The sequence below is a fragment of the Rhodococcus sp. AC861 genome, from assembly GCF_979256035.1.
This window is the reverse complement of sequence record NZ_CEEDMW010000009.1, coordinates 55,896-110,413: the sequence shown is the minus strand read 5'-3', so window position 1 is coordinate 110,413 and position 54,518 is coordinate 55,896. Positions and strand designations below refer to the sequence as shown.

The 54,518-nt window shown below is 66.7% G+C and carries 62 protein-coding genes (1 of these 62 only partly in view); 37 read left to right on the top strand and 25 right to left on the bottom strand.

The window, feature by feature from the left end:
• The 13 genes from AC0IX4_RS22895 to AC0IX4_RS22835 all read left to right on the top strand — a co-directional run.
• Positions 1 to 1,212 (top strand): cutinase family protein (locus AC0IX4_RS22895; protein WP_471831361.1); only part of this gene is annotated, 1,212 nt, incomplete at its 5' end.
• A gap of 29 nt (positions 1,213 to 1,241) precedes the next feature.
• Entirely contained in the window at positions 1,242 to 1,886 is a 645-nt protein-coding gene (locus tag AC0IX4_RS22890; RefSeq protein WP_471831360.1) for a DUF6668 family protein, read from the top strand.
• A 41-nt stretch (positions 1,887 to 1,927) separates the two neighbouring features.
• Positions 1,928 to 2,221 (top strand): hypothetical protein, encoded by a 294-nt coding sequence (locus AC0IX4_RS22885; protein WP_471831358.1) that lies wholly within the window; start codon positions 1,928 to 1,930, stop codon positions 2,219 to 2,221.
• On the top strand, positions 2,218 to 2,529 hold the full coding sequence (locus tag AC0IX4_RS22880; protein ID WP_471831357.1) for a hypothetical protein: 312 nt from the start codon (positions 2,218 to 2,220) through the stop codon (positions 2,527 to 2,529). The genes AC0IX4_RS22885 and AC0IX4_RS22880 overlap by 4 nt, the downstream gene beginning before the upstream one ends.
• Positions 2,526 to 2,810 (top strand): hypothetical protein, encoded by a 285-nt coding sequence (locus tag AC0IX4_RS22875; RefSeq protein WP_471831356.1) that lies wholly within the window; start codon positions 2,526 to 2,528, stop codon positions 2,808 to 2,810. The genes AC0IX4_RS22880 and AC0IX4_RS22875 overlap by 4 nt, the downstream gene beginning before the upstream one ends.
• Before the next feature lie 41 nt (positions 2,811 to 2,851).
• Positions 2,852 to 3,487 carry a DUF8175 domain-containg protein gene (locus AC0IX4_RS22870; RefSeq protein ID WP_471831355.1) on the top strand — a complete coding sequence of 212 codons (636 nt, stop codon included), beginning with the start codon at positions 2,852 to 2,854 and terminating at the stop codon, positions 3,485 to 3,487.
• Complete coding sequence (locus AC0IX4_RS22865) at positions 3,484 to 4,323, top strand: DUF8175 domain-containg protein (protein WP_471831353.1); 840 nt, start codon at positions 3,484 to 3,486, stop codon at positions 4,321 to 4,323. Before AC0IX4_RS22870 ends, AC0IX4_RS22865 begins: the two co-directional genes overlap by 4 nt.
• Positions 4,320 to 5,837 carry a hypothetical protein gene (locus tag AC0IX4_RS22860; protein WP_471831351.1) on the top strand — a complete coding sequence of 506 codons (1,518 nt, stop codon included), beginning with the start codon at positions 4,320 to 4,322 and terminating at the stop codon, positions 5,835 to 5,837. The genes AC0IX4_RS22865 and AC0IX4_RS22860 overlap by 4 nt, the downstream gene beginning before the upstream one ends.
• Positions 5,834 to 7,351, top strand: coding sequence for an SCO6880 family protein (locus AC0IX4_RS22855; protein WP_471831350.1), 1,518 nt, complete (start codon positions 5,834 to 5,836; stop codon positions 7,349 to 7,351). Before AC0IX4_RS22860 ends, AC0IX4_RS22855 begins: the two co-directional genes overlap by 4 nt.
• 80 nt (positions 7,352 to 7,431) lie before the next feature.
• Positions 7,432 to 9,258, top strand: a complete 1,827-nt coding sequence (locus tag AC0IX4_RS22850; RefSeq protein WP_471831349.1) for an ATP/GTP-binding protein — start codon at positions 7,432 to 7,434, stop codon at positions 9,256 to 9,258.
• Positions 9,258 to 9,584, top strand: a complete 327-nt coding sequence (locus AC0IX4_RS22845; RefSeq protein WP_471831347.1) for a transposase — start codon at positions 9,258 to 9,260, stop codon at positions 9,582 to 9,584. The genes AC0IX4_RS22850 and AC0IX4_RS22845 overlap by 1 nt, the downstream gene beginning before the upstream one ends.
• Positions 9,581 to 11,221 (top strand): VldE C-terminal domain-containing protein, encoded by a 1,641-nt coding sequence (locus tag AC0IX4_RS22840; protein ID WP_471831346.1) that lies wholly within the window; start codon positions 9,581 to 9,583, stop codon positions 11,219 to 11,221. Before AC0IX4_RS22845 ends, AC0IX4_RS22840 begins: the two co-directional genes overlap by 4 nt.
• Positions 11,222 to 11,238: 17 nt before the next feature.
• Positions 11,239 to 11,814, top strand: coding sequence for a hypothetical protein (locus tag AC0IX4_RS22835; RefSeq protein ID WP_471831345.1), 576 nt, complete (start codon positions 11,239 to 11,241; stop codon positions 11,812 to 11,814).
• A gap of 3 nt (positions 11,815 to 11,817) precedes the next feature.
• On the opposite strand, the gene AC0IX4_RS22830 is transcribed toward AC0IX4_RS22835, so the two are convergent.
• Positions 11,818 to 12,189 carry a histone-like nucleoid-structuring protein Lsr2 gene (locus tag AC0IX4_RS22830; protein ID WP_471831343.1) on the bottom strand — a complete coding sequence of 124 codons (372 nt, stop codon included), beginning with the start codon at positions 12,187 to 12,189 and terminating at the stop codon, positions 11,818 to 11,820.
• Positions 12,190 to 12,584: 395 nt separating this feature from the next.
• Here AC0IX4_RS22830 and AC0IX4_RS22825 point away from each other — a divergent pair, with 395 nt between their 5' ends.
• The 4 genes from AC0IX4_RS22825 to AC0IX4_RS22810 all read left to right on the top strand — a co-directional run bounded on the left by AC0IX4_RS22825 (position 12,585) and on the right by AC0IX4_RS22810 (position 15,427).
• Positions 12,585 to 13,070, top strand: coding sequence for a hypothetical protein (locus AC0IX4_RS22825; protein ID WP_471831341.1), 486 nt, complete (start codon positions 12,585 to 12,587; stop codon positions 13,068 to 13,070).
• 182 nt (positions 13,071 to 13,252) lie between these two features.
• The gene (locus AC0IX4_RS22820) at positions 13,253 to 13,735 is read left to right on the top strand and encodes a hypothetical protein (protein ID WP_471831340.1); all 483 of its coding nucleotides are present in this window, start codon (positions 13,253 to 13,255) and stop codon (positions 13,733 to 13,735) included.
• 427 nt (positions 13,736 to 14,162) lie between these two features.
• Positions 14,163 to 14,798: a hypothetical protein gene (locus AC0IX4_RS22815; protein ID WP_471831339.1), complete on the top strand. Its 636-nt coding sequence runs from the start codon at positions 14,163 to 14,165 to the stop codon at positions 14,796 to 14,798.
• A gap of 71 nt (positions 14,799 to 14,869) precedes the next feature.
• Entirely contained in the window at positions 14,870 to 15,427 is a 558-nt protein-coding gene (locus tag AC0IX4_RS22810) for a DUF6461 domain-containing protein (RefSeq protein WP_471831338.1), read from the top strand.
• Positions 15,428 to 15,613: 186 nt separating this feature from the next.
• Here the strand turns inward: AC0IX4_RS22810 and AC0IX4_RS22805 are convergent, their stop codons facing one another.
• Together AC0IX4_RS22805 and AC0IX4_RS22800 are read right to left on the bottom strand one after the other, a co-directional pair.
• Positions 15,614 to 16,105, bottom strand: coding sequence for a Pycsar system effector family protein (locus AC0IX4_RS22805; RefSeq protein WP_471831337.1), 492 nt, complete (start codon positions 16,103 to 16,105; stop codon positions 15,614 to 15,616).
• The gene (locus AC0IX4_RS22800) at positions 16,102 to 16,788 is read right to left on the bottom strand and encodes an adenylate/guanylate cyclase domain-containing protein (protein ID WP_471831336.1); all 687 of its coding nucleotides are present in this window, start codon (positions 16,786 to 16,788) and stop codon (positions 16,102 to 16,104) included. The genes AC0IX4_RS22805 and AC0IX4_RS22800 overlap by 4 nt, the downstream gene beginning before the upstream one ends.
• Positions 16,789 to 17,171: 383 nt before the next feature.
• On the opposite strand from AC0IX4_RS22800, the gene AC0IX4_RS22795 reads away from it, so the two are divergent.
• The 3 genes from AC0IX4_RS22795 to AC0IX4_RS22785 are packed head-to-tail and all read left to right on the top strand — an operon-like array spanning position 17,172 to position 20,661.
• Positions 17,172 to 18,284 carry a hypothetical protein gene (locus tag AC0IX4_RS22795; protein WP_471831334.1) on the top strand — a complete coding sequence of 371 codons (1,113 nt, stop codon included), beginning with the start codon at positions 17,172 to 17,174 and terminating at the stop codon, positions 18,282 to 18,284.
• On the top strand, positions 18,284 to 20,233 hold the full coding sequence (locus tag AC0IX4_RS22790; RefSeq protein WP_471831333.1) for a type IV secretory system conjugative DNA transfer family protein: 1,950 nt from the start codon (positions 18,284 to 18,286) through the stop codon (positions 20,231 to 20,233). The genes AC0IX4_RS22795 and AC0IX4_RS22790 overlap by 1 nt, the downstream gene beginning before the upstream one ends.
• Positions 20,233 to 20,661, top strand: a complete 429-nt coding sequence (locus AC0IX4_RS22785; RefSeq protein ID WP_471831331.1) for a DUF4913 domain-containing protein — start codon at positions 20,233 to 20,235, stop codon at positions 20,659 to 20,661. The genes AC0IX4_RS22790 and AC0IX4_RS22785 overlap by 1 nt, the downstream gene beginning before the upstream one ends.
• Before the next feature lie 98 nt (positions 20,662 to 20,759).
• Here AC0IX4_RS22785 and mobF read toward each other — a convergent pair whose 3' ends face one another.
• Entirely contained in the window at positions 20,760 to 25,598 is a 4,839-nt protein-coding gene (gene mobF / locus AC0IX4_RS22780) for a MobF family relaxase (protein ID WP_471831329.1), read from the bottom strand.
• A gap of 332 nt (positions 25,599 to 25,930) precedes the next feature.
• On the opposite strand from mobF, the gene AC0IX4_RS22775 reads away from it, so the two are divergent.
• The 7 genes from AC0IX4_RS22775 (at position 25,931) to AC0IX4_RS22745 (ending at position 29,862) form a co-directional block, all read left to right on the top strand.
• Complete coding sequence (locus AC0IX4_RS22775; RefSeq protein WP_471831327.1) at positions 25,931 to 26,299, top strand: hypothetical protein; 369 nt, start codon at positions 25,931 to 25,933, stop codon at positions 26,297 to 26,299.
• Positions 26,300 to 26,316: 17 nt separating this feature from the next.
• A complete protein-coding gene (locus AC0IX4_RS22770) occupies positions 26,317 to 26,934 on the top strand; it encodes an HNH endonuclease (RefSeq protein ID WP_471831325.1) in 618 nt (205 codons plus the stop codon).
• A 52-nt stretch (positions 26,935 to 26,986) separates the two neighbouring features.
• Positions 26,987 to 27,355: a hypothetical protein gene (locus tag AC0IX4_RS22765; protein ID WP_471831323.1), complete on the top strand. Its 369-nt coding sequence runs from the start codon at positions 26,987 to 26,989 to the stop codon at positions 27,353 to 27,355.
• A 110-nt stretch (positions 27,356 to 27,465) separates the two neighbouring features.
• Positions 27,466 to 27,741: a hypothetical protein gene (locus AC0IX4_RS22760; RefSeq protein WP_471831321.1), complete on the top strand. Its 276-nt coding sequence runs from the start codon at positions 27,466 to 27,468 to the stop codon at positions 27,739 to 27,741.
• A gap of 188 nt (positions 27,742 to 27,929) precedes the next feature.
• Positions 27,930 to 28,307 carry a hypothetical protein gene (locus tag AC0IX4_RS22755; RefSeq protein WP_471831320.1) on the top strand — a complete coding sequence of 126 codons (378 nt, stop codon included), beginning with the start codon at positions 27,930 to 27,932 and terminating at the stop codon, positions 28,305 to 28,307.
• Complete coding sequence (locus AC0IX4_RS22750) at positions 28,304 to 29,296, top strand: hypothetical protein (RefSeq protein WP_471831319.1); 993 nt, start codon at positions 28,304 to 28,306, stop codon at positions 29,294 to 29,296. The genes AC0IX4_RS22755 and AC0IX4_RS22750 overlap by 4 nt, the downstream gene beginning before the upstream one ends.
• Positions 29,293 to 29,862 (top strand): thermonuclease family protein, encoded by a 570-nt coding sequence (locus AC0IX4_RS22745; RefSeq protein WP_471831317.1) that lies wholly within the window; start codon positions 29,293 to 29,295, stop codon positions 29,860 to 29,862. Before AC0IX4_RS22750 ends, AC0IX4_RS22745 begins: the two co-directional genes overlap by 4 nt.
• Before the next feature lie 206 nt (positions 29,863 to 30,068).
• On the opposite strand, the gene AC0IX4_RS22740 is transcribed toward AC0IX4_RS22745, so the two are convergent.
• From AC0IX4_RS22740 to nrdH, 4 genes are all read right to left on the bottom strand, one after another.
• Positions 30,069 to 30,407, bottom strand: a complete 339-nt coding sequence (locus tag AC0IX4_RS22740) for a hypothetical protein (protein WP_471831316.1) — start codon at positions 30,405 to 30,407, stop codon at positions 30,069 to 30,071.
• A gap of 106 nt (positions 30,408 to 30,513) precedes the next feature.
• Positions 30,514 to 31,107 (bottom strand): DnaB-like helicase N-terminal domain-containing protein, encoded by a 594-nt coding sequence (locus AC0IX4_RS22735; RefSeq protein WP_471831315.1) that lies wholly within the window; start codon positions 31,105 to 31,107, stop codon positions 30,514 to 30,516.
• 16 nt (positions 31,108 to 31,123) lie between these two features.
• Positions 31,124 to 31,273, bottom strand: coding sequence for a hypothetical protein (locus tag AC0IX4_RS22730; protein ID WP_471831314.1), 150 nt, complete (start codon positions 31,271 to 31,273; stop codon positions 31,124 to 31,126).
• A 42-nt stretch (positions 31,274 to 31,315) separates the two neighbouring features.
• Positions 31,316 to 31,558 carry a glutaredoxin-like protein NrdH gene (gene nrdH, locus AC0IX4_RS22725; protein WP_471831312.1) on the bottom strand — a complete coding sequence of 81 codons (243 nt, stop codon included), beginning with the start codon at positions 31,556 to 31,558 and terminating at the stop codon, positions 31,316 to 31,318.
• A 234-nt stretch (positions 31,559 to 31,792) separates the two neighbouring features.
• Here nrdH and AC0IX4_RS22720 point away from each other — a divergent pair, with 234 nt between their 5' ends.
• Positions 31,793 to 31,972, top strand: a complete 180-nt coding sequence (locus AC0IX4_RS22720; protein ID WP_471831310.1) for a hypothetical protein — start codon at positions 31,793 to 31,795, stop codon at positions 31,970 to 31,972.
• A gap of 150 nt (positions 31,973 to 32,122) precedes the next feature.
• On the opposite strand, the gene AC0IX4_RS22715 is transcribed toward AC0IX4_RS22720, so the two are convergent.
• Both AC0IX4_RS22715 and AC0IX4_RS22710 read right to left on the bottom strand, forming a co-directional pair.
• Positions 32,123 to 33,079, bottom strand: a complete 957-nt coding sequence (locus tag AC0IX4_RS22715) for a DUF4192 family protein (protein WP_471831309.1) — start codon at positions 33,077 to 33,079, stop codon at positions 32,123 to 32,125.
• A 36-nt stretch (positions 33,080 to 33,115) separates the two neighbouring features.
• Positions 33,116 to 33,256, bottom strand: a complete 141-nt coding sequence (locus AC0IX4_RS22710; protein ID WP_471831308.1) for a hypothetical protein — start codon at positions 33,254 to 33,256, stop codon at positions 33,116 to 33,118.
• Between the two features lie 499 nt (positions 33,257 to 33,755).
• On the opposite strand from AC0IX4_RS22710, the gene AC0IX4_RS22705 reads away from it, so the two are divergent.
• The gene (locus AC0IX4_RS22705) at positions 33,756 to 34,490 is read left to right on the top strand and encodes a RusA family crossover junction endodeoxyribonuclease (RefSeq protein ID WP_471831307.1); all 735 of its coding nucleotides are present in this window, start codon (positions 33,756 to 33,758) and stop codon (positions 34,488 to 34,490) included.
• Positions 34,491 to 34,548: 58 nt separating this feature from the next.
• Here AC0IX4_RS22705 and AC0IX4_RS22700 read toward each other — a convergent pair whose 3' ends face one another.
• Together AC0IX4_RS22700 and AC0IX4_RS22695 are read right to left on the bottom strand one after the other, a co-directional pair.
• Positions 34,549 to 34,725, bottom strand: coding sequence for a hypothetical protein (locus tag AC0IX4_RS22700; protein ID WP_471831306.1), 177 nt, complete (start codon positions 34,723 to 34,725; stop codon positions 34,549 to 34,551).
• 64 nt (positions 34,726 to 34,789) lie between these two features.
• On the bottom strand, positions 34,790 to 35,077 hold the full coding sequence (locus tag AC0IX4_RS22695) for a hypothetical protein (protein WP_471831305.1): 288 nt from the start codon (positions 35,075 to 35,077) through the stop codon (positions 34,790 to 34,792).
• Between the two features lie 348 nt (positions 35,078 to 35,425).
• Between AC0IX4_RS22695 and AC0IX4_RS22690 the strand changes: the two genes are divergently transcribed.
• A complete protein-coding gene (locus AC0IX4_RS22690) occupies positions 35,426 to 35,800 on the top strand; it encodes a VOC family protein (RefSeq protein ID WP_471831303.1) in 375 nt (124 codons plus the stop codon).
• Here the strand turns inward: AC0IX4_RS22690 and AC0IX4_RS22685 are convergent.
• Complete coding sequence (locus tag AC0IX4_RS22685; protein ID WP_471831302.1) at positions 35,791 to 36,006, bottom strand: hypothetical protein; 216 nt, start codon at positions 36,004 to 36,006, stop codon at positions 35,791 to 35,793. The two genes, AC0IX4_RS22690 and AC0IX4_RS22685, sit on opposite strands and share 10 nt — an antisense overlap.
• Positions 36,007 to 36,169: 163 nt before the next feature.
• Here AC0IX4_RS22685 and AC0IX4_RS22680 point away from each other — a divergent pair, with 163 nt between their 5' ends.
• Positions 36,170 to 36,544, top strand: a complete 375-nt coding sequence (locus tag AC0IX4_RS22680; protein ID WP_471831301.1) for a histone-like nucleoid-structuring protein Lsr2 — start codon at positions 36,170 to 36,172, stop codon at positions 36,542 to 36,544.
• A 32-nt stretch (positions 36,545 to 36,576) separates the two neighbouring features.
• On the opposite strand, the gene AC0IX4_RS22675 is transcribed toward AC0IX4_RS22680, so the two are convergent.
• The gene (locus AC0IX4_RS22675; RefSeq protein WP_471831300.1) at positions 36,577 to 36,960 is read right to left on the bottom strand and encodes a winged helix-turn-helix transcriptional regulator; all 384 of its coding nucleotides are present in this window, start codon (positions 36,958 to 36,960) and stop codon (positions 36,577 to 36,579) included.
• A 112-nt stretch (positions 36,961 to 37,072) separates the two neighbouring features.
• Here AC0IX4_RS22675 and AC0IX4_RS22670 point away from each other — a divergent pair, with 112 nt between their 5' ends.
• Positions 37,073 to 37,456 (top strand): hypothetical protein, encoded by a 384-nt coding sequence (locus AC0IX4_RS22670; protein ID WP_471831299.1) that lies wholly within the window; start codon positions 37,073 to 37,075, stop codon positions 37,454 to 37,456.
• A 247-nt stretch (positions 37,457 to 37,703) separates the two neighbouring features.
• Here the strand turns inward: AC0IX4_RS22670 and AC0IX4_RS22665 are convergent, their stop codons facing one another.
• From AC0IX4_RS22665 to AC0IX4_RS22635, 7 genes are all read right to left on the bottom strand, one after another.
• Entirely contained in the window at positions 37,704 to 39,359 is a 1,656-nt protein-coding gene (locus tag AC0IX4_RS22665) for a ParB/RepB/Spo0J family partition protein (protein ID WP_471831298.1), read from the bottom strand.
• Between the two features lie 136 nt (positions 39,360 to 39,495).
• Positions 39,496 to 39,753, bottom strand: coding sequence for a hypothetical protein (locus tag AC0IX4_RS22660; protein WP_471831296.1), 258 nt, complete (start codon positions 39,751 to 39,753; stop codon positions 39,496 to 39,498).
• 461 nt (positions 39,754 to 40,214) lie between these two features.
• Positions 40,215 to 40,379, bottom strand: coding sequence for a hypothetical protein (locus AC0IX4_RS22655; protein ID WP_471831294.1), 165 nt, complete (start codon positions 40,377 to 40,379; stop codon positions 40,215 to 40,217).
• A complete protein-coding gene (locus AC0IX4_RS22650; RefSeq protein ID WP_471831292.1) occupies positions 40,376 to 40,705 on the bottom strand; it encodes a hypothetical protein in 330 nt (109 codons plus the stop codon). The genes AC0IX4_RS22655 and AC0IX4_RS22650 overlap by 4 nt, the downstream gene beginning before the upstream one ends.
• A gap of 75 nt (positions 40,706 to 40,780) precedes the next feature.
• Entirely contained in the window at positions 40,781 to 41,302 is a 522-nt protein-coding gene (locus AC0IX4_RS22645) for a hypothetical protein (protein WP_471831290.1), read from the bottom strand.
• A 430-nt stretch (positions 41,303 to 41,732) separates the two neighbouring features.
• Complete coding sequence (locus tag AC0IX4_RS22640; RefSeq protein ID WP_471831289.1) at positions 41,733 to 42,665, bottom strand: ArdC-like ssDNA-binding domain-containing protein; 933 nt, start codon at positions 42,663 to 42,665, stop codon at positions 41,733 to 41,735.
• 946 nt (positions 42,666 to 43,611) lie between these two features.
• Complete coding sequence (locus AC0IX4_RS22635; RefSeq protein WP_471831287.1) at positions 43,612 to 44,454, bottom strand: SDR family oxidoreductase; 843 nt, start codon at positions 44,452 to 44,454, stop codon at positions 43,612 to 43,614.
• Between the two features lie 63 nt (positions 44,455 to 44,517).
• Here AC0IX4_RS22635 and AC0IX4_RS22630 point away from each other — a divergent pair, with 63 nt between their 5' ends.
• Complete coding sequence (locus AC0IX4_RS22630; RefSeq protein ID WP_471831286.1) at positions 44,518 to 44,886, top strand: winged helix-turn-helix transcriptional regulator; 369 nt, start codon at positions 44,518 to 44,520, stop codon at positions 44,884 to 44,886.
• 315 nt (positions 44,887 to 45,201) lie between these two features.
• Here AC0IX4_RS22630 and AC0IX4_RS22625 read toward each other — a convergent pair whose 3' ends face one another.
• The 4 genes from AC0IX4_RS22625 to AC0IX4_RS22610 form a co-directional block, all read right to left on the bottom strand.
• Positions 45,202 to 46,419 carry an acetyl-CoA C-acetyltransferase gene (locus AC0IX4_RS22625; protein ID WP_471831285.1) on the bottom strand — a complete coding sequence of 406 codons (1,218 nt, stop codon included), beginning with the start codon at positions 46,417 to 46,419 and terminating at the stop codon, positions 45,202 to 45,204.
• 46 nt (positions 46,420 to 46,465) lie between these two features.
• Positions 46,466 to 47,320 (bottom strand): 3-hydroxybutyryl-CoA dehydrogenase, encoded by an 855-nt coding sequence (locus AC0IX4_RS22620; RefSeq protein ID WP_471831371.1) that lies wholly within the window; start codon positions 47,318 to 47,320, stop codon positions 46,466 to 46,468.
• A 369-nt stretch (positions 47,321 to 47,689) separates the two neighbouring features.
• The gene (locus AC0IX4_RS22615) at positions 47,690 to 49,234 is read right to left on the bottom strand and encodes an AMP-binding protein (RefSeq protein ID WP_471831284.1); all 1,545 of its coding nucleotides are present in this window, start codon (positions 49,232 to 49,234) and stop codon (positions 47,690 to 47,692) included.
• A gap of 51 nt (positions 49,235 to 49,285) precedes the next feature.
• On the bottom strand, positions 49,286 to 49,717 hold the full coding sequence (locus AC0IX4_RS22610) for an acyl-CoA thioesterase (protein ID WP_471831370.1): 432 nt from the start codon (positions 49,715 to 49,717) through the stop codon (positions 49,286 to 49,288).
• A gap of 685 nt (positions 49,718 to 50,402) precedes the next feature.
• Here AC0IX4_RS22610 and eat point away from each other — a divergent pair.
• From eat to AC0IX4_RS22590, 4 genes are all read left to right on the top strand, one after another.
• The gene (eat, locus tag AC0IX4_RS22605) at positions 50,403 to 51,818 is read left to right on the top strand and encodes an ethanolamine permease (protein ID WP_471831368.1); all 1,416 of its coding nucleotides are present in this window, start codon (positions 50,403 to 50,405) and stop codon (positions 51,816 to 51,818) included.
• 149 nt (positions 51,819 to 51,967) lie between these two features.
• Entirely contained in the window at positions 51,968 to 52,888 is a 921-nt protein-coding gene (locus tag AC0IX4_RS22600) for a 5-oxoprolinase subunit B family protein (protein WP_471831283.1), read from the top strand.
• Positions 52,885 to 53,865 carry a 5-oxoprolinase subunit C family protein gene (locus AC0IX4_RS22595; RefSeq protein WP_471831281.1) on the top strand — a complete coding sequence of 327 codons (981 nt, stop codon included), beginning with the start codon at positions 52,885 to 52,887 and terminating at the stop codon, positions 53,863 to 53,865. The genes AC0IX4_RS22600 and AC0IX4_RS22595 overlap by 4 nt, the downstream gene beginning before the upstream one ends.
• Positions 53,866 to 53,982: 117 nt before the next feature.
• Positions 53,983 to 54,518 carry the 5' portion of a 5-oxoprolinase subunit PxpA gene (locus AC0IX4_RS22590; protein ID WP_471831366.1) on the top strand. It continues 190 nt past the right edge of the window, so only the first 536 of its 726 coding nucleotides appear in the window; its start codon is at positions 53,983 to 53,985; its stop codon lies beyond the right edge, outside the window.

Sequence of the window (54,518 nt, the reverse complement as noted above, 5' to 3'; positions counted from 1 at the left end):
GTCATCCGCGAGATCGGAGCCGGGACCGGACCCATCGACGCCGACCGGTTCGCCGGCGGCGCACTGTTCTCCGACCCAACGCGCGGACAGGGCGAACCCGTCCTCGGCGGCGACGACGCCAGTCCCGCACCCGCCCCCGGCACCGACGGCGCGGCGGTGCAGTCCGTGCAGCTCGCACCGGCCGTCGCCTCCACACCACCCGCCGGGGGCGGCATCGCCCCCGACCCCGCCGAGGCAGACTTCGGCGCAGTCGCCGACCGCGTCGCCTCCTACTGCACCGCAGGCGATCTCGCGTGCGACACCCCCGCGAACACCCCCGCGGCGAAGATGGTCGCCAACATCGCCGGACAGTCCTCCATGGACACCCGCGACCCGGTACGCATCCTCACCGACGTCAGCGCCGCCGTCGGACGCTCCGCACTGCTCACCGGCGCCTCGGTCGTCAACGACAACCTCGACTTCGACAGTGCCCGCGGTCAGTTCGAGGTCACCAGCGCCCCCGACACCGTGCTCGGGAAGATGGCGAAATACTCCGACCCGACAGCCGTCGGCGACGACGAAGCCATCGACGAGGCAGTCAGCGCGGTCACCAAGATCGCGGGTATGGCGATCGGCGCTGCCATCACCGTCGCCAAGGACGTCATCACCCCGGAGACCATCGGCCAGCTCGCCGCCGTCGGCCTGACCAACCCCCCTGCCGCACTGGGCATCCTCGCCGCGAAGGTCGGCACCGCCGCGGTCAAGCTGGTTCCCCCGGCAACGATCGACTCCGCCGTGAACGTCGCGTTCGAGGAAGTCACCCGCACCATCGACGACAACGCCGGTCTCGCGCAGCTCGTCACCGACACCTCCTACTGGAACACCGCCGTCAAACACGGCTCCTACGACAGCGTCCCGGTCGGCACCCGCGGCGAGACACCGGTGCAATTGACGGTGCGGTGGATCGTCGCGCTCGCCGCGGACCTCACCGGCGACAGCACCCTCGCCGACAAGGTCGGAGCCGTCCTCGGCCGCAGCACGCAGCTTCTCGCCACCCCCGACACCGTTCGCAGCGCGGGTCAGATCCTCACCGCGGGTGCCCGGAGCGCCGTCGGCGCCGCACCGACCAGCAGCCGGACCGCGACCACCAACGGCACCACCACGGCCGCACCGACGACCACCAGCTCGCCGCCGCCGTCGACGGCCGGGTCAACCCCGACCGCCGCCAGGTGACCGACTCACCCGCAGAAGGAGACGTCGACATGGCCGCACAGCCGATCAACGATCACGAGCTCTACAGCGACGACACCTCGGGATCGGCCCCCGTCGTCCCCGCCGGTCTGCGGATCCCACCGGCCGACCGCCAGGCACCGGTCCACACCGAACCGATCGCCGGCGACGGGCGAGCGCCGGTGATGTGGCTGCTCGGCGCGCACGGCGGCGCGGGAGTGTCCACCCTCGCCCGCGTCTGGGCACCCGCCGCCGACGCACACGGCGGGTGGCCGGCCCACGACCGGTACCGGTCGGTCATCGTCGTCGCCCGCACCCACCGGACCGGGCTCGCCGCCGCCCACGACCTGCTGCTCCAGTTCGCCGCCGGTCTCACCGGCGGGTGCACCGTCCTCGGTCTGGCGCTGGTCCCGGACGCCCCGGGGAAGTTACCGAAGACACTGCGCCGCAGCGCCGACGTCGTCGCGTCCGCCGCACCCGCGGTGTGGCACCTGCCGTGGGTGCCGGACCTGCGCGTACACACCCACTCCGACCTCGCGGTGTGGTCACCGGCCGAACCGGACCCGCCGCCTCCCGGCCGGATGCGCTCGGTGACCTCCGCGGCCGCCCCGCACCCCGGCCTCGTCGCCGCCGGTCACACCGCCTTCGACGCCGCCCGCCACGCAGCTCAGCACTGACCCACCTCGGATCGACCCACCCCGTTTCGGAAGGACCCACCATGCTCACCACACTCCGCACCGACGCCACCGTGTTCCTCGCTCAGAACATCGGCGACGTCGAACCCGTCATGCCCACTGGGGAATTCGGCGACAAGATCAATATGCTCATGGGCTGGTTGATGATGGGCTGCATCTTCGGATCCATTGCCGCCGCCTCCATCTGCAGCGTCAAGCTCGGCTACGACAAATTGACCGGCAGAGGTGGCGACGCAACCGGCGCGCTCGGGTACATCCTTGTCGGGGCAGTCGTTCTCGGTTCCGCCGCCGGACTGATCAACGGCCTCGTCCTGTGAGCGCCCCCGCCGCGATCGTCCGCACGGGCGTGGCCGAACTCGAAGGCGCCGCCACCGGTGTCCTCGACTCGGCGCTGGGCCCGCTCGACACGCTCGCCCGCGGAACCCTGATCGCGTCCGGCATCGCCATCGCCTTCGGTGTGGTCCTCCTGGTGTCCGGAAGCTCTCGCGCCGTCGGCACCCTGTTCGGCGGTATCGCCGGCGTCGCCATCTCCACCATCGCGCTCAACGGCGGCATCGACTGGATGATCGACACCGCACAGACGACCGCCGGCGCCACCTCCACCGGCAGCGGAACCACACCGTGACCGGCGAAGCCGCCACCGAAGCGGTGCTCGCACAGCCGCCGACCGGCTCGGTGACGTTCCCCGCCGACGTGTGGGATCCGCTGATGAGCGCCCTGTCCTGGCTGCTGGGGTTCGCCGTCATGGTCTGCGTGGCAGCGCTGTTCGTGTGCGGAGCGGTCTTCGTCAACCAACGCAAGTCCACCGGCACACAGGTCGTCGAAGACGGCACCCTCGTCCGCATCCTTCTCTGCGCGGCCGTCATCGGATCCGCCGCCGGAATAGCTAAAGCGGTCCTGGCATGAACCCTCGCCGACCCATCCACTCCCCGAAAGGTGCACCGCCCGTGACACTGTCCCGCACCGCCCGCGTCACCTCCGCTGTCGCCGTCGTCCTGATCGCCGCAGCCTGCGGATCGGAGTCGAGCGACACCGCCGCCCCTGCCGAGGAACAGATCGACACCGCCTCCGCGCCGGCCGACCTCGAGTGGCGCACCGTCGGCGGCGTCAGCGTGCCCAGCTCGCCCAGTGCCGGACCGTCGACCGGAACCGGAGTCACCCGCCACGGATACGACAAGAGCCCGCAAGGAGCCGTGCTGGCCGCCATCAACGGGCAGACCGCACTCGCCGTCGCCGACGACCGCACCTGGCCCGAAGTGGTCAACACCGTCACCGCCCCGGGCCCTGGACGCGACGCATTCGCGGTCGCCCGCGCCGCCGTCACCGTCGCCGGAACCGTGCCGCAGGCATCCGCTCCGCGGTTCGTCGGCTTCGACGTCACCGCCTACGAGCCCGACGCGGCGACCGCCGCAGTGTCGGTGGCACAAACCATCGGCGAGGACGCCCAGCTCTACAGCTACCCCGTCGCCCTGCAGTGGGTCGGCGACGACTGGCGGATCGTGCTCCCCACTCCCGAGGAGAACATCGACGCCGCCGAGCTCGACGACCTGGCCGGCTACACCGAACTGAAAGCTGCCTCATGAGCACCCTCGTCCGCCGCCTGCTGATCGCGGCCGCCGTCGTCGCGCTCCTGGCCGTCATCGGTGGCCTGATCTTCGTCGTTCCGAACCTCGGGGACGACGACGCGGCCACCGACACCGCCGACCCGTCGACGACATCGGCGCCTGCACCGGCGCCGTCTGCTCCCGGTTCGGTCGACAACGGCCGCACCGGGTTCGGCAACCCCGTCGTGGACATCCTCGGCCGCAAGGTCACCGTCCCGAACAACCCTGTCGGAGCGCCGCTCACGCAGGAACCGGCAGGCGAGCGCAGCGGATGCGACACCGCCGGACCTGTCTCCTCTCCCGCCGGCGTGCAGATCCAGCAGACCGTCGGACTGCCGACGCTGGTCTCCACCAGCGACGGTCCCACCCGCATCGAGGGCAACGTGCTCACCGGGTACTCCCGCACCCCCCAGGGTGCCGCGCTGGCCGGGTGGAACTGGATCGGCCGCGTCTACGGCCCCGGGCCGGTGGCGAAGGACGCCTACGACAAGCTGACCGTCTCGACACCGGAGCTCGAAAGCCAACTGGCCGGGGAATCCTGGACCGGGAACGGCTTCTCGGCGGCGGGTTCGCTCCCGGCACCCGAGGCGTTCCGGATCGTCAGTTGCACCGACGACTTCGCCTCCGTCGAGTACGCGCTCAACATCCCCATCGACGACAACGGGCAGCGGCGCACCACCCCCGTCTGGCAGGTCATGCGGGCCTCGCTGTTCCACGACAGCGGCGAATGGCGCGCCCGACTCGACAACCGGTCTGTCTCCGCGACAACCGACGTCGCCAGCATCGCCGGATTCACCCCCTGGGCGCTCTCGTGACGCGGCTGACGCGGCTCGCCGCGGCGGTCATCGTGCTCCTCGCCCTGCTCGGCCTCGGCGCAGGCACCGCAGCCGCCCAGGAACCGACCCCGCCCCCGGTGGCCCCGGTGACCGGAATCGTCGACGAAGGCAACGCCTTTCAACAGGATCGGCGCGAATGCCTCGCGGACACACTCGACGGGAACGCCCTCCAGAACTTCATGAACGGGATCACCGGCGAGATAGTGGCCGAAGGTGCGTGCCTGCTCAACTCGTTCGAGGACAACCCCGGCGCAGCCGTGGCCACCGCAGCATCGTCCGCCGCCTCCGCATTCTGGGGCGACTCCGTCGGCGACTTCGCCAAAGCCGTCATGGAAGGCAACGCCCAAGCCTTCCGCACCGTGATGACCTTCTGGATGACCACCGGCATACCGGGACTGGGAGCCGAGACGGCGATGTCGGGACTGCGCAACATCGTCTCCGGATTCACCGTCGCGGCACTGTTCGCCTCCATCGTCATCGCTATGACCAAACTCGCCATCGCCCGCAAACAAGCCGTGATGGAAGGCGCGACAGAGACCGCAAACATGTTGGTGCGCACGGTCTTCACCGTCTCTCTGCTCCCCGTGCTGGTGCTCATGCTCCACCAGGGCGGCGACGCGGCATCGGCGTTCGCCCTGAAAGAGTTCGTCGGGGCGGACCTGAACGAGAAGATCACCGCCATCACCGCGTTCGACGACAAGACCGGCCTCGGCCCGGTGTTCGCCCTCGCGTGCGCCGGATTCGCCTTCCTCGGCTCCGTCGCCCAGCTCATCGCCCTGCTCATCCGCGAGGCGGTGCTCTGCGTCGTCGTCGCCGTCATCCCGCTCGCCGCAGCATCGTCGGCGACAGCCACCGGACGCTCGTCGTACAAGTCGATGATCGCCTTCACCATCGGTGCATTGCTGTTCAAGCCGGTCGCGACCCTGCTGTACCTGTTCGCGTTCTGGGCTCAGTCCGCGACGTCCGGAGATCCGGTGTCCTCGGTCATCATCGGGTCGGTGCTGCTGGCGATCGTCGGATTCGCCTTACCGACGCTGGTGCGGATCATCGCCCCGGCCGCGGAGACCATCGCCGCCGGAGGAGTGCAGGCCGCCGGGCTCGCCGCCGCCGGTGGGGCGCTGGCGGGTGGGGCCGCCGCGACCGGTGCTCGCGCCCTGGGCGGTATGGCCCGGACCGTCTCACCGCCGTCGTCCGGCGGCGGTGGCGGCGGGATGGGCGCTGCGGGTACCGGCGCGAAACCGGTCCCCGGGATGCAGGGCCGCTACACGGGCGGATCGGCCTCGGCCAGCTCGTCGGGACGATCCGGACCCACCGGCGCGCTGTCGAGAGCGGCTTCCGGCGGCCGACGGGCGACGGGCGGTGTCATGTCCGGGGCCGCGGGTGCGATGCGCACCGCCGGGTCCGGCGTCCGCGGTGCCGCACAGATCGCAGGAAGCCTCGGCGCCGCCGCCGACGGCGCAGTCGGTAACTATCACGGCCGGATTCAGCGATGACCGCACCCACGTTCTCCTCGAGTGCGGCCGTCCACGAGGAACCGGCGATCTACTCCGCCGGAACGCGCCCCAAGAGCACCTTCGCGTTCGGGCTCTCCAACAAGGTCATCGCCTACGCGGGCGGCTTCTTCGCCCTCGCGTTCGCCGTCCTGATCTGGGGAAACGTTCCCGCCGGCCTTGCTTTGATGGCGCTCGGCGCCGTGCTCCTCGCGCCGCTGGCGATCGCGCCGGGCGGGCGCTCCCTCTACGAGAAAGGCCACCTGAGAATGCAGTTCTTCCGCAGCCGCGTCAGCCGCTCCGCCGAGTACCACGCCGGACCGCACTCTTCGATCCCCGGTGGCCGCTACCGACTGCCCGGGTGGTTGGCGCACACCACGCTCTACGTCGGAATCGACCGGCACGGCAACGAGTTCGGGTTGATCCACCACCCCAAGAAGCAGCGGTACACCGTCGTCATCGACTGCCTCCCCGGCGGCGACGAAGCGGTCGCCCGCGGAGAGAAGGACCTCTACACCGCCGAGTGGGGTGTCTACCTCGCCGACCTCGGACTGCCGGGCGACATCGTCGGCGCCGAGGTGGTCGTGGAGAACATTCCCGCGACCGGACTGCGCCTGTCCCGTCTGGTCGAGCGTGAGGTCGTCCCGCACGCACCGGAGTTGTCCACGGCGTTCGTGCGGCAGTCGTCGGTGAGGATGCCGTCCGGTCGGCACCGCACCCTGGCCCGGTTGTCGATCACCTTCCGCGCCACCACCAAGGAACGACAGAACGATCCGGAGGAGATGGCGGCCGAGCTGGCGCGGCGACTGCCCGACCTCTACGGCAACCTCGCCGGGGCAGGCATCGACGCGCAGCCGATGACCGCGGCGGAGATCACCGCCGCAGTGCACCGCTCGTACAACCCGTCGACGGAGAACGACTTCGAGGAACTCGACATCGCCGGCCTCGATCACGGGGTGGCGTGGGAGGACGCCGGTCCCGGCCGCGCCTCCTCGGCGTGGGGGCAGTACCGGCACGACGGCGTCGTCTCCGTCGTCTACGAGATGGCCGCGCCGCCGGAATCGGTGTTCACCGACACCGTCCTCAAACCGCTGCTCCAACCGCACGACGACCTGCTCCGCAAGCGCCTCACCCTGATCTACCGGCCGTTCTCCGCCGGTGACGCGGCCAAGAAAGTCGAGAAGCAACACCGGGACGCCCTGCACGCCATCAACTCCCGTGGAGCGAAGATCAGCTCCGCCGAAGCGGAGAAGCGCCTCGAGATCACCTCGCAGACCCGCAAGGAAATGGTTGCCGGGGCCGGACAACTGCGCTACTCGGCGCTGGTGACCATCACCGTGGCCGATCCCGCCGACGTCGCGAACGCCGCCGCGGTCATCGAATCGCTCGCCGCCCGCGCGCGCCTCGGGCTGCGCCGCGCCCACGGCTTCCAGGACGCCGCCTTCGCCGCCGGCCTGGGTGTCGGGTTCCTGTTGCCCGACCACGTCACCACCTCGGCGCTGGTGCGGCACAGCTGAGCCGGGCGCACCACCCACGTCAGCGCCACCCACCTGTCGCTCGCCCCATCCCGCCCGCCGTTCCCACCGGAAGGTCCCCCATGAGCATCGCCACCAGTCCCCGCCACGATCTCGACGATCTCGATCCGGACGCCGGCGTGGACGTCCAACTGCAGATGCTTCCTCGCGGGGTGCGCTGGTTGATCGCCGACGTCGACTACGAGCAGTTGGCGCAGCGCATCGCCGACGGCGACGACGACGAACCGGCCTGGTGGACCCGCACCGGCCTCGGTCTGACCTGGTGGCGCAACGCCCACGGTGAGGTGACCGAGGAATTGACGGGCGACCCCTGGTGGCGGGGAGCCAAGCGCCCCACCTCCCGCGGCTACACCGGCCCTGGCGGAGGCCGGATGCTCGCCGTCCCCGCGCCCATCGAGTACGAGGCATCGTCGGTGCAGGTGTGCGGGTTCAACCCGTGGGCCATCGGCGCCGCCGCACCGGCCTCGGGCACCATCGTCGGCCAGCACGCCATCACCGGCGAAGCCGTCTCGTGCGACCCGTTCGCCTACTTCCGCGACAACCACATCGCCAACCCGTCGATGTTCGTCCTCTCCCTCCCCGGGCTCGGCAAATCCTCGCTGATCCGCAAGATCCTGCTCGGCGCGATCGCGTGGGGCCAGACGCCCATCGTCGCCGGCGACATCAAGGCCGAATACGTCAAGCTCGCGCACCTCGTCGGCGGCCAGGTCGTCACCCTCGGCTACGGCGGCGGGCACCTCAACCCGCTCGCCGCGGGCACCCTCGGGCAAGCCGTCGCTCGCATCCGCCGCGCCCGCGTCGACGCCGCGGCCGCCGGGGACCGCGCCAGGATCGCGCAGCTCGACGACCTGATCGGCACGGCGGAGTTGACCGTGCGGACCCGGCAGGTCAATGCCGTGTGCGCCCTGGTGGAGCTGATCCGCTACGACACCCACTCGGTGAAGGCGTTCGAGAACTCCCTCATCGGCACCGCCCTCGACGAGCTCTACTCCGACGGCGGCTTCAGCTACGACCGGCCCCCGCTGCTGGTCGACCTGTACCAGCGCATCAATACCGGATCCGCGGCCATGCAGCGCGCGGCCTACCAGACGACACGCGAGGGGTACCGGGAGCAGATCACGGAGCTGATGCAGGCGCTCGGAGCGCTCATCTCCGGTCCGCTCGGTGATATTTTCGCCGACCACACCTCCGAACCGCTCGACCTCGATGCACCCATGATCGTCATCGACGTCTCCTCCCTCGACCGCGGCGACACGACCCTCAAAGCAGCCGTGATGCTCTCCTGCTGGGCCGACGCCTACGGCACCGTGGAAGCGGCTCACCTGCTCGCCGACGCGGGACTGGACCGGCAGCGGCTGTTCCTGCTCGCCCTCGACGAGCTGTGGCAGGTCATCGGCGCCGGCCCCGGCATGGTCGCCCGCGTCAACGAGATCTCCCGCCTCAACCGCACCGACGGCGCCGGACTATTGATGATCACCCACACCGGCCGCGACCTCGAAACCCTGCCCACCGAGGCCGACATCAAGACCGCCAAAGGGTTCATCGACCGCGCCGGGATGGTCGTGTGCGGGGGACTGCCCATCGGCGAGGTCGAACGACTCTCCGGCGAACTCAAGTTCACCCCCGCCGAAGCCGGCATGGTGACCTCCTGGTCCCGCGGGGCGGCGCTGCGCTCGGCGGAACGGCGCACCGCACGAGCCCCCATCGGGCGGGGGAAGTTCCTGATCAAGGTCGCCAAGGACAACACCCCCGGCATCCCCATCCAGACGGTGTTCACAGACGTCGAGCTCGACACCGGAGTCCACGACACCAACGCCCGCTTCGCCGAGTACTTCCAGGGTGGCCGCGGTGACCTCGTCGCCGCTCACACCGGCACCGAGGACTTGTGATGCGGCCCCGCTACGAGGCGGACGTCCGGAACTGGGCGCTGACCACCTACCGGTCCTCCCGGCCCAACTACGCCTCCCGCGACCAGTGCGTCACCGCCATCGCCGAACAGATCGGCGCCCACGTCAACACCGTGAACCGGTGGATCAAGACCGAATTCGGGCCCTCCCGCGCCCCGGCCGCCGACGAGGTCGTGGCGAAACTGCGGGCAGCCGAAGCCGAGATCGAGCGGCTCCTCGCAGTCAACCGCCGACTCACCGACCGGCTCGCCGCAGCAGCACCGCGCTCGGTGGCCGCCGAGTCGGTCATGAGCGGGGCCCGGCGGTGAAGAAGGGCGGGATCGTCGCCCTCGTCGCAGTCCTCGCGGCCGCACTGTTCGTGGTCCTGTTCGTCACCACCCTCAGCCCCAGCGGCGACGAGGACTGCCTGCCGTCGGGCACGTCCGTGCCGTCGGCCGGGGGAGTCCCGGCCGGATCGTTCGCCAAACCCATGAAGACCGGCGAAGCGCAGCTCACCAGCGGCTTCGGCCCACGGTGGGGCACCGCGCACAACGGCATCGACCTCGCCGGACCGATCGGTGCCCCCATCTACGCCTACGCCGACGGCGTCGTCTCCCAAGCCGGTGCGGCGAACGGGTTCGGGCAGTGGATCGTCCTCGACCACAACATCGGCGGGCGCGTCGTCTCCACCGTCTACGGGCACATGTTCCCCGACGGCGTCCTCGTCAAAGTCGGGGACAAGGTCACCGCCGGGCAGCACATCGCGAACGAGGGCAACAACGGCGACACCACCGGCGCGCACCTGCACTTCGAGTACCACCCCGGCGGGTGGGCGCCCGGCAACGCTGTCGATCCGGCACCGTTCTACGCTGCAGCCGCCGAACCAGGTTCCGGTGTAGCCGGTTCGGGGACACCGGGCAGCTCGCCGTCGACCACACCGACGGCCCCGACCGTCCCGGACGTCGCCGCCTCGTCGAACGGCGCGGAGATGGCAGCGCTCCCGGCGTCGGTGGGGTCGGAGGAGCACTTCCAGGTCGACACCGTCCGCGTCGCCCGCGCCGTCCACGCGAAGTTCCCGCAGATCACCACGATCGGCGGATGGCGACCGAAGGACGACTTCCCCGACCACCCGTCCGGGCGGGCCGCCGACATCATGATCGACAACTGGTCCTCTGAGGAAGGCAAGGCGCTCGGCGATCAGGTCAAGGACTATCTCTGGGCCAACCGCGAGGTGTTGCAGATCGAGTACATGATCTGGCGGCAGCAGTACATCCCCTCCGACGGTGAACCGAACGTCATGGAGGACAGGGGATCACCGACGCAGAACCACTTCGACCACGTCCACGTCACCACCATCGGCCACGGACCGCCCGCACCCGGTCAGAGGTACGGCGCCGCACCGGGTGGGGCCGGATCGGCACCGAAGGCGAACGGCACCTGCACCACTGCACCCGGCGCCGGTATCGGCGACCACGCCGACCTCGCGTCCGGTCAGATCCCACCGGAGTTCGAGAAGTGGCTGCCGCTGTCCGCGGCGCAGTGCCGCGAACTGTCCCCCGCCCTGCTCGCCGCTCAGCTCAAGAAAGAATCCGGTTTCACCCCCGGCCTCGCCAGTCGTTCCGGCGCATTGGGATACACCCAGTTCATGCCGGAGACGTGGGCCGCTTACGGCTTCCCCGTCGACGAGACCGGTAAGGTCACCGGACCCGCAGGAGCCGGAGACCCCAACGACATCGGCGACGCCGTCATGGCTCAAGGCCGCTACAACTGCTCTGTCGCCGACACTCTGCGCCCTGGCATCGAGTCGGGCTCCATCACCGGCGACCCCATCGAACTGATGCTCGCCGGATACAACGCCGGCCCCGGAGCCGTGCAGCAATTCGGCGGCATCCCCCCGTATGCGGAGACACAGAACTACGTCACCACCATCACCGCCACCGCCGGCGACTACGAGCTCGCCCGATGACCCGACAAGGAGCACCCGTGTTCGACACCCACCACCGCCGACGCCCCACCGTCGCTACCGTGCTCGCGGCCCTGGCCGTCGTCCTGGTCGTCGCCGTCGGCACCGCCGTCGCGCTGTGGCTCACCGGCGACAGTGACGACACCCCCGCTGCCGGGGGAACCGACGCCGGATTCACCATCGACCCCGTCGGAACCGACCCGGTCGACGTCGCCACAGTCGTCATGGCCGGCGTGTTCACCTGGCAACCGGCAGTGCAGGACTCGACCTGGGACGCCTTGCACTCTCAGGCCGGCCACCTCACCGGCCCGATGGCCACCGCCGCCGCACAGGCTCCGTCACCGGCCCCGAAACCCATCTCGGAGTGGGCGTCGTGGGCGCGCAGCGGCGACACCCTCACCGCCGTCGTGCGGCCCGACGGGGACACCACCGTCGACGGCGACACCGCCTCGGTTCCGGTGACCATCGCGCAGACCGTGCAGCACCAGTCCGGGCAGGCCACCCCGTACACCACCTACACCGCCACAGTGACCCTGAACGACGTCTCGGGGGAGTGGAAGGTCAGCGACTACCGGATCACCAGCAGCAGCCTGTGAGGGCTAGTGGGCGGCGTCGAACGCCTCCACCACCGCCGCGGGGATCCGGCCGCGGTCACTGACCTCGTACCCGTTCGCGTTCGCCCACTCCCGGATCGCCCGCGTCTGTTCCGGATCACGCTTCGAGGACTTCCCTGCGGCCGCCGCGGCAGCGATGACCGCGGACGAATGGGCGCTCCGCTTGCGACCGCCTACCCGCTCGGCGTGCTCGATGTAGTAGTCGAGTTTGCGGTGAAACTCTCTGGCGTTCTTGTCTTTCAGGTCGATCCGGTAATCGACTCCGTTGACGGAGAAGTCGATCGTCTCCCCGGCCCCGTCGGCGATGCCGCTGCCGTCGATGTCGTCGGTCAATTCCACGATTTCGCGTTTCGCCACGTCCGGGAGCCTAGTGCTCGCACTGCAGGGCTTCGGACATTCGCGGAACGCGATTCTTTCCGCGCAACTATCGGGTGAGGTTCACGACGCACGTGTCGAGAGCTTGGACGTCGGGAGCGCCGGGTGAGACTCCCATTTCCGAACTGGCCCGCGGCCACGTGTGACAAGGACTCCCCAGATGACAATTAGGGCGGCTTGTACCAATTTGCTGCCGACGCTCCAGGTGTTGAGAACTTTCACAGCGTGATCAGTCCGCGGTCATCCAGCACATCACAGCGCTCGAAGCATGCGACACGCCGTGCTGGCGCCCTTCCTGGGCGAGTGGTGTCGGTGCCGGCCGCTAGATTCAGAGTCGGCCCGATGGCCATGCAGGACCACATCACAGGAGGTGTTCGATGGAGCCCGTAACTCTGATCGTCGCGGCGATCGCACTCGGCGCGTCGGACGGCACGCGCGAGACCACAAGACGGGCAATCGGTGACGCCTACTCGGCCGTGACGGGCTGGATCAAGAACCGGTACAGCTCCGTGACCGCGGAGATGGAGGGGCTGGAGCAGGAGCCCGATGAAGAACTTCGCCGCGCACTCCTCGCGAAGAAACTCGAACAGGCTGGTGCCGGAACCGACGTCGAGCTGCTGGATCTCGCGCAAGCGCTCTTGGTAGTCGTCGAGGAGCAGGCTCCCGAGCTGTCGGCCACCGTCGGCGTCGTGATCCGCCGCGCATCGGTTGGAGGCAACATCGAGGTCGAAGACGTGGCTGTCGACGGCGGGAGCGGAGTTGTCGCCGAGGACATCGCAGCTGCAGGCGATCTGCGGATCGGCCGAGTCGCAACGCGTGCCCATCGGGAGCCGCCAAACCCTACCCAGGCGCGGGAACAGTAGACGGATCGTCCGTTTCCGCGCACAACTTCACCTCGACTCAACGCAACGTCATCGCCGGCCGGGACAACAACACCTACTACTCGGTCGGCGCAACGGAGACAGGAAACAGCGGTGGCCGTATCCGCGCAGTAACGGCGTCCATCAAACCGCTACCAATCGGTCAGGGGTTATGGACCGTCACCGTGAACAACGCTAGCTCCGGTCCGATCACGGACCTCGACGTCGACGTGTACGCCGTTGATGGGGACGGCAAACGGCTCGAGGACGCATGTCACCCTGCGAAGGAGAAGATCTCAATGCAGGAGCTGTTCCGGGAGCTCCTGACCGGCGGGATGAGCGGAACACTTGATGCCATTGGTTCCCACGCTGATTCGATGTACCCGCGGGGGATGTTCGGCGTGCCGACAAACCTCAGTTCCTACGGAGGGATATTGTCGAGTCAAATGATGAGCGCACCAGGCCTGTCCGCAATTCTTCAGAATGCGCAACAGCAGATGGTCGACAAGTACCCGCAAGTGCTCTCGCGGGATCAGTCAGTTGAGGTTGCGTACAGCGTCTCCGGAGCGTCTCAGGTGCGGGTCGATCTCCAGTTCGCCGACGACATGGGCGACTTATGGCGTCGACGGCACGGTCAGCAACCCGAACCGGTAATGGAGGGCGAGTAGGTCGACCAGGAAGCGCGCGTTGGTTGGAGGCCGCCGGCGAACGTGTCAGAATACGTCTTATCGGTAACAATATCCGTTGCCGATAATTTATATTATGACATAATAGCTGCTCAAGGGCATCGAAGGTGATTGATTCGACAACACCGACAACCTCGACTGGAACGCCGCCCTGGCGGGTACCGCCCCCGCCGGCCCGTGCGCTGACCGGGCAACGTCCACCGCAACCACCATCGCCGGTACGAACGACTAATACGTCATCATTGAACTCGACGGATGCCGACGCATTCTGGCCGACGGCTTCGTACCCCTGTCGACGCCGGCACACCTGCTCGAAGCCATCCGCGATAGACAACCACCCGACGGTTTTTTTGCTGACGGCAGCGTCATGTTTGCCGCCTGAGCCCCAAGACAGACAGAAGACCAATTCTTGACCATTGAACGTATCAAGCACATCGATGCAGTGACCAGCGTCGACAAGCGGAGACCTAGTCTGATCGTCATGACGAGAAAATGGGCGACTCCGGTGGCCTACGGGGTGATCCTCGCGGTGGTGCTGTCGCTGTTGTGGCATTTCGCCGCGCCCGTTACGCCGTTCGACCCGTTCACCGCCGACTTGGGGGATGCACCGACAGCCAGCATCTCGATTCTGGGCTACCAACATGCCTTCGTGACACTCGGGCCAGCGTGGCTGCCGTCGTCCCTGCTGATCTTCGTTGCCTGCATCGCGTCGTTCATCGGCGCTATGTTGTTGACCAGGAACGCCGACCGCCATCGAGCCGCTTCATCGCCCACGCGAGCGATGGTCGTCTGCTGGTGGCCCACGGCCGTGTCAGCGATCCTCGGTCTGTCGGTCGCGGCCGTCGCGGCGATCAGCCCGCCGCAGAGCCGTGGGTTCGGAATTGTGGACCCCTCGTCGCTTCAGGCACGGATGGAAGACTCCGTGCTCTTCCGCAATTCAGCCGGCATGTTCGCTCTGCTGTGCATCGCGTTGTCGCTACTAGTCGGACTCATGTTCCGCGCGTTCCCCGAGGGAAGGCGACACGACCGAACAGGAATGACGTGACGAACTATCGCGACTACCTCTGGGTCGAAGAATTCGGACCGTTCACCTCAGACGGTTAGTGTTTGGCCCTCGTGGCCGCGAGCACCCCGGAAGATGTTCTGGCCAGTCTTGAGACATCAGCCGACAGACTCCCTGTAGTTGGCGCCCGAGCCGCAATTCGGGAGAGTTGCGACCTGGCTGATCAGCACGAAGTTGATGGTGTGCAAGCTCAATCGGTCGCAGTTGCCGCACTCGAAGGCGGGTGGACGATGCTGTTCCAGGCGCCGGGATTTCTCGGTATCTCAGAGAGTGCAATGTCCCAGATATTCATGGAACACGATGTTGTTTCCCACGGTGCCGATAGATTCGAGTGGTGGTCGGAGGGCAGCAGGAGAATCTCGTTCGAGCCACTATTGCCGCACTCTGACCTGGTGGGCGTTCTCGCTGACCGGCAGCCAGCGGACTCACGTGCCCAGATCGTCGCCCTGATCGGCGAGGTCGGCGGAATCGATCTCGACGAGACACCAGGGACGGAGTTTCACCACGTAGCGGGATCGTTCGCGTTGGCAGAACGGCTCACAGGTGTCCGTATAACACGCAACCTACTCGAGACGACGTGCTTCACCATCACCGTCGTTACGCGAATCTGACCGCAGAGGGCGGGCCAGCCATCTTGGACTCCACGGTCAGCCACTAACGAATATCGGCCTGATAATCATTGCCGATAGTGAGATTATGACGTAATCCCTGCTCAGCACCCGTACTTGCGCTTATCCCCGTGGACTTTGCCACCCGAGGTGCTGCGCATAATCGTCACGGGCGGGTCCAAATTGGGACTAGCGGTATGTAGCGCTGACGCTTAGTAGTGCAACTCCAATTGGTGCAAGCGTTAGCGACAGTTGAACCATTCGATGTTTGGTCCAGGCGATCTTACTCATTTCGACTAACTGCCTCGAAATGACAGGAAGTACATCGTCGTGCCGCAACTTGTTCTCCACATCTGCTTGCGTCAGATGTCTCAAGTGACCAAAATAGATAAAGTTTGTTGGCGCTTCGTTCGTGACTTGCTGCGCTCGAAGGCGAGGACGAACAACCCATACAGCAAAAAGAAGACCCACGATCAGGAACGCGAGCCCGGCAACGTACCATACGACAGCCCAACCATTAAGGTTGGCTAAAGCACGGTCACTCGCGGACAACGTGACAACACCCGCCAAGACTGCTGATTCGATGGTCAGTGCGAACGATGCCTTCGTGTCGACCTTGCCCGTCCAGTCTGTGATTGCAGAGTGGATCTGCCAAGCGGTGTGCGTCGGGTCGGTGGTCACGGCTTACGGTACCGACCGCAACTGCGCGTGTAGAGACTGTAGGGGCCGACTAAGCGCGACGTCGGATCGCTCCACATTGCCTTTCCCTCGCCCCCATTCGTGAATTGGTTACTCTTCTTCAAGGCATCGTAGACCGCAGTAGTAATTGTAATTTGTCCTCTTTCGCCGCGAATTCCCGAGAGCTTAGCTGCAACATTCGGAGCTCGGCCGAGGGAAATCAGGTCACTATTATTTCGCGCGCCCCCTCGTACAATCAACGTTTCTCCGTCGTCGATGCCGACTCGATGAGATACGGACCATTGGAGATTCTGCGGTTCAAGCCGCTTCTCTATCTTTGGATTGATCGCTTCTTCGACGGCCCAATTTATTGCCAACGCTGCTTCTACCGCCTGGTTACGTCGACTTCCTCCGATAAATATGCCCATGACTCGGTCCCCGTCAAAGCTGCGGATATGGCCATCTTTGTGACGAATGCAGTCCACGGCAGCTTTAACATACATGCGCATGACTCGCGCCGCGAACTCTTTCGTGAAGCGCTTCACCAGAAGCGTTGAATCGGCCATGTCTGCATAAAGGTAAGTTGCCTCTAGCCGGCGCCCGCCATTTTTTTCAGTGACATCTTCGGTCTTCGGAACTACAGAACCATCCGTAATGACCCACGGTTCATTGAAGACGCTTGACATCTTTGTGTCGATGTCCTCCGATTTTGCTGACACGCGAAAGCACTCCGATCCGTAGCCAAGCCGTCCTCGGAAGCATAGTTTGCATCGCCGACAGCTGCGGTATGCGCAGCTTGCCCGCAACCCAGATCAGAGGTTCAAGGCAGACCGGACAGGATGCGATACGCTCAATCTCGTTCGACCGTCGATGAGGGTCACGGTCGAGCGTCCATCACCGGTGCGTACGCGGTGTCGGCACCTGTCTGTGTCGCGCTGTGCGCGTGCGTGCTGATTCGACGCTCCCGAAAGGCCCTCCCTTCAATGCAGGTCAATTCGTTTTCCTCGTTGTCTTCTGATCCCTCCCGTCTCGTGCTGCCCATGCGCGGAGCACAGTCGTGACCGGGCAGATGTCGTTTGTAGACGACGCTGTCCTCGACCGCTCACTCCCGCCCTGGCTCGCCGAACAGGTGCGGGAAGCTGTGCAGCCGCTCGGTGATTGCGCGATCTGCGGCACCACACTCGGAGAGAGACCGGTGCGGTTCGGTGTCACCCCGTTTCCGGGGTCGACCCACGTCGATGTCCGCCATGCCACCTGTGGGCCGGCTGATCCGGAAGCGTCGATCCATGTGGTGATGCCGACGACGTATCGCATCGCGCCGATGCGGGTTCCGGTGTCATCCGGCGGCGAGGTGCGGAAAGTGTCGGCGCTGCTGGTGAACCCATCGATCGACGGGTGGTTGATTGCCGACGATGCACGGTCGTTGCTCGACGGGTACCACGGGCGTGGGTTCACCGCGGTCGACGAGCAGGTGCTGTCCGTACCGTCCGACGAGGTGTCCTGGCGCGTCGACGACGACGGCACGATCGTCGTCACGGACGGTGTCGCCGCGCAGTACCGACTCACGGATCCTCCACCGGAGTTCGTCGAGCGGATCGTGAGCGAGGGTGGGTTCGTCCTGGTGGTGTCCTACACCGTCGGTATCGACGCGGCCTACGCCAGCGGCACTGTGCAGATCGGCGACCTGATGCGGGAACCGGACCGGCTCGCGCAGGCGTGGGTTCCCGCCGCTCCCGACACTCGCGACGACGACGATTCGGTGCTCGCTCACCCGAGTGAGGCCAGAGTCGGCAAGACCGAACAGTCGGGCCACGAATCCGTCACGAAGATCCCCGTTCTCCGGCGCCTGAACTGGACCGTGGCTGCGTCGTGCGTGGTGGTGCTCGCGTCGGTGGCGGCGGCGCTGGGAGTCGACTTCGGCGGTTGGTGGGCCGGTGACGTGGCGGCCGATCGCGCCGCGGCGGTCGACGGCGTGCTCGTCGCCGGCAGGGCCGGCGTGATCTTTCTCGTCACCGTCGCCGCCGTGGTGGCGGCGGGGATGGTGGGCTGGGACCGGTTCATGAACGGACGGGTGAACCCGCGTTTGGCCTGGTCCTACGCCACACAGACGGCGGCGATGCTGCTGTTCGGATGGGTCATGTGGGCGTTCTGCGTCGTCGGCGCGGCAGTGGGTGCGCGGTGATGGCCGCCCGGACTACGCGGTCGGGCGGCTCGTCGATCGGTGAGACCGCCGCATTGATCGTCATCGTTGTCGCTGCGGTCGGCGTGGTGATCGCGGTGGGCGCGTGGTGGCTTGGGTCGCTGTTCGCCGGCTTCGACACCTCGCCCGATCCGATCATCGGAACCCTGGATGCGGTCCGTGGTCGTCGGCCGTGGCCGTGGCAGTCCACCGTCCTCGCGGCGTTCGCGGGGTCGGCGGTTCTCGTTCCGACACTGGCTGCGGTGCGGCGGTGGGCACGTGGTCGCACCTGGATCGACTCCAAGGCGAAGACGATGGCGAATCCTGGCAAGCTGTCCGGGATCTCGCGGTCGGCGTCGCAGAAGCTGGTCCCGCAGTTCTCCCCCAAGGACCCCCGGTCCTGGGGGTTCCTGATCGGCTACACCGTTCGTGGGAAAGTGCCGGTGTATCTGACGTGGGAGGCGGTCATGGTCGCCATCGCCGGGATGCGGATGGGCAAGACCGTGACGCTGGCGATTCGCGCCGTGATCAGTGCCCCCGGGCCGGTGATCGCCAACACCACCAAACCGGACCTGCACGCCGCGACGCGCCTCGCCCGTGAACGCCTCGGCCGGGTGTGGATGCTCGATCTGCAGGAGATCTGCGGATCGCGGGTGGTCACGTTCTGGTGGAACCCGCTCAAACGAGTGCGGGAGATGGGGGATGCTCGCCGTCTCGCGTCGTTCTTCGTCTCCGGGTCCTCCACCAAGGGTGCGACGACGAGCAACTACTTCGACGGTGGCTCCGCCGAGTTGCTGGCGCTGTACCTGCTCGCCGCGGCCGTGGGCGGCGGAGACATCCTGCACACCCTCGCCTGGCTCGGCCGCGACCAGGACCAGACACCGGCGGACATCCTCGAGGTGGCCGGCCACCGGCGGGCGGCGGACAAGATCCGCACCGCCCTCGACATCAACGAACGCCAGCGCGACGGCCTGTTCGATATGGCCCGCAAGTGCCTGAGCGTGCTGATCGACGAGGACTACGCCAATGTCGTCACACCACCGTCGCGGGTGACGATGGAGGTGCTGCCGCACCCGCAGACCGGTGAACGCAGCATCCGCCGCCGACGGCAGGACGTCACGCACGATCGAGCGGAGTTCGACCCGTACGACTTCGTCACCAGCACCGACACCCTCTACACCCACTCGAACAAGGGCTCGGGGACCGCAACGCCGCTGATCACCGCCCTCCTCGGGCAGATCTTCGACGCCGGGATCAAGGTCGCCGTGCGTAGCCCCCGACGTGATTACCCGGCCCACATGCCCGCGTGGTGGCCGCAGTCCTGGTGGCGGCCGACCCACTCGGCCCCGGAAGGTCGTCTCGAGGTGCCGCTCGTGGCCGTCCTCGACGAGGCCGCCAACACCGTGCTGCTCGAAGACCTGCCGAACCAGTTCTCCTACTTCGGCTCCCACGGCATCATTCCGATCGCCATTCTGCAGAGCCCCCAGCAGGGCGAGAAAGCCTGGGGCAGGGAGGAATTCGAGGCCATGGTGTCAGGGTCCATGCACTTCTACGGCGGCAACGTCAACGTCGAGTCCTACGCGCGCGGCTTGTCCTCCACGGTCGGCACACACGAAGTGCAGACCACCACCCGGAGCAACGGGCGATCCGGAGGCAGCACGTCGCAGAGCTGGCAGGAGCGCCCGATCCTCACCGAGGCCGACATCCGGGCGATGCCCAGCGAGCGTGCACTGCTCGTCGTCCCCGGCAACAAACCGGTACTGATCAAGAAGCTCCCTTGGTGGGAGACCGACGACGCCGATCTGATCCGGGAATCCATCGGCCGTTACGCCGGCTCGGAGAAGGTGGCCGCAGAACTACTCGCCGGCGTCGCCGGCGACGAGCTCCACCTCGATCGGAGCGACGTCGACGACGGGGACGATCCGGACGAGTACGACTGGGAGAAGGACTGATGACCGACGCCTATCCCGGCGACGAGGCCGATCTCTTCCCGGACCACGAGGCCGATCCGGAGCCGGTGTTCGCCGACGTCGAGGAGTTCGTGACGCTCTATTTCTGTCAGGTCATCAATCGGCAGGTGTCGAACTCGCCCGGGCGCGGACTGAGTTGGGATCCGCGGTGGTGGCGTCACCGGGAGGTCTACGAGCGTCTGACCGCGCTGTGGCAGGCGTATGAGGGGGCGGTGGTGAGCGATGACCCGTCGGCGATGTCGCGGTGGTGGATCACGGATGTCGACGCGCATCTGAAGGTGCTCCTGGACGGCGCGACCGGCCCCATGAGCCACGTCGACCCGGACGGCACCTGGAACGGCCACGGCCCGCTCCCGTGCGTGCCGATGCCACGCGAGGACGATTCCCACCCCGACGATCCCGGCCTCTGAGACCGGTTCACCACGACCGCTCGGTGATGCCCGCGAGGAACGAACCATGTTCCTCGCGGGCATCGTTCGTTGAGCGGCCGGTCACTCCCGATACGTGGTCAGAGATCCGGGCCGAGGTCGCGGTTGCGGTCGACTGCGGTGTCGACGGTGCGGGCGGGCTCGGCGCGTGTCGGTTTCGCGGCCGGTCGCCGGCGCCGTTCCTCCGCCGCGGCCTGCTCCGGAGTGAGGTCGGCTCGGCGATCGAGTTCGGCGCGGTAGCTGCGCAGTGTGTTCTCCCGGCGCGCTGCGATCGTCGCGGTGCGTGCGTGGTTCCGGCTCACACTTACCTCCCGAAGCTTCCGGCGCAGCTCCTCCGTGGGGATCTCGGCCAAGGGGTTCGCCGCCGCGCGCTGCTCGACGGCGGGTTGCGCCGACCGCACTGCGGTCTCGGCGGCTACCTCCTGTGGGTCGAGGGCGGCGCGGCGATCGCGTTCTGCCTGGAGGGCGGTGACGCGGGCGGCCGTGGCGGTGCGTTCGGGGCGTGCTGCGCGGAGCGTTGCGTCGGCGGCGGATGTTGCCCGGTTGTCGGCGTGCTGCGCGGAGGAGATCCTGTCGGGCAGCGACTGCTCCGCTGCCTCGGCGTTCGCTTGGATCTGGTCCCACTGCTCACGCGGCGGCGCGGCCGCGGTCGCGTCTGCGGCGGCGTCGACGGCGGCGCGGTGGCGGCGGGTCCACAGATCGGTGTCCGCGGCGGCATCGGCGATCCGGGCGTGATCGACGGTGCGACGCCCGAAGCGGCCGGTGTCGGGTTCGCGGGCGGCGCGCTCGGCCTGCGTGGCGCGCTCGAGCCCTGCTCCGGCCCGCTCGACACGGTGCTGTGCGGCGATCGCCTTGCGCACCGCCGCTGCTGCGGTGTCCGTCTGCGCCTGCTCGGCACGTACTGCTGCCACGGACTGTCCGCCCAGTGCTGCCGCCCTGGCGGCGTTGGCGAGGCGGATGTCGCGGTCGAGTGCGGCCAGACGGGTGCGAGCCTGCGCGACGGCAGCGTCGAGCTGGTCGTCGGTCAGTGCCCGGATGGGGGCACGCCGCATCTGCTCGGCGGCCGCGGCGACGTCCATGCTCGCGTGCGCGGGAGTGCGCACCGCCTCGGGGCGATCGTCCAGCGTGCGCCGCGGTGCCCGATCGGGCACCTGCGCCTGGCCGTGTGTGGTGGCGGGTTCGTCCGCGGTGGGTGCGCCCGCCGGTTCAATCGCACTGTCGCTCATGTGGAGGTAGGAGCGCAGTTCGTCGGTGTAGGCGGTGAGATCCGGGTCGAGGTCGGTGACAATCTCCGCGACGGCCGCAACGACAGCCCGGATCGTGGTGCGTTCGGTGTCGTCGAACCGGATCAGGTGCAGATCGAGCCCGGCGGTGTCGGCGCCGAGTGCGGTGTCGACGACGCGGCGGGCCAGGTCTGTCCACTCGCGATCGGTGAGGGTGTCGGCGACACGAGCGGGAAGTGCGTGTTGCAGGGCGGTGTCGGTGTCGATGTCGATCAGCGCCCGCACCGCGTTCCGATACGCCTGCTGCTGCGGGTGGGTGTAGTCGAGGTCCGTCGCCCACACCGCGTCGGGGCCGTGCGGGTCGATGATCGCCGCGACCATCGCAGTGGCGAAGGTGCGCAGCTCCGTGTCCGCTCCGGGGTGCTGCGGGGGCAACACGGGCACCGTCGACGCGACCGCCGGTGTCTGCACGTTCTTGAGGCGGGCGAGGATCGCGACGGGGATGTTGCCGGCGCTGTGCAACCCACGGTTGCTGAGCATGTCGATGACGGAGTCGACGTCGGCGCCGCGGGCGATGGCGTCACGGACACCGGCCACGGCGGCGTCCCACCCGCGCTGCGCCCGCGCAGTGGTGTGGATCGCGGTCGGGAGCACCGTGTCGAGCAGGTGGCGGGCGTGGGCGTCGCCGAGTTTCGCGGCGGCGGTGTCGTAGTACTCGCGGAACCGGTGCGGGTCCGATGCGCGGGCCAACCCCTCGCGGAGGTGCTCCACGGCGGCGCGTTCCTCGCCGTCGCGGGCGAGGATGCCGGCGAACACCGTTGTCGGTGTCGCTTCCGGCCCCGGGGCGTGGTCGAGGTCCGGGTCGGGGAGCTGGTCGGTGACGAGGTAGGCGTAGTTGCCGGTCTTGCCTCGGGTCATCGCCACATAGGCGGCCTGTCTGTCCACGGCGTCGGAGAGCAGTGCGCGGCCGACGTCGACGGTGAGCCCTTGGGCGCGGTGGATGGTGTGGGCGTAACCGAGTTCGGTGTGCCCTCGGGCGTACCAGGCTGGCAGAACGGTGTGCGCGCCGTGCCGGTTGCCGGTGACAGCGATACTGCCGTCCTCCCCGACACCGGTGACGGTCCACAGGTCACCGTTCTGCACGGAGAAGCGGCGACCGGTGGCGTCGGTGGCGCGCAGCTCGGCGCGGTTGCGCCTGGTGACGACGACGTCGCCGACATGTGCGCGGGCGGTGTCCGAGAGCGGCGCGGAGATCCCGTCGCCGGTGCCGGCTTCGGTGTGGTGGATCGCCTGGGCGGCGGTGTTGAGTTGGCGGACCTGCTCGTTGGTGGGGGCGAGCATCACCGACGACAACCCCGTGCGGGTGTCGGCGAGGTGATCGTCGAGCAGACGCACCAGCAGCTCGTCGTCGGTGCCGCCGATCATCCGGTCGTGGGTACGGTAGAACTCGATCGCCGTGTCGTCGCCGGTGCGCAGTGCGAGCGACGCGGTCGCCTCGGCGGGGTCGCGGAAGCGCACCACGTCGACGAGCTCCGGTGCGCTCGTCTCGCGGGCGAGCATGCCGAGCGCACCGCCGGCGTCGACGGAGTTGAGCTGTGCGGAGTCGCCGATCATGCGCACCACCGCGCCGCGTTCGGCGGCCAGGGCCACGAGCCGGTCGAGGTCGCGGGTCGAGGCCATGCCCGCTTCGTCGACGAGGATCAGGGTGCCCCGTTCGATGCCGGTCTCGGTGCCGATGGTGTTCCGGTGCAGCACGGAGGCGATGGTGCGGCCGGGGACACCGACGTCCTCGCCGAGCACCGTCGCGGCGGCAGCGGACGGTCCCAGCGCGAGGACGGTGCGGCCTTGTTCGTGCCAGGAGTCGACGAGCAGCTTCATCGAGGCGGTCTTGCCGGTGCCGGCGGGACCGATACCGACGGCGACGAGTGTTTCCGCGGTGGCCAGGCGGCGTGCCATCTCGAGCTGTCCGTCGTTGAACACGAACTCCCCGCCCGTGCGGGCGGATTCGAGTGCTTCGCGGCGTGCGCGGGCACCGTCGAATGCCTCCGCCGAGACGGTGAACACCGTCTGAGTGTGAGCGGCGTCGATGAGGCGCTGCTCGGCGTCGAGGACCGCAGCGGAGGAGTAGCGGGACGCGCCGTGGTCGGTGAACACCGACTCCCCCGACGCCCGAGTCAGCGCACTCGGGAGGTCGTCGAGGGTGATGTCGAGGAGCAGCGAATCGCGGTGCAGCGCGGCGTGGGTGACCTGCTCGACGGCGCGCCGGGCTTGCGCCGGGTCGGCGAACCGGATGCGGGAGAGCTCGTCCTCGACCACGGTGCGCACGTTCGCCTCCGTCCACGTCGACCGGGCGGTGGACACGCGGTCGATGACGCGCTGCGCCCACTGGTCGGTGTCGATCTCGGTGACGATGTCGAACGTGGCGGTCGGTGCCTGCACCGATGCGAGGAGTGCGTCCACCCCACCCTCGGCGCCGCGCGCGGCGAGGAAGGTCTCGGCGCGTTCACGCCACTGACCGCGCATCACCGACAATGACACCGGCGGGGCTTTGCCGGACCGGGTGTCGAGCGTCGCCTGCTGCACCAGGCGGATCTGCTGCGCCTTCGACGGGGTGCGCCCGTGCTCGGCTCGGTACTCCTCGGTCAGCTCGCGCGCGCGGTCCATGATCGCCTCGCGGCGGGAGAACTCCGACAACAGTTCCGGGTCGAACCCGACGATCTCGCGCACCGGACGCTTGCCGTCGGCGCGGGCGCGGTCCTCGAACTGCACACCGACGTAGCGGGTGGTCTTGTCCGCCACGAGGGAGTTGTAGCGGGCCGCTGCGGCGACCGCGGCGCGGTGCAGCGGACGCGCGTCGAGGGCGCGCCACTTGCCGTCGACGGTGGTACGGACCTTGTTCGACACCGCGCAGTGCGTGTGCAGGTTCGGATCCCCCGTGCGGTTGTCGTAGTGCACGAACTGGGCGATGACCAACCCGTCCGTCTCGACCTGCTCGGTCGATCCCTTACCGCGGCGGGTGAACCCGGCCTCGGCCTGAATCCACTCCAACGTCTCGTTCACCGCTTCGGTGTGCGCACGCTCGACAGCTTCCTTGGCGGCGGCGCCGCCGAGTCCCCACAGGGCGCTGATCGACTTCTGCGGAGTGAACACCAGGTCGTATCCGGCGACGGGGTGACGCACCTTCGACTCCTGGGCGCGGATGAACTCCGTGAGCTCCTTCGGAAGTCCGTCGCGCCCGTGCGCGTCGCGGAAGAACGACTGCGCCACGTCGAGGCGCACACGCTGGCGCTCCCCCACCGACAACGCCGTGCCGGTGTCCTTCGCCGCGGCGGTCGTCGCCTCCTTGGCGGCGGCGAGATAGGGCACCTTGTTCTCAAAGCTGGGGAACGGGCGACCGAGCTGCTGCGCGGCGGCGGCGCGGTCGACACCCTCACCCGACACTGCGGCGCGGGCGATGTTCGCTTCCGCGTCCGGGTGCAGCCCTTCGCCGAACAGTGCCTTCATCTGCGTCTCGGACACCACACCGTCGACACCGAGTGCGGTCGCGCCGCGGCCGGCCCACAGTCCGGGAGGTGCGCCCTCGGCGGTGTAGTAGTCGGCGATGTTCTGACCGCGGGTGACGGTGTGATCGCACGCGGCGACCTGCTTCGTGAGGTAGGTGTATCCGTCGCCTGCGTGCAGGCGATGCAGCGTCATCACCGCACACCACCGCCCCTGACACCCATGATCGGTGCCCCTGCGGGGCATCCTGACGGGGCGTTAACCGGCCGCTCAACGGCCCATTCAAGGCGCGTCAGACCCCCCGTGAGGGGGTCGAGCGACCGGAGATGCACAGTCCGATAGTGCCGCAGGCTCTCTGCAAGAGCAAATGGTGTGTGGAGTTCGATTGAGGCGAGGGACGAGGTGCTGGGTGACGACGGAGGAGGAATGGGGGGTTCGGGGTCGACAGCGGAGCGGAACGTCGACACGGGTGGGGGTTTGTGTTAGGAATCGGCGGGCAAGTGGCGATTGCGGCTAGGGTGGCCGGCATGGCGTCCACCTCGGCCCGCGTTGCCGCGCGCACCCGCGCCCGCGACGCGCAACGCAAAGTCCTCGCCGCCCGCGCCGAACGCGACAAGGCGAACATGGACTCGCTCACCGAGTTCTTCACCGCAGCCGAAGAGATCGACGCTGCCCGCCGCCGCCAGGCCGTCGCCCTCGCCGCCATCCGTCAGCGGGAGGGAACGCTCACTGCGGCCGCCGCCCTGGCCGGCCTCACACTCGGCGAAGCGCGCACGCTGCTCGCCGTGCTCATCGCGCCGGACCCGGCGCCCGACGACGACGCCGCGGCGACGTCGACCACGAATCTTGTCCCGCACACCGCCGACGCTCCCGACTCGTCCGAGTCGGCGGTCTAGCACCACTGCGGGTGCAAATGCCTCCCCAAGACCCGGCGTTGCACGACCCGGTGCCCGGTCAACTCGCCCTGCCCGGTCTGCCCCCGGTCGACGGTCAACTGCTCCTGCCCGGCTTCGCCGGTGTCGCCGCGCCGCCGGCGCGCAGCTCTCACCGCGGTACCCCGCTGGCTGCTCCCCCGTCGTCGGCGACGATCGAGCGGTTCCGCTCCAAAGTGGTCATCACTCCGGGGTGTCACTTCTTCGTCGGGGCGGTGTCGAACCCGGACGGGTACGGGCGCATCAACTTTCTCGACGGCGGTGTCCAGCGCACCATCGGTGCGCACCGGTTCGCGCTGATCCTCGTCCACGGGGACCTCGGCCCCGACGGCGTCGGGGAACACGAGTGCAACGAGACGTTGTGCGTTCGTGTCGGCGACGGGCATCTCAAGCTCGGCACCCAAGCGGGCAACCTCGCCTTCGCCGTCGCCACCGGCCGGCACCTCGGACCGACCCCCGCCTACGCGGACCCGCGCGGACGGTACGGGCGCGCACTCGCCATCCGGGACGCGCTGTGCGGTGGGTACGACCCGGTCCGACTACGCGCCGCCCTGACCGGAACCGCCGCCGACAACATCGCCGCGCCGACACTGTTCTGACGCCCCGTCACTCGCGTCACCGACGCCACCGCGACACCAGGAGACACCGCACATGGCCGCACCGAAGTGGTACGACAACGACACTGCCCATAGGCGGGCAGGCATCGTCATGTTGAGCGCCCTTGTCGTTCTCGGACCGGGCACCATCGGCGACATGGTCGAGGACCCGACCCTGTGGACAGTTGCCCTCGTCGTCATCTGGACGACCGCGGTCACCGTCTACGGATACGCACTCGTGCGTCGTCGATTCGTTCCCATCGCGCGTGACCCGGTCCGTACCGAGACCGTCCCCGACAGTGACGTCACTGTCGCCATCGCCGACATCACCAGCCGGGTCGCGGCGGTCAAGCGGTTACGCGAGATGCACCCCGGGCTCGGCCTCGGCGATGCCGCCCGCCTCGTCGACAACCAGCGACCCTGACGCACCTCAGCCGACGGCACTCTGCGCGTGTCGGACCTGTCCGGTAAGAACCGGGTCACACAACGCGTGCGCCGCACCGAGTGGTGCACTCCCCGACCGGGAGGACTCACATGCTCACACCACTCGCCTTGGTCGGCGGCGGACTGGTCATCCTCGGGATCAAGTATGTCGCCGAACACCGCACCGGCCCGCTCGCGTGGGTTGCCGGCGCGATCATCTGGCTCGGCACCGTCGCCGTCGTCGGTGCCGTCATCGCCGCGATCGTTGCGGGCGCCGCAGTGTTCGCGCTCGTCGCTGTGGTGTTCGCGTTCATGATTCCGTTGGCGTTGGTCAGCGGGTCGGTCGGCAACGGCAGCCGTGGGGTCTACCCGCGCCGCTACTACTGACCCCGACATGCGCGCGGCTCGGCCGTGCACATGTCGGACGCATGATTTAGAGTCGTCCGTGTTCGACCGTCGATGAGGGTCACGGTCGAGCGTCCATCACCACCGGCACCACCACCGCACGACAGCTTCATCAGTCGTGTGCGGTTGGTTGCGTGTGCCGGTCGACGCTCCCATCTCGGAAGGCCCTCATGTCTGCCATCACCACGCTTGACAAGTCCGCTGTCCTCGCTCGCGCCCGCGAGGCGATCGACACCCGCACCCGGTTCGTCGAGACGCTGTTCGACGCCGCCACCGAAGCCGCCGCCGCGCACTCCGCGGTCGCCGACGCACGCGACGCCGCCGCGACCGCGGACACCGCGTTCGAGAAGGCGTACCGCGACGCCCTCGCCGCCGGATGGACCGCCGCCGAGCTCAAAGCTGCCGGCCTCCCCACCCCGACCGCACCACGCCGGTCCGGCCGCCGCACCACCGCCCGGCGCAGCAAGGCGACAACTCCTGCGGTGTCGACACCGGTCGACACCGCACCTAGCGACGGCGCGGCCGCCGACGAGCAGGCGAGCGTATGAGCGCCGCGACCACGACTGTTGAGGCCACGGTGTGGCGGCGCACCCCGGCCGGGGAACCCGGACGCACACCGTTGGCGCACGGGGTGTTCGTCGACGACGCCGGCGCACACGAGTTCATCGCCCACCAGATGCGCACTCTCCCCGCCCGCGGGGTCGACGACGTGATGATCCAACTCGTCACCGTTGACGGCGACGGGTCGGTACGACCGACCCGCAACATCGTCGGCTCCACCGACTCGGTGCTCGCCGATCTCGACCACCCCGACCAGGCCGCGCACGCCATCTCCTCGGTTCTGACCCGCACCGCGCAGACTCGCAGCGTGGACGTGGCCGCGGTATTGGAGCTTGCTGCGGCGTCGGCGGCGGCGAACGTCGGCGGCGCCGACACCTTGCTGGCGGCGTCGCGACCGTCGGAGTCGGCGCAGCACGTCGCGGCATTGGCGGCGTTCGGGACCGATCCGCAGTTGCCGTTGGCGAAACGGTCCGAGCCGGTGGTGCTCTACCTCGAGACCCTTGACCAACAGCTCTCCGACTACGGGATCCGCGAGCTGTGGCAGCGGGACCGGACGAACATCCGGGCGGCGATGCGCCCCGCCGATCTGCCGTCCTCGGTGGTGACCGAATTGGGTGCGGAGCTGGTCGCCGTCGACAAGCTGTACGCCGCCGACACCGACGCCTACGTCACCGCGTGGACCGCTGCGGCGACGGAGAAGGCTCGGCGGCTGGGGCTGCGGGAGTCGGTGCCGGTGGTCGTGTCGACGGAGGAGACGGAGTTCTTCGACGACGGGGATCTCGAACCGATCTACGACCACGCGTTCGCCGTCACCCCGCTACCGGGGTGCGGGTACATCCCCGATACGTTCCCGCACCGATCACCGGACGGAGGTGTCGACGTCGAGGCGTTCGTCACCGCCGAACATGCCGCCCACCGCGGCTACCGGGACCGCGTGCACGAACAGACCAGCACCGACGAGCAGGTGGCGTCGTGACCCAGCGGCGCCGCGTCGGCGCGGTGGTCGCCGCGCTGTCGGTGTGCGCGGTCGCGTCCGGGTGCCACCAACCACCGGCGGACTTCTCGGTGTCGCCGGAGGCGCCTGCCCGTGGGTGGTCGGAGTATGTCGGTGTCAGTGAAGCGGTGACGGTGACGAACGTCGTCGACGGGGACACCGTCGACGTCGCCACCGCCACGGGCGGGACAGCGCGGGTTCGGGTCATCGGTATCGACACCCCGGAGACAAAGCGACCGGAGACGCCGGTGCAATGCTGGGGACCGGAAGCGACCGACTACGCGAGATCGTTGCTCGACGGGCGACAGGTCGGGATGGTCACCGATCCGAGTCAGGACGAGGTCGACGACTACGGGCGGCTCCTGCGGTACCTGGTCCTCCCCGACGGGCGGGACTACTCGGTCGCAGCCGCCGAGGCGGGCACCGCTCGCTCGTACGTCTACGACCGGGGTAACCCTCCCACCGCCGCGGTGGAGATCAACGACGCCGAGAACCGCGCACAGGCAGCGGGTGTCGGTCTGTGGGGACCGCCCTGCAACGGGGGGTGAGTGATGGACGGGAGTCGCGGCTGCCGGTTCAGGGCCGCGACTGCCGTCCGTCGACCCGGTCGATCAGTGCGCGGCCGACAGCGGCGGCGCCCTCACCGTATAAGGCGGTCGTGGAGCCCCGGTGCGGTGTCATCGCGTTCTCTGCCCACTGCGACAGTCGTCGTAGTCGGCTGGCTCTTCCGCCGCCGGGGTGAGTGGGGTTCCGGTCATCGAATCCCACGGTCGGTTCGGTCGTCGGCCGCGATCTGTTCGAGGAACGTGTCGACCTCCTGTGTGCCAGTGCGCCGCCGGACCAGTACGACGGTGAGAGCACCGGCGCCTGCGCTGAGCAGTGCGATTGCCGCCAGTGCGGGAGCGGGGACCTGCATTGCCACCAGGACAGCGAACATGCTCACGATCACGATGACCGGCACGGCCAGGTGGAGGCCGATCGCGAGTCGGCCGCGCTGCGCCAGTCCGGGCTTCGACGTGCGGGCAACAGCCACCGGCACGGCAACCGCTGCCAGCATCAGGCCGGCGGAGAATGCGATTCCAATGATGCTCATGGGGTCATCCTTTATGTCTGGTGTGGTTCCGTCGCGTTGGCGTTGATGGTGCCGGGCGGTACCGACACTCCCGCCGGGCCGTGTCAGTCACGGCGGGCGTCGTGAATCACGCGTCAACCCGGTCGGCTCGGAAGGTGTTGAGCCGTTTCCACGCTGCTCGCTGGGCGGTGCCGAGTTCGACCATGTAGTCGAACAGCTCGTCCTCGGGTCCTTGCTCGGCGGCCTGGATGAGTCGCTGCCCGGTGATGTGAAAGCTGCGGCGGTAGGACTGGGAGAGCACGATGTCGGCGTAGTGCACCGCGGACACGGCGGGAGCATCTGCGGTGACGACGTCCGCCAACGCTCGGCGCAGCGGTGCGTCCTTCGGCCCTCCCCCGGCCCTGTGCAGGACGGCGGCGACGGAGGCGGGGTCGTGCGGTTGTCCGGTGGTGACGAGGTCGGAGATGACGGTGAACAGTTCCGCGTAGGCGGGCTCACTGAAGTCGGCCGGCACCAGCGCGGCGGTGACGCGGGCGGCGGCGGTGGTGTCGGTGTTCCACATGAGCGCGCAGAGGGTCAACGATTCCGGGTCGGTCCGCGGGTCCAGGCCGGCCGACTCGGCGGGATCGTCGATGGCCCCGGTGTCGGGTGCGAGGTCGAGGACCGCGTCGACGGTTGCCGGGTTCTGCTCGGGTTCGGGGACTGCCCGTAGTGCGCTCATGACGTGTGCCCTGGCCTTACCGGGCGATAGTGGAGTCGGCGGCCGGGTGAGTTACCCAGGGGCCGGGGATGACGACGGCACTGGTGGTCTCGGCGGCGAGGTCCGCTTCGATCTGGGCGGCGATGAAGTCGTGGTCGGGCTGGTAGTCGAACGCGAGGTGTGCCATGGCGGGTTCTCCTTCGGGTCGGTGGTGGGCTTCGTGGGTGGGTCAGGCTGCGGACGCGGCGACGAGCTCGGCGAGGCGGGTCTCGCGGTGTCCGGACCAGTGGGTGTCGGCGTCGACGACGACGACGGGTGCGGCGAGGTAGCCGAGGGCCATCACGTAGTCGCGGGCGTCGGTGTCGACGCTGATGTCGACGGGGGTGTAGTCGAGGCCGGCCTTGTCGAGTGCCCGGAACGTCGCCCGGCACTGCTGACAGTTGGGCTTGGTGTAGACGGTGATTCCGGACATGGCTCGCGCCTTTCGACTATTCGGTGGAGTGGTTCTATTCTATTTCACGTACGGGTTTATTGCCACTGCTGGACGGTATTAATTCGGTAACGGTTGAACACGTTTTATCCGTTGCGCTGCAACACATATCGCCTTGCCCGTAAATGTCATTCAATCCCGTCTCGGCGCGTTTTTGCATTGTGCGCTTCTTGTCGCTGGCGGGGTGTGTTCGCGGCGACAGTCTAGGATCGCGTGATGACGTATTCGCGTGTGGAGTCGGAATTGGTGGCGATGGCGTTGGATCGGTGCGCGCCGTCGGATCTGGCGGTCGAGGCGATGGTCTCGGGAGTGCCGGTGGAGGAGACGCTGCCCCGTACCGCTGCCCCCGGCTCTGTGGATGTGGTGTGGGTGCCGGAGGACATGCCCGACCTGTGATCGCGGTGGCCGGCCCCGGTCTGGTGGCGGGTGTTCCCTCGGTGGTGGGTGCGTCGAGGTCGGTGTGAGGGCTCGATGCCCGATCGCCGGCTACCCCCCGCCGGTGGCCGGGCGTCCCCCGCTGGCTGCGGGAGCCGCCCGGCCCGTGCTCTACTCCCGGTCGGGTGCCCCGGGCAGGTGCGCCCCGGTGGTGGCGCGGACCGTCTCGGCGTCCACGTCAAGGGTCCGGATCTCGGCGGGGCTCATGGCGACGTCGAGTGCCTGACGGAGTAGGCAAAGCATTGACGGGGTGGCGATGCCCGCGCTGGTCGCTTCGTCTTCTGCCGCGTCGTAGGCGATGTTCGCGGCCGCTCCGTCTCCGGCGCGGTGGCAGAGCCACCCGGCGATGCTGAGGGCCTGGACGCGGGCTTCTCCTCGGGTGCGGCGGGCGATGGTGGCCATGACGGTGTGCGCGGATGCGCTGCCGTAGAGCGGGAGCCGGAACATCGCGTCACGGACGGGCAGTGCGGTGATGACGGCGGCGGTGCGGGCGATGAGGCCACTGTCGGGCAGCTCGTCGGCGTAGACGACTGCGGCCAGGTCTTCGAGCACCTGCGCGGCGTCGGCGTGCTCGGGCGGGTGAACCTGAATGTCGTGGGCGTAGCGGTCCCCGATCGCGGTGCGGCTGCCCTCGATGACCGTTCCGGCTTCGACGGTGCTGGCGGCCAGTTCGGATGCGATGGGGTCGACGTCGAACGTGGCGAGGGTGTCGAGGTCCTGCGCGGTGGCCGGTCCGGCGAGGGTGGGGACCCAGTAGGTGCCGATCACGTCGACGGCGGTGGCAAGGATTCCGGCGATGACCAGGTTCTCGACGGCGGCCGCTTTCTTGCCGGGGCGTTCTGCGATGGTGACGATGACGACCGACTCGATGCCGTGGCGACGCAGGACGTCGGTCATCTTGTGCGCCTGGGTGACGACGTCGACGCGGTCGAACCGGGCGGCGAAGGTGAGGATCTTGCCGGTGAACGCGAGCACGACGATGGACTCGGTGGGGACGTGCCGCAGCGATGCGGGGATGGCGGCGATGACCTGGGCTGCGCTGGTGAGGGTGATGCGGGGTTGCGTCATGAGGTGAACCTTTCGGGTGGTGTGGCTGGGGGACGGTCAGGATCGGAGTGCGCGGCGTGCGTTACGGCGGTCGTGGCGGGCGCTGGCTCGTTTGACGGTGCGGCGGATCTTCGGTGCGCCCTGCTTGTGGACGAGGATGTCGATCTCGTCTGCGGTGGACGGGTGCTGTGCGCGCATGACTGGTGCTTCCCTTCGGGACTCGTGTGGCTCGGTCCTTGTCCCTCACCACGTTCTTTCGCCGTCATCTGGCGTGGCGAAGAGGAGGCGGTGCGAGTGACCGGCGCCAGCATTCGAGGCGGAAAGTTCTCAGCCGGAGGCGTTCTGGGAATTTTTCGGACCCCGCAGGGGCCGGAGCGCAGCGGAGGTCGGGTGTTGGCGGTAAGGGAGGGAGTGCCGCAGCATCGGAGTAGCCAGATGTGCCGAAAGAACAACGCTTTTCACAGGTGCGGAGCGCAGCGGAGCTCCGTTCAGGTGGACGCCCGTCAGGGTGGCCTGCGCCCGGCCGTTCGCGGCCGGCCTGCGCTCAGGAACCGTCGACCACTCCCCCGGGTGGCCACCTTCCACCCGGACACGCCGATGGCCGGCTGTGCGGGAGCGACGGAACCGGGCCACGTTCCGCGGGCCGCGGTAGCGCTTTGCGGCGTGGTCAGCGCGGTTGGTTCTTACACTCTTCGTCATGACCGATGAATCACAGCAGTCGGATGTGCGTGAGTTGCCGCCGTTCGGGGAAATCGACATTGACCTGTTCACAGAACCGGTCAAGCACGGGAATAAACGGTTTCGTGATTTTGCGAGGGATTTTAGAGCTGAGCTACTACCACATTCTTGGATGACATTTGTCGGAGAAGTGAATGTCTTTTGGACTCTATATCTAAGCGAGTACGAACGTCAGACATCCGATAGAATCGCTGATCTCGACAACTTCGTTAAGGGTTTGAATGATTGCATCAAAGGCCCTCATGGTTTACTTGTTGATGACAGTCAGATCCAGTCCCTGACCGTCCGCTGGTTGCCCAAAGAGACAGGTCCAAGGCCCCGTTCAATGCGGCTACAGGTTTCTGATTCCATCCTGCGCATAATGCGTGAACCGTTGCGAATGTATGAACTCGCGGATAACTTGTTCTATCCTTTACCAAACCAAAAGAAAGAAGAACATAAGTACATGCTCCTGTCGGGAATTGACAGGAGCCTGTCGACGGTAAGCGGAATTGCCAAATCTATCTACGGAGCCGATGCGAGCGGAGAGGACGTCCATGCTTTCAGAATGATGCATGGCCCAATAGCGGAGGGATTCTTTAAGTCAAGGGTGGCTGAGTCTGGTTACGAGCTTGTTTCCCGCGATTCGTGGCAGGCCGATATGGAAGCGTGGCGAGTGTCGGAGGGGCGAGCCCCCGGCGAGAGGGTCGATTAGGCGCGAATGAGCGGGGCGCGTAGCGCCCTGCGGAGAATGCTGTGCGAGCGGAGCGAGCTCATTGCCCTTCGGTGTCCGCTGCGGGGACGAGGCCGGCGCGGAGGATGCGGAAGGGGTAGGCGCCGGGTGCTGTGGTGTCTGTGGGGGTGAGGTGGGCGTGGGTGTCGTCGAGTTCGGTGATCTCGAAGATGGTGACGCCGTTGGTGTGGAGTTTGACGCGGTCGCCTGTGTGCACAGCCGGTGATCGTATCGCCGGGTACCGACAGAGTGTTGTCCGTGAGGCCGGCCTCGGTGCGCGGTCAGTCCCGTGGGGTGTTCGGTCGGTGGCCGGTGCTGCTGCTGAGGTCGAAGTTCCCGGTGTGGGGACTGGCCGCCGGCCGGGTGCCGAGTGCGGCCGCGACCTGTTTTTCGAGGCGGGGGTTGGGCCGGTCGGGGCAGTAGGTGGCGGCGTCGCAGGAGCTGGCGATGCGTAGGACGGCGGGGTCGGGTTTGTGGGCTTCGCCGGTGTCGGAGGTGCGCCGTTCGGCGTCGGCGGCGGCGTGTTCTCGCAGCCGGCGAGCGTGTTCTGCCCAGTCGACGCGGGCCATGGCCGATCCCCCGGTTGTTCGGTGGTGGTGATGCGGGGCCGAGTGCTTCCCGGGTCGAACCGTAGGTTCGACCGCCACTCAGCCCCGCGCCCACAGGCTACCAAGAATCGAACACGTGTTCTATCCTGAGTATCCAGACCGCGAATCGATTTTCCGCGGCTCCGCTCGTTCTTCGTGCTAATTTGCTGGCATGACAACCGGGCTGGCGCTGCGCCGTTCACGGGAAGGCTTCCCGGACACGCAGTGAATCCTTGCGGGCCGCTACACGCCCGCACCGCAGTCTCCTCTCGTGCACCACCGGTCGACGGCAGTTCAGCGCCCGACCCCCTTGCACATCTATGGAGAGATATGACTGCACGGTTCAACCACACCATCATCGCTGCGCTCGACCCGAAAGAGTCTGCCCGCTTCTATCGACACGTCTTGGAAGCCGAGGAAGCGCCCTCTTGGGGCCCATTCACAAACCTCACGATCGACGGAGGAGTGCTGCTGCAGTTCGCAGCCCCAGCGGTCGATTTCCCGCCCCAGCACTACGCGTTCCTTGTTCCCGAAGACCACTTCGGACGAGCGCTCGAATACGTCCGACATCACGAACTCGACTACTGGGCCGACCCGCAACGACAACGACCCCGAGAGACCAACACCGAGCACGGTGGACGCGGCGTCTACTTCCTCGACCCCGCTGGCCACTATCTGGAACTCATCACCGAGCCCTACCTCTGAACCTGATAGGTCGACTCCAGACCGGTTCTGTCGGGAAGCCTCGTGAGGGCGGTGGTGCGGTACCAGTCGCGAAGCGGTCCCGGGTCGGTGGCGAGGTGCCGGTATGCCCGGAGGACGTCGGTCACGTGGGCGTGCGCAGCCAGGAGTGCGGGGTCGTCGGGGTCGTGTCCGTCGAGGATGAGGGCTGCGCGTTCGTCGGAGTCCATGACGGGTTGGACGCAGAGGGCGGTCCGGCGGTTCCCGCCGGCCGTACTTCTATCGACATACCGTCGACACGCCGACATTGCCCGGTGGTCGAGGGCTGCGGTTGTGGGACGGTGAGCAGGCATTGTCGACCATTCCACCGAGGAAAGATGGGTAGATCGCACCGTGGCCAAGAAATTGATCGTCGAGCTGACCGATGACGTCGACGGGAGCGTCATCGCCGACGGCACCGGGGAGTCGATCGAGTTTTCCGTCGACGGCGTCGACTACGCGATCGACCTGAAGGACAAGAACGCGAAGGAGTTCCGGAAGACGCTCGGCTTCTATATCGAGCACGCGGCGAAGGTCGGTGGTCGTAAGCGGGGTTCGCATTCGGCGGCTGTCAGAGAGGCTGCGGCTGCCGCTGCGAAGAAGACTGCGAAGCGCGATCCGGAGCAGACTCGGGCGATCCGGGAGTGGGCCAACAGCAATGGGTACGAGGTCAGTGCTCGGGGCCGGATCCCGGCGGCGGTCATCGAGGCGTTCGACGCCGCTCACTGACCGCCCGCCCTGACGTGCGGCGCGAGCTGCTGTCAGTTCTCCTCGAATGGTTCCGTAATCGGGTGCTGACGGGGAAGTAGGACTTCGGCTGCGTACTGGGCGCCCCAGGTGTTCAAGGCAGCGACGAACGGTTCCAGCGCCTGGCCCTGTCGGGTGAGCGAGTATTCGACGCGGGGCGGCACTTCGGGATACGCGGTGCGCTTGACGATGCCGTCCGTTTCGAGTTCGCGGAGTTGGCGTGTGAGCACGCGCGGGGTGACGGGTCCGACGGCTCGGCCGAGTGCGCCGTACCGCATCGGACCGTCGAGCAGGTTCTTGACGATGGTCATCTTCCAGGAGCCGCCGAGCACTGCGACGCTCACCTCGATGGGGCACACCTGGTGAGCACGTCGGACGGATTCGCGGACGGGTTCCATGTGGTGACGCTCCTCGACTCGGTGCCGCTGACCTCGTAGGTGGACAGTGTCGTCCATAGGGTCAGAAATGTACGTACTACCCATGATGACCGGTATGCACTAGTCAGTAGGCATGAGTACTGATCGTCGTCGTGCTGTTGAAGTGCCGACTCGCCATCTCGTCGAGCGGTTCGACGTCGTGCTGGTGTCGGTGGCCTGCACAGCCGTCACGGTGTTGTGGGCCGTCGGCGGCGTTGGCGGGGCGCCGGCCACTGTCGGTGCTGCGGCGGCGGGTGTGACGACAGCGGTCGCGATGGTCGTGGCGCAGGTGCGTGTGGGCCTGACCTTCCAGGAGCACAGGAGGTTTGCTCCGGTGGGTCTGTTGCTGGTCGCTGTTCCGGTGTGGTTCGCGGCGGCGGTGCTCGCCGCGACGGGCATGGTGTCGACGGTCCCGTTCACGATTGCGGCCGCAGTGCTGTTGTCGGGGTCACTGGCGAAGTCCGCACCCGACGCCTGAGCCGCCCAGTGCGCCTGGTGTGTGGGTGTGCCGCGTTCGCCAGGCGGGTAGTCGCACTCTGGCGCGGCGGGGGGGAGTGTGAGGGGGTGTCCCCCTCACCCGAGTCGGGTACCGTTCCCGACCTGCGCTTACGGTGAAATTCGCTCGGCCTCGGTCCCCCTCGGTCCCCCTCGGTCCGAGGCCGGGCACCCATCGTGGGCCGGTGCGGGTGCCCCTGGTTGTGGGAACACCCGCACCGGCTACCGGGTCACTTGCCGCTGGTGGCGGTGACTTCGGTGTAGGCGGCGTCGGCGGTGTTCTCGCCGGTGACGATCTTCTCGACGGGGCCGGTGGTGTAGCCGTGCTCGGTCAGGAACGCCAGGTACCGGGCGGCTCCTCGGGGGAGTCCGTCGCGGGTCCAGCGGGTCTGCGGGCTGGCTCGCCACCACGACTTGTCGGACCCGGCCATACGGGCCTCGAGTGCGGCCAGGACGAGCGCCAGGGTGAGCACCTGGGCGCGGGCGTCGGTGGCCTTGTCGATCATGTCCGCAATCCCGGTAAGCGGGTCGGCACCGGGCACCACCTCGCGCAGCACCTCCCCGGCCTTGCCTTCGGTGAGCAGATCGGGCGACCCGGAGAGGGTCGCGGCGACCCATCCGGCGCTGCCCTTCGGCGCGGTCTTGCGCGTCAGGAGCGCCTTGATGTGTTCGCGGCGCATCGTGGTCTCGGCGAGACCTGCGGCATTGAGGGCCTTCACCCGGCGACGCTCGGCCCGGTCGGCTTCGGCGTGCTGTGCGGCGAGGGCGTCGCTGGAAAGCACCGCCCCTCCCCGACTGGCGTTCCCGGTGGGCAGGGCGATGGTCTGCGGCACCTGGTAGCCGTGCTGCTCGGCGTCCTCGGGGGTGATCCAGTACGACGGCTCCCACACCCACCCCTCGACAACGGTTTTCGGGTGCCGCTTGCCTTCGGCGGGGGCGTCGTCGGGGCCTTCGGCGTCCCAGTCGACGGTGTCCTCCTCGACCTGCTCGCCGGTCTCGACGTCGACCCACGCCTCGACACGGTCGGCCCACACCGACCAACTGTCAGGATTTTCGGTCGGGTCGACCGGCTCCCCATCGGCAGTGCGGATCTCCCCGGCGTAGTGCCACACGTCCTCACCCGATTCGGGATCGACGGTGAGCACCGGGTGACCGGCCTCTCCGTGCGGCACCAGCGCTTTGGCCCGGTCGCGCGCGTTCTTGCGGTCCTCGGTCAACCTGCGCGCCAGGTGCGGGAAGTTGTACGGGCGATGCTCGGCGGCGTCGAGGAGCTGTGCCACCGCGTCGGCGTCGTCCATCTTCTCGAACGCGGCGATGATCGACGCCTGCTCGAGGTCGAGTTGCCCGCTGTCCAGCGCCGCCCGGGCGGCGTCGGAGCCGCCGACCCTCCCGGCGACCTTCGCGGCCTTCTGGGTGACCGAGAGGGCTTGGGCGACCTCTTTGACGGACACGCCGAGGTCGAGCAACTGGGCGACACCGGCGGCGCGCTGGCCGTCGGTGAGGCCCGTGCGCTGGTCATTGGAGACGATCTGCTCCACGATGCGGGTGGTGTCGGCGGCGACCTGATCGCCGTCCTGTGTGCGGATGAGCACCGGGACAACCGGGGTGTCGGTGGTGATCGCGGCGAGGGTGCGCCGCTGGCCGTCGATGACGGCGAGAGAACCGTCCTCCCGTCGCACGGCGAGGATCGGGTGCAGGACTCCGTGCTCGCGGATCGAAGCAACGAACTCCGGTGACTGGTCGAGGTCGACGCTGTCGCGGACGTTGTCGGCGACGTCGAGAACGGCGGGGTCGACCTGGGCGAACTCCGTGCCCAGCGCACCGGGGGCGGTGCGCTCGGTGGCGGGTTCGATTGCGGTGGTGGGGTTGTCGATGGTTGCGGTCATGATGGTGTCTCTCCCTGATAAGGTTTGTGGTGAGACACCGGGCAGATTCGAGCTGTCCGGTGTTTTTCTGTTCTGGTGGTGCTGGTCGGGTGGTGTGGTCCCCGATTCGGTGGTCCCCGGCTCCTCGCGGCGACGGTCACCGGTTCACCCGGGGTGCGGCGTTCTCGGCGGCGGTGATGTCCTGCTCGGTGGCTCCGGCTTCGCGTGCGGTGCACGCCCAGTAGGCGGCGCGTTCGCGGTGCGCGACCTCGGTGGATGCCCCGGGATCGACCGCTGCTCGCTGTGCGCGTGCGGTGTAGGCGGTGACCTGTCGCAACGCGTGGGTGCGGATGGTCAGCACCGCCTCCCCCACTGCGCCCATCGTTGCGGTCTGAAAACTGGTGGTGATGCTCATCGGTGCGCTCCCTCGATTCCGGTGACCTGGCCTTCTGCCCTGCCACGTTCTTTCGCCGTCATCTGGCGTGGCGCAGAGGAGGCGGTGCACGGGAACGGCGTCCTGCACCTGATCCGAAAAGTTCTCAGCCGGAGGCGTTCTGAGAAGTTTTCGGACCCCGCAGGGGCCGGAGCGCAGCGGAGGTCGGGTGTTGGTAAGACGGGCACGGGTGACGCAGTATCGGAGTAGCCAGATGTGTCGAAAGAACGAATGCTTTTCCACAGGGCGGAGCGCAGCGGAGTTCCGATCAGGGCACGCCCGCAGGGTGGGCTACGCCCGGCCCGCGGCCGGCCACCGCACCTCGACCGGCGGCCGCAGAACGGAACGGCAGCGACGCTCGCATCCGCGCCGCTTGCGGACATGAAAAAGGCCCGCACCCCTGTGGGGTACGGGCCTTGTCTGCGGCTGGTGTGGCGCTGCGGTCAGGGGGTCGCCGGTGGTTGGGTCGGTCGGCCTGCGGCGGTCTCGCGGAGCCAGTGGGGGACGTCGTGTCCGCTGCGTTCGGCCATCGTCACGTACGCCTTGGCTGCGGCGATCGCGACCTTGGGTCGGGCCGGTGCGCTGGTGCGTCGTTCGGTGGTGGTCATCGCGGGTCCTCCTGTTCGTTCTGGTTGCCAGTGTCCTCGGTCTCCGCCGGTTGCGCCAGTGCGATGGTGGCGGCATCTGCGATGACGGCGAGAAGTACCTCTTCCTCGGTCTTGGTGATGAGCGGGGAATCGGTGACCGTGCCGTAGATCCTCCACCCGAGTGCCGCCTCGTCGTCGTCCTTGCTGAGGGTGCGTTCCAGACACCAGGTGATGCGTTGCCAGGCTTGGGCGCGTTTGTCGGCGATGGTGCGTTGACGGACGGTCAGGGCGACCCCGACGACGGCGAGGACGCCGACGATCAGGGTCACCCAGGACTGTGCGGGCATGAGCGAGGTGTCCTTCCGGTTGGGATACAACGGGATTCGTCGCCCCCCGCGCCGCTGAGCGACGCGGGGGTCTTGTCACATGATGTCGAGTTCGGCCGGTTCGTCGCGTCCGTCGCAGTCGTAGTACTTGCAACCGCAGGATCGGCATGGGGCGCTCCCGTCGAAATCCTCGGCGCGCGCCGCCCGATCGTCGGCGAGGATGAAGAAGTCCTTGTCGGCTCCGAGCGCGGAGGCGATCCGCAGGTCCGCGTCGGCGGCGGCGGACCATCGGTTCTCGTCGGCGTCGCGGCCCTCTGCTCGCGCCCGTGCACGCAGGCCGCAGTGGGCGGCGTATTGGTCGGCGAGGGTGTCGAGTGCGCGATACGACGTGTATCCCGGCTGCTGGGTATGGGGGTTGTCCGGTTCTTCGGGGACATTGGCGAGTTCTGTGTGTGCGAAGTCGGCGTCGGTCGCTCCGAGTTCGCTCGCACAGCGGCGCGCGTCGTCGGTGGCGATGGCCCACTCGATTCGCACCGTGAGGTCATCCTCGCGGTCGTCGGCCAGCAGGAACTCGTCTCGGTTGGTGATGTAGCCCTCGATGGCCTGCTGTACGTCCATACGTTTCGACCCCTGCCTCGTAGATGTTCTTTCGCCGTCATCTGGCGTGGCGTAGAGGAGGCGGTGCGAGTGGCCGGCACCAGCATCCGAGCCGGGAAGTTCTCACCGTAGGGCTCTGAGAAGTTTTCGGCCCCCGCAGGGGCCGGAGCGCAGCGGAGGAAAGGGTGTTGGTGGTCGAGGCCGGGAGTGCCGCAGCATCGGAGTAGCCAGATGTGTCGAAAGAACAACGCTTTTCACAGGACGGAGCGCAGCGCAGTTCCGATCGGAGGACGCCCGCAGGGTGGCCCACGCCCGGCCGGCGGCCGGCCACCACACCGTCACCGCAGGGCGCCGAGCCGACCGGGAGCGACACCCGGCGTCGGCGGTACGACAGCGGCCACGGACACGACAGTGGGCCCGCACCCCTGATGATGCGGGCCCGTCATGCCGGTCAGGCGGCGGCGGTGTCGCCGCTGCCGGTGTCGCTGTCCGTCTGGGGGTCGAGGGCGTCGGCGAGTTCGTGGACGGTGGCGAGGAAGGCGCGGACGGTGTCGGTGACGGTGTCGAGGTTGCCGTCGGCCCATCCGGCGACATAGCCGACGCTGTAGGCGGCGGTGTCGAGTCCGAGGATCCCGGCGAGGACGTAGGCGACGGATTCGGCTTCGACCTCCATCCGGCCTCGGTGCAGGCCGCGCCGGTCGTCGGCGGGAACAGTGTCGGCGGTGTGCATGAGGGCGTGGGCTGCTTCGTGGATCATCGTCTTCGCTGCCTGCGCGGGTGCGAGGCGGGCGTCGACGACGATACGGCGGGACCCGTCGACGGTGGTGTACCCGTTGGTCTCCCCGTCGATGAGGTCGCGGGTGACGGTCCACCCGCGTGCGGTCATGAGGGCGTGGACACGGTCGTAGATGGCGGCGGGGTCGTCGCCGGTGAGCCGGTGGGCGATCTGCTCCACCTGGGGGTGGCCGTCGACGGGGTCGGTCTGGTCGTGAGCGAACACGGATATGATCGGGAAGGTGGGGACCTTGCGGGTGGTCTCGTCACCGGTGGCCTGGTCGGTCACGACGGCGGTGCGGCTGCTGTAGCCGTAGATGCGGATCGCTTTCTCACCCTTGCGGACCTGCTGCCCTTGGGACTGCCACGCCCGGAATCCGGCAACCTGCGTCGCCGTCGGCCGCTGCGCGAGGATCAGCATGACGTTGTTGAACGAGTACGAGTGGAACGCGGCCATGTGGTCGAGGTAAGCGCGCCAGGCGTCCGAATCCACCAGCGCGGCAACCTGGTCGGTGATCGAGGCGTGCAGGCGCTCGGCCAACTCTCGGCGGGCCTGGGCCTTCTCCTCGGCGGACTTGGTGCTGGTGCGGGCTGCGCGGCGCGTGGTCATGGTGATCGGTCCCCTTCTCCAGTGTTCTTTCGCCGTCATCTGGCGTGGGGAGAGAAGGCGGTGCAAGTGGCCGGCGCCAGCATTCGAGCCGGGAAATTTCGAGCCGGAGGCGTTCTGGAAAGTTGTCGGACCCCGTAGGGGCCGGAGCGCAGCGGAGGTCGGATGTTGGTGGTCGAGGCCGCGAGTGCCGCAGTATCGGAGAAGCCAGATGGTCGAAAGAACAACGCCCTTCCGCAGGATGGAGCGCAGCGGAGTTCCGATCGGTGGACGCCCGCAGGGTGGCCCACACCCGGACGGTCACGACCGGGCCTGCGACCGAGAACTGCGGCTACTCCCCTGGGCTTCCACCTCCCACCCGGCACACCGGTCGGTGATTGTGCGGGAGCTGCGGTCTGCGGCGTCGTCGGCCGCGGCAGCACCGGCCAGTGATGTGCTCTGGTACCACTCGTGCAGCCGGCTCCCTGGTGTGTGCAGGAGGTGTCGGTGCGCTCGCAGGAGTGCTCTGACTATGTCCGTGACATGCAGATACGCCGATCCGCCCGGTCGGCACGATGTAGCCCTACTTCACACCTCGCACCTCGGGTCCGCCTGGCGGCGGGCGCCGGGGTCAAAAGAGGGAAGCTGCGACGGGTCGCCGCGTGGTCGCCGTCAACGCGGCGACCCGTCGGGCCGCCTGTTCGGTGTCGTGGTCATGGGTCAGCGGTGGGCCGGAGATGGCTCGGATGCGCATGACCGCCATCATGCAGCTGACGTCAGAGGCTTTCTCGGATTGGGCGAGTCACCGGGCTATCTATACGGGTGTGCGCGCCGCCCGGCCGCATCCACGTAATCGCCCATATAAGGCCGGCCGCCGCGGCGTCGATTTTCGGTGTAGCGACCGCTTCGGGTGGACCCGGTGGCGTCGAGGTCGACGCACCTGCTGCCGGTTCTGTTCACGGGGTTTCCGTCAGATGTTCGAATCTGCGAGCCACTGCTGCACGCTGCGCGGTGTGATGCCCAGTAGTTCCTGTGCGGATCTGTCCGGGGTGATGACCTCACCGGGCAGCGTGTGTCGGTGGTGGTAGGACTCGACGACGGGCCCGGCGGCTCCTGCGCCGAATAGTGGGGTGATCAGTTCGCCGTAGTGATCGGGGGTGATGGCGCGGAAGGTCACGGGCCGGTCGAGGTAAGCAGCGAATCCTGCGGCGATGTCGGCACCAACGAGGCCGGGCAGCGCTCCGACCGACACGACGCCGGTGACGGTGTGGTCGGTGAGGAGACGAACGGCGACGTCGGCGATGTCGAGGTGTGAGCTCCAGGACACGGCGTAGTCGTTCCGGATCGGGTACATGAGGACGCCGTCGTCGCGTACCGGACCGAGGGATATGGGGAGCAGGAAGTTCTCGAGGAACACGCGGGGCTCGATCACGGCGTGGGACACTCCGCTGTCGGCTAGCTCGCGGGCGAGGATGTTGGGAGCCGACGTCGGCGGGGTGGAGTCGTCGATGGTGGATCCACTGGTGGAGAACACGACTCGGGCAGGCCGGGCACGCCGGACCGCCTCGGCGACAGCGCGGGCCGCGGCCATCTGGACATCGAGGGGGCCGATGGGGATGTGCACGAACACGCCGTCCGCGCCAGAATAGGCGTCGACCAGCGAGTCGACCGAGGTGTAGTCGACTGCCACCGCGGGGCCCTCGACGGACGAGGTGTCGCGGACCGCGGCGATCGCGGAGTGGCCGGCTGCGGTGAGCGCGGCGAGAACTGGGGAACCCTGAGCGCCTGTGGCGCCGTGAACGATGTAAGTCATGAACCTATTAGTGCATGCGATGCAGTGGTTACATCAAGTGCATTGGCTGTAACGTGGTCTTACATGAGGCCCGTCAAGTTCGAAGACTGCTCCGTCGAGACCTGCGGCGTTACGCGATTTTTGAGTCTGCTGGACGGCCCGTGGGCCACGTTGATCGTGCGCGAACTGCTGGGCGGTCCCCACCGGTTCGGCGAACTGCTCACCGCACTCGACGGCATCAGTGCCCACACGCTGACCAACCGCCTCCGCAAGTTCGAGGCCCATGGTCTGCTCGTCCGGACGTTATACCCAGAGATCCCGCCCCGCGTGGTCTACGAGCTCACTGCGCTGGGGCTGGGTCTGCGACCGGTGCTCGACGCTATGAACGCGTGGGCGCTGACCGTGCCGATGGCGACACCAGCGGTCGACGAGAGTGCGACGGCACCGAGGTGAGGGCCACCCGGAAGCTCAGCCGTATCGGCATCAGTCTGGCCAAGTTGGCGCCACACCGGGGCTACACCGATGGTCGTACCTGTTCCGGCACCAGCACCGCTGCGGCGCAGGGGAAGCAGCGGGACATAGCGACGATTGGGTCGTTCTGGTCCGGGCGAACACGGACAAGAACGACGAGTGGGGACCTTGCGAGTGACCTAGTTGCCCGGTCGCCTCGTCAGTCTCAGCAGCGGTGCTGCTCTAGGCGCAGATCCGATCGCTTTCTCACCTTTGATCGACCCCGGCTTCGGCTGCTATACGTTAGGCCACCTGTAGTCAGCTTGGCTGCTGGACCGCGGGTACGCGCAGGATCAGGGCGTCGCCCTGACCGCCGCCGCCGCACAGGGCTGCGGCTCCGGTTCCACCGCCGCGCCGCTTCAGCTCGAGGGCGAGGTGCAGGGCGATGCGGGCACCGGACGCGCCGAGAGGGTGACCGATCGCGATGGCGCCGCCGTTGACGTTGACCTTGTCGGCGTCGATGCCCAGTTCACGGGTGGAGACGATGCCGACGGCAGCGAAGGCCTCGTTGATCTCGACGAGGTCGAGGTCGGTGGGGGCGATACCTTCCTTGGCGCACGCTGCGGTGATGGCGTTGGCCGGCTGGGACTGCAGCGACGAGTCGGGTCCGGCGACGACGCCGTGAGCGCCGATCTCCGCCAGCCAGGTCAGACCCAGTTCCTCGGCCTTGGCGCGGCTCATCACGACCACCGCTGCGGCGCCGTCGGAGATCTGCGAGGCGGAGCCGGCGGTGATGGTGCCGTTCTTGTCGAACGACGGGCGGAGCTTGGACAGGCTCTCGGCGGTGGTGTCCGCGCGGATGCCCTCGTCGGCGGTGACGACGACGGGGTCGCCCTTGCGCTGCGGGATGCTGACGGGAACGACCTCGTCGTCGAAGACGCCGTTCTTCCATGCCTGCGCGGCGCGCTGGTGCGAGGTGGCGGCGAAGGCGTCCTGCTCCTCGCGGGTGACGAACCGGTTGTCGGCGTTGCGGTCCTCGGTCAGGGCGCCCATGGCCTGATCGGTGAAGACGTCGTACAGGCCGTCGTAGGCCATGTGGTCCTTCATGGTGACGTCGCCGTACTTGAATCCGCTGCGGCTCTTCTCGAGCATGTGCGGGGCGAGGGACATCGATTCCTGGCCGCCGGCGACGACGATGTCGAACTCTCCGGCGCGGATCAGCTGGTCGGCGAGGGCGATCGCGTCGACACCGGACAGACACACCTTGTTGATGCTCAGGGCGGGGACGGTCAGCGGGATGCCGCCGGCGTGGGCGGCCTGGCGTGCGGGGATCTGGCCGGCGCCGGCGGTGAGGACCTGCCCCATGATGACGTACTGGACCTGGTCACCGGTGATGCCGGCCTTCTCGAGTGCGCCGGCGATGGCGATCCCGCCGAGGTCGGAGCCGGAGAGGGTCGACAGGGACCCCAGGAGGCGGCCGACGGGGGTGCGGGCGCCCGCCACGATGACGGATGTGGCGCCGGAAGGTGCGGTCATTTCATGTCTCCTGGCTTGTACTGTCGTAGGATCGGTGAAAGAACGGTTACATCACGTCATACTCGTAAAATCCGTGTCCGCTCTTTTTACCCAGTTGGCCCGCTTCCACCATGCGCCGAAGAAGTGGAGGGGCAGCAAGGTGGGGTTCACGAAATTCCTGAAACAACGATTCGGAGATATCGAGCACGACATCCAGTCCGATGGTGTCGCAGAGCGTGAGTGGGCCCATGCGATACCCACAGCCGTGGACCATTCCCGCATCGATATCCTGAGGCGTAGCGTAGCCAATTTCGACCATCCGTATTGCACTGGTGAGGTAGGGAATAAGCAGCGCGTTCACAATGAATCCACTGCGGTCCCCCGCAACGACGGTGTGTTTTGTTAACCGCTCCCGTACGTATACCGTCACCCGTTCCACTACCCGCTGAGAACTGATCCTACTCGGCACGATCTCCACGAGCGGCATGACTGGAACAGGGTTGAAGAAGTGAACGCCGACAAGGCGCGACGGGTCTCGTAGCGAAGCACTGATGCGCGTGATGGGGATCGAGGAGGTGTTTGTTGCGAAGACCGCGTCTGGGTGAGCTACGTCCTCGAGCTTGCTCAACATCGCTGTCTTCAGCGATTCTACTTCCGGGAGGGCCTCGATGATTAGATCGCAGTCCGAGAATTCGTCGATGGACACCGTGATCCGGAGACGGGACATGACAGCTTCCAACTCTTGCTCACTGATTTTGCCTGCATCGAGCGCGCGTTTTGTTGATTTCGCAATACGTCGTCCAGCTGCCTCAGCCTCGTCGGTTCCGCGCTCGAGAACAAGTACGTTGTCCCCCGCCCTTGCTGCAATTTCAGCGATGCCGGCACCCATCGTTCCTCCGCCGATCACTCCGACAATCAAGATTGACCCCACTTCTTTGGTTAGTTGATGACTTTCATGTGAGTTGGATGGGCCATCGACGTACTCGCCGGTTCACACATCACAACCAGGACAGGACGGCGAGTCGCACTCGCTGCACCCGAGGACTGCTGTGTCGGGTCGATCACTTCCACACGGCACACGTGGTCCCAGCGATGCGCGCAGAAGGTTCTGCCGCAACAGCTCTGATTTCGACGACCGTTCTACGACAGCGTTTGATCAGCCGGTCAGACGTCAGGTCGACGAAAGACAGTACAGTCGAATTCTCCAACCTTTCCGTTGAACCGGCTGTTCGTCGGAGCGCGGTCGGGCGGACTCACCCGCTTCGCGCCGCGGGTGCGTGCAGTTGGCGACTCACTGCTCGAATCCGGTCCAGTACGGGGCGCGGATCTTGAACTTCTGAAGCTTGCCGGTAGCGGTCCGTGGTAGCTGGTCACGGAACTCAACCGAAGTCGGTGCTTTGAACCCCGCGAGCTTCGACTTGCACCATGCGATCAGCTCGGCTTCGAGATCATCCGACACCCGCCATCCGACACCCGTCACGACGAGTGCCTTGATGGTCTCCCCCCATCTGTCGTCGGGCACGCCGATGACGCAGACTTCATCTACCGAAGGGTGTGAGAACAGGCAGTCCTCCACCTCGATGGACGAGACGTTTTCGCCGCCGGTGACGATGACATCTTTCTTACGATCTGCAACGGTCAAGTACCCATCGTCCCCGATATGACCACCGTCGCCGGTATGGAACCACCCGCCCACCAGTGCAGCCTCCGTCTCTTCCGGTTTGTCCCAATAACCCCGCATCACGACGTTCGACCGAGCCAGCACTTCCCCCGAGGCATCGGGAGATCCATCGATCCTCAATTGCACTCCCAGTGCGGGAATGCCGGCCCGAGTGATTTTGCGGGCCCTCTCTTCCGCGGGCAGATCGTCCCACTCCTCACGCCGTCGGTTGATCGTCAGCAGGGGGGATGTCTCGGTGAGACCGTATATTTGAATGAACTCCCAACCAAGTTCCTCCTCCAACCGGGTGACAGTTCGAGTGGGTGGCGGCGCACCCCCGCCGATCAGGCGCACCGTGCCTCGACCTGGCAGCTCGCCCTTCCAGGTTCTCGCTGCGTCCAGCACACTCGCAGCGACAGCCGGCGCACAACACATGACTGTGACACCGTGGTCTCTCACTCGACGCAGAATCTCGGTACCGTCGATTTTGCGCAACGCGACGTGTCTCCCGCCGACCCCTGTGACGGCGAACGGCATCGTCCAGCCGTTCGCGTGGAACATAGGCAGAGTGTGCAGATAGACATCGCGATCGGTGAGCTGCGTGTGCATGGCCAACGTCACGGCATTCACCCATATGTTGCGGTGCGTGATCTGCACACCTTTGGGCCTCGCGGTCGTGCCGGAGGTGTAATTGATCGTCGCGGTCGCGTGTTCGTTGCGGTTCCATCGGCGGGGCTCCACACCCGGTGCTGTATAGAGATTGTCGTCGTCACCGAAGACGAAGATGTTTTCGCATCGAACTGCGGAAAGAGTCCCTGCCAGTTCTGGATCCATGTAGAGCACACGGCTGCCGGATTGATCGATGATGTACTGCACCTCGGCCGGGCCGAGCCTGAAATTTATCGGAACCAGTACCCGGCCCCACCCACTGACTCCGTAGTAGGACGTGAGCAGCCTGGCACTGTTGTGGCTGATGACAGCCACTCGTTCGCCCTGTCCGATTTCGAGTTGATCCAGTCTCGCGGCTTGACGGCGCGCCAACTCCCCGAAATATGAGTAAGAGAGGTCGCCCAAAGTCGGAGCCGGCTGATCCTGCTCATCGACCACCCCGGTTCGATCGCCGTAAGCTGTGACCGCTCGGTCGAGGAAGTCATTGACGCTGAACGGTACGAACACGAGAGTTCTCCTGTCGATGTGGTGACTGGAAGCAATCGGGTGAGCGTCTTGCTACGTCGGTCGGGCGGCATCGAGAGCGAGGCGTCGGCTCTTTGCTGCGTCGAATCGAGCCTGCTCCGTTGCATTCAGAGGTGTCACCGGAGTGACGGGCACCGGGCGACCGGCTTGGTCGACGGACACCATCGTGAAGTAGCAACTGTTCGTGTGTCGACGAATCCCGGTCTCGATGCGTTCTGCCTCGATACGGATCCCGATCTCCATAGACGTTCTCCCGGTGTAGTTGACCGCCGCGGCGAACGTGACGAGTTCACCCACGTGGATGGGCTCCCGGAAGATCACCCGATCGACTGACAACGTGACAACGTACGAGCGCGCGTATTGCGTTGCGCATGCATAAGCCACCTGATCCAGTAGTCGCAGCAAGGCACCGCCGTGCACATTTCCTGAAAAGTTGCTCATGTCGGGCGTCATCAGCACCGACATCCGAAGTGTCCGCGGACCGGGTGTAGTTGCGTCGCAAACGGACTCGTGGACTATCGGGGGTACGTCCTCCGTGCTGTGTGCCTCGGTTGCAGGAATGTTCTTCATCGCCCATGTACCGCTTCCGAACGAACGCACCGCGTTGTCCTCGGAGTCGAGAACCGTCAATCTCCCCCGGTCGTCGACCTTCACTCGATGCGACGGGGGGAACGACCGGGAGACCCCTCTGCTCATCACGGTGATCCCCTCGTCGAGCGCTGTCACGCCATCATCACCTGGAAGTCTTCTACCAGCTGTCTCGACGCTGATACCGCTGGGGAGGGTCATAGTCGTCCTCTCGTGGGGTGATTGTGCCGTCTACCGTCGGTCACCCGGGACCCGCAATCGCGCGCATACGTCATGTCCGCCCTCGGTCGTGTGCGGTTCGTGACCACGACGTGCGATGGATCGGAACTGCGGCCAGACTAACAACCATAATCTCGACTTGGCAACCAATTCGTACGCACACCTTGGAGCATCTTCCTGCGAAAATCGCAGTTTGAAAAAGCAGTTGCCCCAAACGGTTGACTTATGGTTGGTACTTCAGGTTGGGTACGAGTGACTCACGACACGTCTGTACTGCCACCAGTCCTTTACCGATGAGGCTCCCAGAGCTGAGAGGCACATCTTGACAACTGACGATCACTCCATCGGCTCTACAGCGAGGCCGAGTACCGAAGCTCGTGACATCTACCTGGAGAAGCGTCAACTCCGGCGTGGCAGCGCCGGATGGCTACTGCTGGCGGGGCTCGGAGTCAGCTACGTCATCTCCGGTGACTACTCCGGATGGAACTTCGGTCTCGCCGAAGGCGGATTCGGCGGGTTGGCGATCGCTGTCGTGTTCGTCGCCATCATGTATCTGGGCGTCGTCCTGGGGATGGCGGAGTTGTCGTCCGCCCTGCCCGCCGCAGGTGGTGGCTACACCTTTGCACGTCGCGCAATGGGACCATGGGGTGGCTTCGCAACAGGCACCGCGATTCTGATCGAGTATGCCAGCGGGCCCGCGGCCATCGCCACCTTCATCGGTGCCTACGTCGAGTCACTGGAACTCTTCGGAATCACGGATGGTTGGTGGGTCTACCTGGCTGCCTACACACTGTTCATCACTATCCACCTCGCCGGGGTGGGTGAAGCGTTGAAGGTCATGTTCGTCATCACAGCAGTGGCCTTGATCGGCATCGTCATCTTCTCGGTCACCGCTCTGACGATGTTCGACCCGAGCAACCTCGTGAACATCGAGCCGACCGACGCAGCGGGAGCGTCGAGCCTGCTTCCGTTCGGATACATCGGTATATGGGCAGCGTTCCCCTTCGCCATCTGGTTCTTCCTTGCCGTGGAGGGTGTGCCTCTCGCCGCGGAGGAGGCCCGAGATCCCGAACGCAACGTGCCGCGAGGCATTATCGGTGCAGTGTCAGTACTGCTCGTGACGTGCGTGGCCGTGTTGTTGATCGCTACCGGCGCAGGCGGTGCTTCCGCTATGTCCAACTCAGGCAATCCGCTGGTCGAGGCATTGGGACAGTCGGCGTGGGCAACCGTGGTCAACTACATCGGACTCGCCGGCCTGATCGCAAGTTTCTTCTCGGTCATCTACGCGTATTCCCGACAGCTGTTCGCGCTGTCTCGCGCAGGATATCTCCCCCGAGTTCTGTCGATCACCAACTCTCGAAAGACGCCGACATTAGCCTTGATCGTTCCGGGAGTGGTCGGTTTCGTGTTGTCACTCACCGGCCAAGGCGCCTTGTTGATCAATGTCACCGTTTTCGGGGCGGCATTGAGCTACGTACTGATCACCGCGAGCCATATCGTCCTACGCAGGCGAGAGCCCGACATGGCACGCCCGTACAGGACTCCCGGAGGCATTTGGACGACGGGGACGGCAATGGTGATCGCTATCGTCGCAGTCGTCGCGACGTTCCTGGTCGACGTCGTCGCCGCGGTGTGCTGTCTCGTCGTCTTCGGCGCCTTCATGCTCTATTTCGCGGTGTACAGCAGACATCGTCTCGTCGCAGCGTCACCCGACGAGGAGTTCGCCTTGCTCGCGGACGCCGAGAACGACATCAGGTGACAATGTCGCCGCAAAATATGGCTAGCGAACCTGAGTCGAACACACAGAAAGAGGTTCATCGATGACACTATTCACCACACGCGGCACCAGAACGTCCGACCTCCGTCGATCCCATGGCGTTATCGACGCCGTGCGAACGGATACCGCTGATGTCCGATAACGAACTATCCGCGTTCGCGTCAACAGTGCCGGACTTCCAGACCCGCTACTCGATGGGCGCCGAGGAATTCGTGCTCGTCGAATTCGATGAAGAGATGAGCCTCGAGACCAATCTTATCGTCCAGCGGACAGTGTCGGAGGTCGAGTCGAGACAAATCGACGGGGTGATCGACGTATGCCCTGCCAATGTCTCCTACCTCGTGAGGTACGACCCCGACACCGTCTCCTACTCGACTCTCATCGATCACCTTCAGCTGGCGGAAACACGAGCCCGGCAGGCAGGCCTCGCATCCTTCGACACTCGGATCATCGATATACCTGTACTTTTCGATGACCCCTGGACACATGAGGTGTTGATGCGGTTCCGGGATCGGGTGCAGGATCCCACCTCGACCGACCTCGAATTCCTCTCCCGCGTGAACGGGTTCAGCGACACTCGAGACTTCATCACGAGTTTGACCAGCACTCCCTCCTTGGCGTCGATGACCGGATTCGTGCCGGGGATTGTCTGGTCCTACCAGATGGTGCAGAAGCACCGCCAATTGCAAGGACCGAAGTATTTACGCCCACGGACCGAGACACCGGCGCGGGCGTTCGCGCTCGGAGGAGCCTTTCCTGCTGTCTATCCGACTCCCAGCCCCGGCGGCTATCCCATTATCGGGCGGACCGCCGCACCGGTCTACGACCCCGAAGGAAGACTCGCGGACTTCAAGGACAACTCGGAGCTCGTGCAACTGGGCACCATCTGCAACTATCGCCCTATCGACCGCGCTGAGTACGACGAGATCGGCAGGGCAGTCGAAAATGGCACGTTCCGATATTTGATCAAGAACGTCCGCTTCGAGCCGGCGGAACTGATCGCCAATCCCGACGAATACAACCGGAATCTGACCGAGGTGCTCTACTCATGATCATCGTTCGCGAACCAGGATTCTCCACGACCGTCCAGGACGAGGGTCGCCCCGGCCACTACCGACGCGGCATACCTCCATCCGGTGGCATGGATATGGAATCGCTGATCATCGCCAACGCTCTCGTGGGAAATCTCCCCGGTGCGTCGGTGCTGGAGTACACTTTCATGGGACCGCGCCTCGAGTTCAGCGAACCCACCGTCGTGGCAGTGACGGGAGGAAGTGTTCCTGTCTTCATCGACGGAGAGCCCGCGGAGCAGTGGCGGTCCCACGCCGTGGGGGCTGGCTCCGTTCTCTCTTTCGGTTTCATGCAAAGCGGTGTTCGCGGCTATGTCGCAGTGAGCGGCGGACTGGACGTTCCCGTTCTCTTCGGCAGTCGATCGACCCACGTAAACTCGGGTTTCGGTGGGTTCGAAGGCCGCGCCCTGCGTGCGGAAGATGTCCTGGGCACCGGATCGGAGAGCGCCATCGGCGCCGCGAAAGTACGCGTCCTGGACGAGCGATTCATTCCCGAATTCGACAGGAGCGTTGATCTGCGATACGTCGGTGGCCTGTTCGCATATCGACTGACCGAGGCCGGACGTCGCGATTTCGATACACGTGAATGGGCCGTCACTCCGAATGCGGATCGAACGGGGATCCGCCTGCGAAGCACAGTCGAGTTCCCGCTGGAATTCGTACCGCGTGACCAACCCTTCGGCGCCGGCAGCGACCCCTCCAATGTGGTAGACGCCGGCTATCCGATCGGGGCCATCCAGGTTCCCAGCGGAATCGAACCGATCGTGCTGTCACGTGACGCTGTGACGGCGGGTGGTTACTGCACTGTCGGCACAGTGTGCACAGCGGACCTCGACATTCTGGGTCGAGTACCCACGCACGGCAGAATTCGGTTTCATCCGATCTCGCTCGACGATGCACTCGCGATCCGGCAGGATCGCCGTCGCCGCATCGCGGAAGCGTGTGCATCACTGTCCTGACCGTACGACTCCGGCCATGTCTGCCGGTGCTACGCGGTTCACAAGAGTCACCGTTCGAGGACGAGCGACATTCACGAGAGGCTACCTGTGACCACATCTCCCGAGATCATCTGTGACATGGGTGAGGGATACGGAATTTGGGAATTCGGCTCCGACCCCGAGCTGATGCGGCACATCACGATGGCGAACATCGCCTGCGGTGGCCATGCTGGTGATCCGATGACTATGAGCCGGACCCTGGACTTGGCCGACGCGGCCGGGGTCAAGATCGGTGCACATCCGGGTTTCCCGGACAAGGTCAGCTTCGGACGCAAGCCCATGCTTCTCGATCCGGACGAGATGTCCGCGTTGCTGATCTATCAGATCGGCGCACTGACCGGCTTCATCAAGGCAAAGGGCCTGGAGCTGAATCACGTATTCCCGCATGGGGCGATGTACGCGTACTTCTCGAAAGACGACGCAGTCGCACGTTCCGCAGCCCGAGCGATTCACTCCGTGGCGCCGGATGTCGACATTCCCTGGCCTGCGCCCATCGCCGGGGCAGTCTTCGCCGAAGAAATAGCGGCGTTGGGTCATCACATCGTTCCGATGGTTCTGGTCGACATGACTTACGACGAGGACGGCTCCCTAGTTCTCGAACGGGGCCGGAAGCA

Excerpts from the sequence above, each read along its gene's own strand:
- nrdH (WP_471831312.1), bottom strand. The coding sequence starts at position 31,558 with ATGTCCGGAATCACCGTCTACACCAAGCCCAACTGTCAGCAGTGCCGG.
- mobF (WP_471831329.1), bottom strand. The coding sequence starts at position 25,598 with ATGACGCTGCATCGCCTGCACGCAGGCGACGGATACACCTACCTCACG.
- AC0IX4_RS22800 (WP_471831336.1), bottom strand. The coding sequence starts at position 16,788 with ATGTCAAGCGTCTTCAATGAACCGTGGGTCATTACGGATGGTTCTGTA.
- AC0IX4_RS22600 (WP_471831283.1), top strand. The coding sequence starts at position 51,968 with ATGTCCGATAACGAACTATCCGCGTTCGCGTCAACAGTGCCGGACTTC.
- AC0IX4_RS22675 (WP_471831300.1), bottom strand. The coding sequence starts at position 36,960 with ATGGAACCCGTCCGCGAATCCGTCCGACGTGCTCACCAGGTGTGCCCC.
- AC0IX4_RS22890 (WP_471831360.1), top strand. The coding sequence starts at position 1,242 with ATGGCCGCACAGCCGATCAACGATCACGAGCTCTACAGCGACGACACC.
- AC0IX4_RS22720 (WP_471831310.1), top strand. The coding sequence starts at position 31,793 with ATGACGTATTCGCGTGTGGAGTCGGAATTGGTGGCGATGGCGTTGGAT.
- AC0IX4_RS22610 (WP_471831370.1), bottom strand. The coding sequence starts at position 49,717 with ATGTCGGTGCTGATGACGCCCGACATGAGCAACTTTTCAGGAAATGTG.
- AC0IX4_RS22660 (WP_471831296.1), bottom strand. The coding sequence starts at position 39,753 with ATGAGCATCACCACCAGTTTTCAGACCGCAACGATGGGCGCAGTGGGG.
- AC0IX4_RS22850 (WP_471831349.1), top strand. The coding sequence starts at position 7,432 with ATGAGCATCGCCACCAGTCCCCGCCACGATCTCGACGATCTCGATCCG.
- AC0IX4_RS22855 (WP_471831350.1), top strand. The coding sequence starts at position 5,834 with ATGACCGCACCCACGTTCTCCTCGAGTGCGGCCGTCCACGAGGAACCG.
- AC0IX4_RS22845 (WP_471831347.1), top strand. The coding sequence starts at position 9,258 with ATGCGGCCCCGCTACGAGGCGGACGTCCGGAACTGGGCGCTGACCACC.
- AC0IX4_RS22735 (WP_471831315.1), bottom strand. The coding sequence starts at position 31,107 with ATGAGCGCACTACGGGCAGTCCCCGAACCCGAGCAGAACCCGGCAACC.
- AC0IX4_RS22865 (WP_471831353.1), top strand. The coding sequence starts at position 3,484 with ATGAGCACCCTCGTCCGCCGCCTGCTGATCGCGGCCGCCGTCGTCGCG.
- AC0IX4_RS22765 (WP_471831323.1), top strand. The coding sequence starts at position 26,987 with ATGGCCGCACCGAAGTGGTACGACAACGACACTGCCCATAGGCGGGCA.
- AC0IX4_RS22785 (WP_471831331.1), top strand. The coding sequence starts at position 20,233 with ATGACCGACGCCTATCCCGGCGACGAGGCCGATCTCTTCCCGGACCAC.
- AC0IX4_RS22635 (WP_471831287.1), bottom strand. The coding sequence starts at position 44,454 with ATGACTTACATCGTTCACGGCGCCACAGGCGCTCAGGGTTCCCCAGTT.
- AC0IX4_RS22790 (WP_471831333.1), top strand. The coding sequence starts at position 18,284 with ATGGCCGCCCGGACTACGCGGTCGGGCGGCTCGTCGATCGGTGAGACC.
- AC0IX4_RS22695 (WP_471831305.1), bottom strand. The coding sequence starts at position 35,077 with ATGGCCCGCGTCGACTGGGCAGAACACGCTCGCCGGCTGCGAGAACAC.
- AC0IX4_RS22750 (WP_471831319.1), top strand. The coding sequence starts at position 28,304 with ATGAGCGCCGCGACCACGACTGTTGAGGCCACGGTGTGGCGGCGCACC.
- AC0IX4_RS22670 (WP_471831299.1), top strand. The coding sequence starts at position 37,073 with ATGAGTACTGATCGTCGTCGTGCTGTTGAAGTGCCGACTCGCCATCTC.
- AC0IX4_RS22715 (WP_471831309.1), bottom strand. The coding sequence starts at position 33,079 with ATGACGCAACCCCGCATCACCCTCACCAGCGCAGCCCAGGTCATCGCC.
- AC0IX4_RS22740 (WP_471831316.1), bottom strand. The coding sequence starts at position 30,407 with ATGAGCATCATTGGAATCGCATTCTCCGCCGGCCTGATGCTGGCAGCG.
- AC0IX4_RS22685 (WP_471831302.1), bottom strand. The coding sequence starts at position 36,006 with ATGGACTCCGACGAACGCGCAGCCCTCATCCTCGACGGACACGACCCC.
- AC0IX4_RS22705 (WP_471831307.1), top strand. The coding sequence starts at position 33,756 with ATGACCGATGAATCACAGCAGTCGGATGTGCGTGAGTTGCCGCCGTTC.
- AC0IX4_RS22795 (WP_471831334.1), top strand. The coding sequence starts at position 17,172 with ATGTCGTTTGTAGACGACGCTGTCCTCGACCGCTCACTCCCGCCCTGG.
- AC0IX4_RS22775 (WP_471831327.1), top strand. The coding sequence starts at position 25,931 with ATGGCGTCCACCTCGGCCCGCGTTGCCGCGCGCACCCGCGCCCGCGAC.
- AC0IX4_RS22640 (WP_471831289.1), bottom strand. The coding sequence starts at position 42,665 with ATGACCACGCGCCGCGCAGCCCGCACCAGCACCAAGTCCGCCGAGGAG.
- AC0IX4_RS22760 (WP_471831321.1), top strand. The coding sequence starts at position 27,466 with ATGCTCACACCACTCGCCTTGGTCGGCGGCGGACTGGTCATCCTCGGG.
- AC0IX4_RS22885 (WP_471831358.1), top strand. The coding sequence starts at position 1,928 with ATGCTCACCACACTCCGCACCGACGCCACCGTGTTCCTCGCTCAGAAC.
- AC0IX4_RS22645 (WP_471831290.1), bottom strand. The coding sequence starts at position 41,302 with ATGGACGTACAGCAGGCCATCGAGGGCTACATCACCAACCGAGACGAG.
- AC0IX4_RS22655 (WP_471831294.1), bottom strand. The coding sequence starts at position 40,379 with ATGACCACCACCGAACGACGCACCAGCGCACCGGCCCGACCCAAGGTC.
- AC0IX4_RS22755 (WP_471831320.1), top strand. The coding sequence starts at position 27,930 with ATGTCTGCCATCACCACGCTTGACAAGTCCGCTGTCCTCGCTCGCGCC.
- AC0IX4_RS22710 (WP_471831308.1), bottom strand. The coding sequence starts at position 33,256 with ATGCGCGCACAGCACCCGTCCACCGCAGACGAGATCGACATCCTCGTC.
- AC0IX4_RS22625 (WP_471831285.1), bottom strand. The coding sequence starts at position 46,419 with ATGACCGCACCTTCCGGCGCCACATCCGTCATCGTGGCGGGCGCCCGC.
- AC0IX4_RS22730 (WP_471831314.1), bottom strand. The coding sequence starts at position 31,273 with ATGGCACACCTCGCGTTCGACTACCAGCCCGACCACGACTTCATCGCC.
- AC0IX4_RS22665 (WP_471831298.1), bottom strand. The coding sequence starts at position 39,359 with ATGACCGCAACCATCGACAACCCCACCACCGCAATCGAACCCGCCACC.
- AC0IX4_RS22650 (WP_471831292.1), bottom strand. The coding sequence starts at position 40,705 with ATGCCCGCACAGTCCTGGGTGACCCTGATCGTCGGCGTCCTCGCCGTC.
- AC0IX4_RS22690 (WP_471831303.1), top strand. The coding sequence starts at position 35,426 with ATGACTGCACGGTTCAACCACACCATCATCGCTGCGCTCGACCCGAAA.
- AC0IX4_RS22825 (WP_471831341.1), top strand. The coding sequence starts at position 12,585 with ATGGAGCCCGTAACTCTGATCGTCGCGGCGATCGCACTCGGCGCGTCG.
- AC0IX4_RS22770 (WP_471831325.1), top strand. The coding sequence starts at position 26,317 with ATGCCTCCCCAAGACCCGGCGTTGCACGACCCGGTGCCCGGTCAACTC.
- AC0IX4_RS22630 (WP_471831286.1), top strand. The coding sequence starts at position 44,518 with ATGAGGCCCGTCAAGTTCGAAGACTGCTCCGTCGAGACCTGCGGCGTT.
- AC0IX4_RS22595 (WP_471831281.1), top strand. The coding sequence starts at position 52,885 with ATGATCATCGTTCGCGAACCAGGATTCTCCACGACCGTCCAGGACGAG.